The sequence below is a fragment of the Kastovskya adunca genome, assembly GCF_059505785.1.
The window spans coordinates 115,343-173,013 of sequence record NZ_JCACLG010000049.1 but is presented as its reverse complement, the minus strand read 5'-3'; the positions used below and the strand labels follow the sequence as shown (position 1 = coordinate 173,013).

At 47.9% G+C, this 57,671-nt stretch carries 52 protein-coding genes and 1 pseudogene (2 of these 53 running past the window's edge); 23 read left to right on the top strand and 30 right to left on the bottom strand.

Going from position 1 to position 57,671, the window contains the following annotated elements; translation table 11 throughout:
• Window positions 1-784, bottom strand: partial view of a bifunctional diaminohydroxyphosphoribosylaminopyrimidine deaminase/5-amino-6-(5-phosphoribosylamino)uracil reductase RibD gene (gene ribD / locus AC5JR3_RS19665; protein ID WP_495848249.1) — the 5' portion only. It extends 371 nt beyond the left edge of the window; the window shows 784 of its 1,155 coding nt (coding positions 1-784); the start codon lies at window positions 782-784; its stop codon lies beyond the left edge, outside the window.
• A 51-nt stretch (window positions 785-835) separates the two neighbouring features.
• Window positions 836-2,902, bottom strand: a complete 2,067-nt coding sequence (locus tag AC5JR3_RS19660) for a protein kinase domain-containing protein (RefSeq protein ID WP_495848248.1) — start codon at window positions 2,900-2,902, stop codon at window positions 836-838.
• A 291-nt stretch (window positions 2,903-3,193) separates the two neighbouring features.
• Between AC5JR3_RS19660 and AC5JR3_RS19655 the strand changes: the two genes are divergently transcribed.
• Window positions 3,194-4,021 carry an HAD family hydrolase gene (locus AC5JR3_RS19655; RefSeq protein ID WP_495848247.1) on the top strand — a complete coding sequence of 276 codons (828 nt, stop codon included), beginning with the start codon at window positions 3,194-3,196 and terminating at the stop codon, window positions 4,019-4,021.
• Between the two features lie 110 nt (window positions 4,022-4,131).
• On the opposite strand, the gene mreD is transcribed toward AC5JR3_RS19655, so the two are convergent.
• The 3 genes from mreD to AC5JR3_RS19640 form a co-directional block, all read right to left on the bottom strand.
• Window positions 4,132-4,698 (bottom strand): rod shape-determining protein MreD, encoded by a 567-nt coding sequence (gene mreD / locus AC5JR3_RS19650; protein WP_495848246.1) that lies wholly within the window; start codon window positions 4,696-4,698, stop codon window positions 4,132-4,134.
• Window positions 4,699-4,797: 99 nt separating this feature from the next.
• Window positions 4,798-5,532 carry a rod shape-determining protein MreC gene (gene mreC / locus AC5JR3_RS19645; protein ID WP_495848245.1) on the bottom strand — a complete coding sequence of 245 codons (735 nt, stop codon included), beginning with the start codon at window positions 5,530-5,532 and terminating at the stop codon, window positions 4,798-4,800.
• A gap of 104 nt (window positions 5,533-5,636) precedes the next feature.
• Entirely contained in the window at window positions 5,637-6,644 is a 1,008-nt protein-coding gene (locus AC5JR3_RS19640; RefSeq protein ID WP_495848244.1) for a rod shape-determining protein, read from the bottom strand.
• Between the two features lie 341 nt (window positions 6,645-6,985).
• Between AC5JR3_RS19640 and AC5JR3_RS19635 the strand changes: the two genes are divergently transcribed.
• Window positions 6,986-7,357, top strand: coding sequence for a single-stranded DNA-binding protein (locus AC5JR3_RS19635; RefSeq protein ID WP_495848243.1), 372 nt, complete (start codon window positions 6,986-6,988; stop codon window positions 7,355-7,357).
• Window positions 7,358-7,508: 151 nt separating this feature from the next.
• On the opposite strand, the gene AC5JR3_RS19630 is transcribed toward AC5JR3_RS19635, so the two are convergent.
• Window positions 7,509-8,273, bottom strand: a complete 765-nt coding sequence (locus AC5JR3_RS19630; RefSeq protein WP_495848242.1) for an SIMPL domain-containing protein — start codon at window positions 8,271-8,273, stop codon at window positions 7,509-7,511.
• A gap of 287 nt (window positions 8,274-8,560) precedes the next feature.
• On the opposite strand from AC5JR3_RS19630, the gene AC5JR3_RS19625 reads away from it, so the two are divergent.
• The 4 genes from AC5JR3_RS19625 to murI all read left to right on the top strand — a co-directional run bounded on the left by AC5JR3_RS19625 (window position 8,561) and on the right by murI (window position 13,761).
• Window positions 8,561-8,968 carry an EVE domain-containing protein gene (locus tag AC5JR3_RS19625; protein ID WP_495848266.1) on the top strand — a complete coding sequence of 136 codons (408 nt, stop codon included), beginning with the start codon at window positions 8,561-8,563 and terminating at the stop codon, window positions 8,966-8,968.
• Window positions 8,969-9,064: 96 nt separating this feature from the next.
• On the top strand, window positions 9,065-10,576 hold the full coding sequence (locus AC5JR3_RS19620; RefSeq protein ID WP_495848265.1) for a cation:proton antiporter: 1,512 nt from the start codon (window positions 9,065-9,067) through the stop codon (window positions 10,574-10,576).
• Window positions 10,577-10,946: 370 nt separating this feature from the next.
• Window positions 10,947-12,815 (top strand): N-acetylmuramoyl-L-alanine amidase, encoded by a 1,869-nt coding sequence (locus AC5JR3_RS19615; protein ID WP_495848241.1) that lies wholly within the window; start codon window positions 10,947-10,949, stop codon window positions 12,813-12,815.
• Window positions 12,816-12,918: 103 nt separating this feature from the next.
• Window positions 12,919-13,761 (top strand): glutamate racemase, encoded by an 843-nt coding sequence (gene murI, locus AC5JR3_RS19610; protein ID WP_495848264.1) that lies wholly within the window; start codon window positions 12,919-12,921, stop codon window positions 13,759-13,761.
• Between the two features lie 158 nt (window positions 13,762-13,919).
• On the opposite strand, the gene AC5JR3_RS19605 is transcribed toward murI, so the two are convergent.
• Complete coding sequence (locus AC5JR3_RS19605; RefSeq protein WP_495848240.1) at window positions 13,920-14,153, bottom strand: hypothetical protein; 234 nt, start codon at window positions 14,151-14,153, stop codon at window positions 13,920-13,922.
• 562 nt (window positions 14,154-14,715) lie between these two features.
• On the opposite strand from AC5JR3_RS19605, the gene sds reads away from it, so the two are divergent.
• Window positions 14,716-15,687, top strand: coding sequence for a solanesyl diphosphate synthase (gene sds, locus AC5JR3_RS19600; protein WP_495848239.1), 972 nt, complete (start codon window positions 14,716-14,718; stop codon window positions 15,685-15,687).
• A 339-nt stretch (window positions 15,688-16,026) separates the two neighbouring features.
• On the opposite strand, the gene AC5JR3_RS19595 is transcribed toward sds, so the two are convergent.
• Complete coding sequence (locus tag AC5JR3_RS19595; protein ID WP_495848238.1) at window positions 16,027-17,430, bottom strand: Sll1247 family protein; 1,404 nt, start codon at window positions 17,428-17,430, stop codon at window positions 16,027-16,029.
• Between the two features lie 313 nt (window positions 17,431-17,743).
• Here AC5JR3_RS19595 and AC5JR3_RS19590 point away from each other — a divergent pair, with 313 nt between their 5' ends.
• Complete coding sequence (locus AC5JR3_RS19590; RefSeq protein WP_495848237.1) at window positions 17,744-17,914, top strand: hypothetical protein; 171 nt, start codon at window positions 17,744-17,746, stop codon at window positions 17,912-17,914.
• Window positions 17,915-18,427: 513 nt separating this feature from the next.
• Here the strand turns inward: AC5JR3_RS19590 and AC5JR3_RS19585 are convergent.
• Entirely contained in the window at window positions 18,428-20,971 is a 2,544-nt protein-coding gene (locus AC5JR3_RS19585) for a transglycosylase domain-containing protein (protein ID WP_495848236.1), read from the bottom strand.
• Window positions 20,972-21,307: 336 nt separating this feature from the next.
• Between AC5JR3_RS19585 and AC5JR3_RS19580 the strand changes: the two genes are divergently transcribed.
• From AC5JR3_RS19580 to AC5JR3_RS19565, 4 genes are all read left to right on the top strand, one after another.
• Window positions 21,308-21,568, top strand: a complete 261-nt coding sequence (locus tag AC5JR3_RS19580; RefSeq protein ID WP_495848235.1) for a SemiSWEET transporter — start codon at window positions 21,308-21,310, stop codon at window positions 21,566-21,568.
• A gap of 137 nt (window positions 21,569-21,705) precedes the next feature.
• Window positions 21,706-23,349: a B12-binding domain-containing radical SAM protein gene (locus AC5JR3_RS19575; RefSeq protein WP_495848234.1), complete on the top strand. Its 1,644-nt coding sequence runs from the start codon at window positions 21,706-21,708 to the stop codon at window positions 23,347-23,349.
• A gap of 39 nt (window positions 23,350-23,388) precedes the next feature.
• On the top strand, window positions 23,389-23,577 hold the full coding sequence (locus tag AC5JR3_RS19570) for a CPXCG motif-containing cysteine-rich protein (protein WP_495848233.1): 189 nt from the start codon (window positions 23,389-23,391) through the stop codon (window positions 23,575-23,577).
• A 152-nt stretch (window positions 23,578-23,729) separates the two neighbouring features.
• Window positions 23,730-24,581 (top strand): prohibitin family protein, encoded by an 852-nt coding sequence (locus AC5JR3_RS19565; RefSeq protein WP_495848232.1) that lies wholly within the window; start codon window positions 23,730-23,732, stop codon window positions 24,579-24,581.
• Between the two features lie 98 nt (window positions 24,582-24,679).
• On the opposite strand, the gene AC5JR3_RS19560 is transcribed toward AC5JR3_RS19565, so the two are convergent.
• The 4 genes and pseudogenes from AC5JR3_RS19560 to AC5JR3_RS19545 form a co-directional block, all read right to left on the bottom strand.
• Window positions 24,680-26,086, bottom strand: a complete 1,407-nt coding sequence (locus AC5JR3_RS19560; RefSeq protein WP_495848231.1) for an IctB family putative bicarbonate transporter — start codon at window positions 26,084-26,086, stop codon at window positions 24,680-24,682.
• Between the two features lie 42 nt (window positions 26,087-26,128).
• Entirely contained in the window at window positions 26,129-27,670 is a 1,542-nt protein-coding gene (locus AC5JR3_RS19555) for a GAF domain-containing sensor histidine kinase (RefSeq protein ID WP_495848230.1), read from the bottom strand.
• A gap of 314 nt (window positions 27,671-27,984) precedes the next feature.
• The gene (locus AC5JR3_RS19550; protein ID WP_495848229.1) at window positions 27,985-28,725 is read right to left on the bottom strand and encodes a GUN4 N-terminal ARM-like repeat domain-containing protein; all 741 of its coding nucleotides are present in this window, start codon (window positions 28,723-28,725) and stop codon (window positions 27,985-27,987) included.
• 136 nt (window positions 28,726-28,861) lie between these two features.
• Window positions 28,862-28,948, bottom strand: a pseudogene (locus tag AC5JR3_RS19545) (D-glycero-beta-D-manno-heptose 1-phosphate adenylyltransferase); the annotation flags it as partial.
• Window positions 28,949-29,272: 324 nt separating this feature from the next.
• Between AC5JR3_RS19545 and AC5JR3_RS19540 the strand changes: the two are divergent.
• Entirely contained in the window at window positions 29,273-30,697 is a 1,425-nt protein-coding gene (locus AC5JR3_RS19540) for an NADP-dependent isocitrate dehydrogenase (RefSeq protein WP_495848228.1), read from the top strand.
• 112 nt (window positions 30,698-30,809) lie between these two features.
• Here AC5JR3_RS19540 and AC5JR3_RS19535 read toward each other — a convergent pair whose 3' ends face one another.
• The 6 genes from AC5JR3_RS19535 to AC5JR3_RS19510 all read right to left on the bottom strand — a co-directional run bounded on the left by AC5JR3_RS19535 (window position 30,810) and on the right by AC5JR3_RS19510 (window position 35,819).
• The gene (locus AC5JR3_RS19535) at window positions 30,810-31,904 is read right to left on the bottom strand and encodes a hypothetical protein (protein WP_495848227.1); all 1,095 of its coding nucleotides are present in this window, start codon (window positions 31,902-31,904) and stop codon (window positions 30,810-30,812) included.
• A gap of 302 nt (window positions 31,905-32,206) precedes the next feature.
• The gene (locus AC5JR3_RS19530; protein ID WP_495848263.1) at window positions 32,207-33,322 is read right to left on the bottom strand and encodes an LptF/LptG family permease; all 1,116 of its coding nucleotides are present in this window, start codon (window positions 33,320-33,322) and stop codon (window positions 32,207-32,209) included.
• A gap of 117 nt (window positions 33,323-33,439) precedes the next feature.
• On the bottom strand, window positions 33,440-34,168 hold the full coding sequence (gene lptB / locus AC5JR3_RS19525) for an LPS export ABC transporter ATP-binding protein (protein WP_495848226.1): 729 nt from the start codon (window positions 34,166-34,168) through the stop codon (window positions 33,440-33,442).
• Between the two features lie 233 nt (window positions 34,169-34,401).
• Entirely contained in the window at window positions 34,402-34,857 is a 456-nt protein-coding gene (locus AC5JR3_RS19520) for an LptA/OstA family protein (protein ID WP_495848225.1), read from the bottom strand.
• 165 nt (window positions 34,858-35,022) lie between these two features.
• A complete protein-coding gene (locus tag AC5JR3_RS19515) occupies window positions 35,023-35,457 on the bottom strand; it encodes a DUF309 domain-containing protein (protein WP_495848224.1) in 435 nt (144 codons plus the stop codon).
• Window positions 35,454-35,819: a ferredoxin thioredoxin reductase catalytic beta subunit gene (locus tag AC5JR3_RS19510; RefSeq protein ID WP_495848223.1), complete on the bottom strand. Its 366-nt coding sequence runs from the start codon at window positions 35,817-35,819 to the stop codon at window positions 35,454-35,456. Before AC5JR3_RS19510 ends, AC5JR3_RS19515 begins: the two co-directional genes overlap by 4 nt.
• A gap of 308 nt (window positions 35,820-36,127) precedes the next feature.
• On the opposite strand from AC5JR3_RS19510, the gene surE reads away from it, so the two are divergent.
• Together surE and AC5JR3_RS19500 are read left to right on the top strand one after the other, a co-directional pair.
• Window positions 36,128-36,805, top strand: coding sequence for a 5'/3'-nucleotidase SurE (gene surE, locus AC5JR3_RS19505; protein WP_495848222.1), 678 nt, complete (start codon window positions 36,128-36,130; stop codon window positions 36,803-36,805).
• A gap of 60 nt (window positions 36,806-36,865) precedes the next feature.
• Window positions 36,866-37,801, top strand: coding sequence for an NAD-dependent epimerase/dehydratase family protein (locus AC5JR3_RS19500; protein WP_495848221.1), 936 nt, complete (start codon window positions 36,866-36,868; stop codon window positions 37,799-37,801).
• Between the two features lie 12 nt (window positions 37,802-37,813).
• On the opposite strand, the gene AC5JR3_RS19495 is transcribed toward AC5JR3_RS19500, so the two are convergent.
• Both AC5JR3_RS19495 and AC5JR3_RS19490 read right to left on the bottom strand, forming a co-directional pair.
• On the bottom strand, window positions 37,814-38,782 hold the full coding sequence (locus tag AC5JR3_RS19495; protein WP_495848220.1) for an S-layer homology domain-containing protein: 969 nt from the start codon (window positions 38,780-38,782) through the stop codon (window positions 37,814-37,816).
• Window positions 38,783-38,890: 108 nt separating this feature from the next.
• Entirely contained in the window at window positions 38,891-39,826 is a 936-nt protein-coding gene (locus AC5JR3_RS19490) for a DUF2382 domain-containing protein (RefSeq protein ID WP_495848219.1), read from the bottom strand.
• A 679-nt stretch (window positions 39,827-40,505) separates the two neighbouring features.
• On the opposite strand from AC5JR3_RS19490, the gene AC5JR3_RS19485 reads away from it, so the two are divergent.
• Window positions 40,506-41,093, top strand: coding sequence for a hypothetical protein (locus tag AC5JR3_RS19485; protein WP_495848218.1), 588 nt, complete (start codon window positions 40,506-40,508; stop codon window positions 41,091-41,093).
• 38 nt (window positions 41,094-41,131) lie between these two features.
• Here the strand turns inward: AC5JR3_RS19485 and pgsA are convergent, their stop codons facing one another.
• The 5 genes from pgsA to AC5JR3_RS19460 all read right to left on the bottom strand — a co-directional run bounded on the left by pgsA (window position 41,132) and on the right by AC5JR3_RS19460 (window position 47,999).
• Window positions 41,132-41,695, bottom strand: coding sequence for a CDP-diacylglycerol--glycerol-3-phosphate 3-phosphatidyltransferase (gene pgsA / locus AC5JR3_RS19480; RefSeq protein ID WP_495848217.1), 564 nt, complete (start codon window positions 41,693-41,695; stop codon window positions 41,132-41,134).
• Window positions 41,696-42,193: 498 nt separating this feature from the next.
• Window positions 42,194-42,871: a sugar transferase gene (locus AC5JR3_RS19475; RefSeq protein WP_495848216.1), complete on the bottom strand. Its 678-nt coding sequence runs from the start codon at window positions 42,869-42,871 to the stop codon at window positions 42,194-42,196.
• Window positions 42,872-43,069: 198 nt separating this feature from the next.
• The gene (locus AC5JR3_RS19470) at window positions 43,070-44,827 is read right to left on the bottom strand and encodes a hypothetical protein (RefSeq protein ID WP_495848215.1); all 1,758 of its coding nucleotides are present in this window, start codon (window positions 44,825-44,827) and stop codon (window positions 43,070-43,072) included.
• Between the two features lie 127 nt (window positions 44,828-44,954).
• The gene (locus tag AC5JR3_RS19465; RefSeq protein WP_495848214.1) at window positions 44,955-47,738 is read right to left on the bottom strand and encodes a hypothetical protein; all 2,784 of its coding nucleotides are present in this window, start codon (window positions 47,736-47,738) and stop codon (window positions 44,955-44,957) included.
• A 117-nt stretch (window positions 47,739-47,855) separates the two neighbouring features.
• Window positions 47,856-47,999: a hypothetical protein gene (locus tag AC5JR3_RS19460; protein WP_495848213.1), complete on the bottom strand. Its 144-nt coding sequence runs from the start codon at window positions 47,997-47,999 to the stop codon at window positions 47,856-47,858.
• Between the two features lie 517 nt (window positions 48,000-48,516).
• Between AC5JR3_RS19460 and AC5JR3_RS19455 the strand changes: the two genes are divergently transcribed.
• The 4 genes from AC5JR3_RS19455 to cobT all read left to right on the top strand — a co-directional run bounded on the left by AC5JR3_RS19455 (window position 48,517) and on the right by cobT (window position 51,832).
• Window positions 48,517-49,221, top strand: coding sequence for a Crp/Fnr family transcriptional regulator (locus AC5JR3_RS19455; protein ID WP_495848262.1), 705 nt, complete (start codon window positions 48,517-48,519; stop codon window positions 49,219-49,221).
• A gap of 128 nt (window positions 49,222-49,349) precedes the next feature.
• Window positions 49,350-49,910, top strand: a complete 561-nt coding sequence (locus AC5JR3_RS19450; RefSeq protein WP_495848212.1) for a universal stress protein — start codon at window positions 49,350-49,352, stop codon at window positions 49,908-49,910.
• 33 nt (window positions 49,911-49,943) lie between these two features.
• Window positions 49,944-50,723 (top strand): DUF2232 domain-containing protein, encoded by a 780-nt coding sequence (locus AC5JR3_RS19445; RefSeq protein WP_495848211.1) that lies wholly within the window; start codon window positions 49,944-49,946, stop codon window positions 50,721-50,723.
• 5 nt (window positions 50,724-50,728) lie between these two features.
• Window positions 50,729-51,832, top strand: a complete 1,104-nt coding sequence (gene cobT / locus AC5JR3_RS19440) for a nicotinate mononucleotide-dependent phosphoribosyltransferase CobT (RefSeq protein WP_495848210.1) — start codon at window positions 50,729-50,731, stop codon at window positions 51,830-51,832.
• Between the two features lie 92 nt (window positions 51,833-51,924).
• Here cobT and AC5JR3_RS19435 read toward each other — a convergent pair whose 3' ends face one another.
• Window positions 51,925-52,299, bottom strand: a complete 375-nt coding sequence (locus tag AC5JR3_RS19435) for a hypothetical protein (RefSeq protein ID WP_495848209.1) — start codon at window positions 52,297-52,299, stop codon at window positions 51,925-51,927.
• Window positions 52,300-52,861: 562 nt separating this feature from the next.
• Here AC5JR3_RS19435 and AC5JR3_RS19430 point away from each other — a divergent pair.
• On the top strand, window positions 52,862-53,491 hold the full coding sequence (locus tag AC5JR3_RS19430) for a phycobiliprotein lyase (protein ID WP_495848208.1): 630 nt from the start codon (window positions 52,862-52,864) through the stop codon (window positions 53,489-53,491).
• 57 nt (window positions 53,492-53,548) lie between these two features.
• Window positions 53,549-54,706, top strand: coding sequence for an extracellular solute-binding protein (locus AC5JR3_RS19425; protein ID WP_495848207.1), 1,158 nt, complete (start codon window positions 53,549-53,551; stop codon window positions 54,704-54,706).
• A 90-nt stretch (window positions 54,707-54,796) separates the two neighbouring features.
• On the opposite strand, the gene AC5JR3_RS19420 is transcribed toward AC5JR3_RS19425, so the two are convergent.
• From AC5JR3_RS19420 to AC5JR3_RS19410, 3 genes are all read right to left on the bottom strand, one after another.
• A complete protein-coding gene (locus AC5JR3_RS19420; protein WP_495848206.1) occupies window positions 54,797-55,411 on the bottom strand; it encodes a hypothetical protein in 615 nt (204 codons plus the stop codon).
• A 30-nt stretch (window positions 55,412-55,441) separates the two neighbouring features.
• Window positions 55,442-56,572: an aldo/keto reductase gene (locus tag AC5JR3_RS19415; RefSeq protein ID WP_495848205.1), complete on the bottom strand. Its 1,131-nt coding sequence runs from the start codon at window positions 56,570-56,572 to the stop codon at window positions 55,442-55,444.
• 94 nt (window positions 56,573-56,666) lie between these two features.
• Window positions 56,667-57,170, bottom strand: a complete 504-nt coding sequence (locus AC5JR3_RS19410; RefSeq protein WP_495848261.1) for a bifunctional nuclease family protein — start codon at window positions 57,168-57,170, stop codon at window positions 56,667-56,669.
• Between the two features lie 303 nt (window positions 57,171-57,473).
• Here AC5JR3_RS19410 and AC5JR3_RS19405 point away from each other — a divergent pair, with 303 nt between their 5' ends.
• Window positions 57,474-57,671: the start of a riboflavin synthase gene (locus AC5JR3_RS19405; RefSeq protein ID WP_495848204.1), read on the top strand. Its footprint extends 498 nt past the window's final position; the window shows 198 of its 696 coding nt (coding positions 1-198); its start codon is at window positions 57,474-57,476; its stop codon lies off the right edge, out of view.

The window sequence follows — 57,671 nt, the reverse complement described above, 5'->3', positions numbered from 1 at the left end:
AGGTGGGAGCATCCACTGTTGACCACAGATGCGCCTCTATTGGTAAATCCAGAGAACGACTCATAACCACTCGTAAGGGATTAGGAGCATCCGTAGTATGGCTGGTCAAATAGGGATTGTCCCGACGTACCGTATTCCCCCCAACAATCACCGCATCGCAAGCCGCCCGTAACTGATGTACCAATTTTCTAGAACTAGGGTCAGTAATCCAAGCACTATGACCCGTACTACTGGCAATTTTGCCGTCTAAGGTCATGGCATACTTCAGAATGCCAAACGGACGCTTATAGAGGACGCGATGAACAAAGGCTTCATTGAGCTGACGACAGGCTGACTCCTCAACCCCTACAACCACCTCTATCCCCGCACCACGTAACCGCTCAATCCCGCCACCGGATACCCGTGGATCGGGGTCAACCATCCCCACCACAACCTTACTAACCCCCGCTGCAACCAACGCTTCCGAACAGGGTGGCGTCCGTCCGTAGTGATTGCAAGGCTCTAGATTGACATACACCGTCGCCCCTCTTGCTTTTTCCCCTGCCGCTTTGAGTGCAAAGACTTCTGCATGGGGTTGACCGGCTGCGGGATGAAACCCTTCCCCAACAATCTCCCCATCTTTAGCAACTACAGAACCCACTAAAGGATTGGGAGTTGTCCGTCCCAACGCCAGGCGGGCTAGTTCGATACACCGCCGCATCATTGCCTGGTCAAATGAGGTTCCGATAGATGCGCTAGACTCCTGTTGCACGTTGAGTTGGGCATCGCTGGGAGAATTTTCCATTTGCCTGCTATTTTCATGTTTCACCCTGAGTGTAATGAAAATGCTGTGTTCTCAACTTAGAGAATTAAGCAAAAGAATAGACTTGTTTTGAGACCAGCTCTTCGGCACTTGCCAAATCCTGATCGCCTTATCTCCACTACCACTCGCCAGCGATCGCCAATCGGCACTCAGCACAAAATAATTAATATGACTTCCATATCCCGTCAGCGTGGTGATTTCTTCCCCCTTAGACATATCCCAAACTTTAATCGTTTGGTCAGCACCACCACTCATCAATTTCTGCCCATCGGGGCTAAGGGCAAGATAGTTAACAAATCCCGTATGTCCCTCTAGAGTGCGAATTTCCTCTCCCGTCGCCAGATTCCATAACTTAATCGTTTTATCAGCGCTAGCACTGACCAAGGTTTTGCCATCGGGAGTCACAACTAGCGAATTAACAAAGCTTGTGTGCCCTTCCAGAGTCCGGATTTCTGCCCCCGTCTCCAGATTCCACAGCTTAATCGTCTGATCGGCACTGGCACTCATTAAGGTTTGCCCATCTGGACTAATCGCTAAGGCATTCACTGAACTAGTATGCCCTTCTAGAGTCCGGATTTCTGCTCCCGTCGTCAAATTCCACAGCTTAATCGTTTTATCGGCACTAGCACTGGCTAAGATATTCCCATCGGGAGTAATTACCAGAAAGTTGACAAAGCTAGTATGCCCCCCCAGCGTACGGAGTAATTTCCCTGTAGTGGTATCCCACACTTTAATCATCTTGTCAGCGCTAGCGCTGATTAAGGTTTGTCCATCAGAACTAATGGCAAGATAATTAACTGAGCTTAAATGTCCTTTAAGGGTGTGAATTTCTTTTCCCGTCGCCAGATTCCACAGCTTAATCGTTTTATCGGCGCTAGCACTGATTAAGTTTTCCCCATCAGGACTAATAACTAGGTAATTAACGTAACTCGAATGCCCCTCAAGAGTTTTGCCTAAAGAAATCGAGTTAGAGGCAACAATTGCGGGAGAGTAGTGCCGATAGACTTGCCAAGTGCCATACCCCCCGAATCCCACAACTAAAGCCACAGCGCCACCCACAAGCCATTTATTCTTGGTTCTTTGGCTATTATTAATGCGGGTTGGGGGAAGGGAAGACGGCACAGGGACAAACGGTATCTCTGCCGTTTGACTCCAGCGAGACGATGACTGAGGCTGAGACAACTTTTGTGAAATGGCAGTCAGTTGATCTAAAATTTCTTGGGTATTTTTATGCCGTGCGGCGGCAGTTCGCGCCATCAGTTTGTCGACAAAATCAGCCAGTAAGGGCGAAATATCCGGAGCATACTGACGCCAGTAGGATTGGTCAGTTAAGGGGTCGTAAATGTCAGAGTCTGTGGCTTGTTTACCTGTCAGCAAATACACCATTGTCCGCCCCAGGGCAAAAAAGTCTGACTGCGGCACAGCATGACCCTTTTCTTGCTCTGGAGGCGTGTAGCCAGCGGAACTAATTCTGGTGACTCTGCCAGTCTTCCCGCCAACTTCTGCAAGATAGGTATAGGTCATCTCTCTAGCGGTGCCAAAGTCAATCAACACTAGATGCCCTGTAGAGCGGATCATGATATTGGCGGGCTTAATATCGCGATGGAAATAGTTTTTTTGATGGACGAGGTGCAGTATCTCTGCTAGTTGTTTTAACCAATCTAGGGCTTGCGCCTGGCTGATAGGACGTTCTCCCTGCTGCTTCATCCACTGCTTTAAGTTCAGCCCATCAATTTTTTCCATGATCATGCAGTGCACTGGCTGCTTGGAGCCTCTGGGAAAAAACTGGAAGTAGCCGTCTGGCTCGACTTTCGGAATTCCCGGATGGTTAAGCTGCCCTAAAACAGTCGCCTCTTGCCGGAATAGCTCAACCACTCTAGAGTTATCGTTGTGGTTTTCTTTGAGGACTTTGAGAAGTTTCGGTGTTGCTCCACTATACGCTTCGTAGACTTTGCCGAAGCCACTACTATCACTTAAAAGGCGCATGACTTGATAGCGACCCAGTAATAACAAATCAGAGCCACAGTTGCGACAAACTTGGTTATTTATATTAGCTGGGTCATCCGGCTTGCTACAGCGGGGATTAATGCAGTAGCTCATTGATGCAGTAGCTTATAGCTGCTACGAAGAGGTATTTAGTATTTACCCCTAATATAGGCTGCGAATCCGCGATTGGCGAAGCGGCGATTGGCAAAGCGATAATTAAAAGGCAAGTCGGAAAAAAGTTAAAAATTTTCTGGGCTTTTTTCTCCCTAATCTCTCGGCTATAATAAATTCAACTGATAAATAATAGTTATTTCATAAGCCTATCTAATGTGAGTGGTTGAATAAACTGAATTCAAACTCCTAAAGAAACTGTTAAGGTAAATAAATTGGACAGCATAAAGTTATATGACAGGTGTTGCGACCCTAACCTTACCCTCTCAGCCGTGCTATCAGTATCCTGAGACTTTTTCCTCCTCACAACAGTTGACGGTGTTCTGTGACTTTGATGGCCCAATTGTGGATGTCTCCAACCGCTACTACGCCACTTACCAACAGGCACTGATCGATACCCAGACACGTTACCGTGCTAGGGGGATAAGCTTACCTATACAAATGCTGAGTAAAGTGCAGTTTTGGCAAAGGAAGCAAGACCGCGTCCCTGATGTAGAAATTGCTATGCGATCGGGTTTGCAAGGCGAACAAATTGAGACGTTTCTGGAACGGGTGCTGGAAATTGTCAATCAGCCCGTTTTGTTGCAAAAAGACCGAGTGCAATCGGAAGCTAGAAGGGCACTGGGGTTATTCCATTCTCAAGGAGTGCGGCTGGTGCTAGTCACTCTGCGAGCCTCTTCACAAGCTACACAAATCTTACGGAATCATGGACTGACTCGCCTATTTAGTGGCATTTACGGCACTCAAGACCAGGACATGGCTTATCGAAACTATGCTGAGGCGAAAACGCAACTTTTAGCAAAAGCGATCGCGGAACAAATACCATCAACTGAAAAGCAACCCTTAGCCTGGATGGTAGGCGATACAGAAGCTGATCTCCTAGCAGGTCAAGCGATGAAAGTTCCCACCATTGCCCTTACCTGCGGCATTCGGAGCCACTATTACCTGAAGCAATTCCAGCCAACTTACATCGCTAGCGATTTACTGTCTGCGGCTCATTACCTGTTGAATGTCACGCAACAAGTGAGTTCACAGAAGAATTATGCCAGCCCTCCTTTCTGAAAGGACTAGGGGAAAGTTAAGTCCGCAGTCTGCTCACACCTGTTGGTTAAGTAGGGTAAGCGAGAATAAATCAAACGTTGTGTTGCAATGTTTGATTTTCTTAAGATGGCTCATCCCGACTGTTCAAGAACATTCATCCGTTCCCACCAACGATTCAGCGGATAGTAAACAACAGGTGCCCAGAGACTACTGAGGATAGCTGAAGACAGTGCAATCCGTTGATGGTCAACCCAAATTTCTGCTAGGTTGCGAGACCCTTGAATACTATACTGAATTGCTGTAACCGTCTCTCCAACGACGGCCATTCCAAAGACAATTAAGGCAACCGAAATAAAGTCTTCCTGAATATACCGCTGCTTTTGGATTCGAGCGGTCAATACTCCTACTAAGACCAAACTAATGACGTGAGTTGGGTAGGGTGAAGTCATACCATCTTGAACTAATCCCAGTGCCAATCCCGCTAACGCCCCTTGCAAGACGGTGCGCTTCAAACTCCAAGCAACCACCCAAATCAACAACCAATTGGGAGGCGTTCCCAGTAATTCCATCCCCGGTAAACGTGCAGGTAAGATCATTAAGCAAAGGAAAACTGAGCTAACAGTTACAGCCCAATCGACAATTTGACGAGCTCCACGGGATAGCTGAGAAAGATCTTTTAATAACAGTCTGCCACTCATTACCATTTGTCATGACCACCCGTTAGGGATCTCTCTAGTCTTGGATCGATTATTTTAAAGAGCAACTGACACCTAACATCTAAAAAGGAAATTTGTCAATTATTTCGGCAAAACCATTACCCATTCTAGGTGACTAATGGGTGCGGTCAACTCAATGATCGCCTCAGGAGCAGGGCTTTTATCCAATGCTACTGACTCAATACGCCCAACGGGTAAACCGGAGGGAAACTTTAAGCTCACCGATGATGTAGTAACAGCATCACCTCGGCGAACATCTGGCACCTTGTCAAAGAATTGCATGACAGCGCGATTAGACCCCTGCCCTCGGATGAAACCCATATGACGACCGCGACTAACTACGACACCAACCTGGCTAGTGGCATCACTAATTAACAAGACGCGGCTGGTGTTGGGACTGACGCTGACGACTCGACCAACCAAGCCACCTGTCCCCATGACAATATCGCTCTGCTTAATTCCATCTTTACTACCTCGACCCAGGGTTACGTGTTGCCACCATTGGTCATTACTGCGTCCAGTAATCGGTGCCAGAATCCCTTGCTGTTTTTGCTCTTTGAAATAACCTAGCAGTTCTTGTAGCTTCTGGTTTTCGCTTTCGAGTTCAACTAATTTCTGTTGCAGCTCCAGAATACGAGCATCCGTTAGGCGTTCTTCTTGAGTTGGCCCGGTTTGAAATGGACTAGCAACGAATTGGTAAGCCTCCATGATTACAGCTCCTTGGGTCTGTCGTAGCATCCAAGCTGCACTCAGGGTCAATCCCCCTAAGGCGATCGCCACACCATGTCGTTGCCACCAGCGACGCAATATAAACATCTATCTATTGTCTGTTGTCTGTTGTGATTAGCTATTAGCCATGACTCAGTTAGCAGTTAGCTAATTCACTGATTACTGATCACTGAAAGGCGATCGCGCTATGGCTACATGTTACGGGAACGACCACTAAATACCCGCTCCAACTGTTTAAAGTTTTCTAGAACACGACCTGTTCCTAGAACAACACAGCTGAGAGGGTCGGCTGCCACATGGGTGACAATTCCCGTTTCATGACTGATGAGAGTATCTAGCCCTTTGAGCAAAGCACCACCACCCGCCAGCATAATTCCTCGATCGATGATGTCCGATGCTAATTCCGGTGGTGTTCGCTCCAAGGTTCGCTTGACGGCATCCACAATCACCGAAAGGGGTTCTGACATACTTTCACGAATTTCTGGCCCCTTGATCGTTACAGTGCGGGGTAAACCAGAAAGGAGATGTAAGCCTCGTACTTCCAGATGGGCATCGTCATCATCATGGGTGGGATAGGCGGAGCCAACTCGAATTTTAATTTCTTCGGCAGTCCGTTCTCCAATCACCAGGTTGTGAACTTTCTTCATGTACTGGGTGATTGATTCGCTCAATTCATCACCCGCTACACGCACAGATTCACTAAGCACTGTCCCTTGCAAACTGAGTACGGCGACTTCTGTTGTCCCACCACCGATATCAATGATCATGTTGCCAGTGGGTTCAGCGACAGGTAATCCGGCACCGATCGCCGCTGCAACTGGCTCATCGATCAAGTAAACGTCTCTTGCTCCAGCCTGAGACGCGGCTTCCATAACGGCTCGGCGTTCAACGCCCGTAACACCGCTAGGAATACCAATAACAATTCGAGGATGAACTAAAGCTCTGCCTTCATGCACTCGCTGGATGAAGTGCTTGAGCATCAATTCTGCTGTATCGAAGTCAGCAATGACCCCGTCGCGCAAAGGACGGATGGCAATGACATTACCAGGGGTGCGACCGAGCATTTTTTTCGCATCTTCACCCACGGCTAGTGGTATTTTTAGGTCTTGATCCATGGCGACCACGGAAGGCTCTTGGAGAACAATGCCTTTGCCGGATACGTACACTAAGGTATTAGCTGTACCCAGGTCTATACCCATGTCTCGTGACAGGGAAAATCGACTAAAAAGACCCACTCGTTTCTACGCCCCCAAAGTGAAATGCTGCTGTGTGCTCAGAAATAATGTAACCGAACTATAACCGATGTGGATTCTATTACTTTTTCTATCCATAGTCTAGTGAGCTAAGACAATTAATTGTCCAAAATATTTATCAACAAGCTAAAAGTGTTATTCAGTCAGCTATACACCCAACCGGGAAAAACTCAATGATATCTAAAACTATTTCTGAAGCTGCCAGTTGTGATTTGATTACGAGTTGGTGTTTGTCCGCTAAAGTAGATATACAGAATAATTAAGTACTTATGTACTAGGAGAGCTTGATGAATCTCAATGTTGTCAATTTAGTCGGTCGTGTGGGTGCAGATCCAGATGTTAAATATTTCGAGTCTGGGAGTGTCAAATGCAGGTTGGCGCTGGCAGTGGATCGTTCGAGCCGTAACAACGATCAGCCGGATTGGTTCAATTTGGAGTTATGGGGTAAGACGGCGGAAGTTGCCGCCAATTATGTACGTAAGGGTAAGTTGATCGGGGTACAAGGCTCTTTAAAGATTGACAAGTGGAGCGATCGCGCAACGGGAGCAGAGCGTACATCACCAGTTATTAAAGTCGATCGCCTAGAACTATTGGGATCTAAGCGAGACAACGATCCGGGGGCAGTTGCTGACTATGGCAATGGCGATACAGAGTTCTGAGGAGCAGGGGAGGCAGGGGAGGCAGGGGAGCAGGGGAGCAGAGGAGCAGGGGTGCAGGGGAGAGGAAGAGAACCAATAAGCGAATTCACCCTTCATACTTCATCCTTCATACTTCAATCTATTGTTCCCCTGCCCTGATTACCCGTTAGTGCTAATTTTCGTAGCTAATTTCCAGCGTCACAGCAGCTTGTACTTCTTGATCGCCACCAATAACGGGTGTCTTAGCATCGCGAGCTAGCGCAGCGCTTTCGTACATTGGCATGGGCATTGGTATGGGTGGGATTGCGCCATCAATTTGAATGCTGACAACGTCTTGGCGACTGAGATTAAGAGCACTCAAAACGGCATCTGCCTGCGCTTGTGCCTCTTGAGTGGCTTCGCGTAGGGCTTGTTTTTGGGCTGAGGCGATCGCTTCATCGGAGGCAGTAAAACTCACGTTATCAATCCGAGTTGCCCCAGCCTTGACGGCATCATCTAACAAGCTTCCCACTTGAGTTGTCTCGTAGCGAAAACTGACGATATTGCTGGCGGAATATCCTGTAAGGCGCTGCACGTCATTTTCGTAGCTATAAACCGGGTTGAGGCGGATACCTGTAGTTTCCAATTTTTCAACATTACGCGATCGCAACAACTCCACCACTGCCGAAGATCGCTCTGCTACTTCTTGTTGGACACTGGCTGCTGTTTTTCCCTGCACTTCGACACCTAACTGCACGCTTGTCTTCGTTGTCGGAATCGATTCTGTACCCCGTCCCGTAACCGTCAGGGTACGCAGTCTTCTTTCTTGCGCCATCGCCTCAGTTGTCATTGTTAAACTCAAAAGACCAACGGTAAATAACACAGCCAGCATCGGACGAAATTTCTTTGGCAGATATCGCGATCGCCATTGCAGAGAATTAGACAGAATTTGACTCATATATTTATCAGTTCCTCTAGAAATATCGCACCATGGGGGGACTTCTTCCAAGTTGCTTTGTCAGAGCGGCGATCGCACAAAGCAAAGGTAGATCAGGGGAGAATTCTTCCCCTACCCCCTGCTTGATGAAAGCGAGCTTCTAAGAGCAGAACGCAACTTGGTATCAATTGGGCGCGAGATATTCCTAATCTGTCATGGCGATCGCTGATCTAATTACAGCGTTACTGTTTTCGCAACCCCGGTATGCTGAAGTGCAGGTGTTGCAAATACTACCAGGAGAGTCAAACATGACCTATTGGCTGCTGAAGAGCGAGCCACAGGAATACGCCTACGCCGATTTGGAGCGAGAAAAAAAGACCGTTTGGAATGGAGTAAAAAATCCTCTCGCCTTGAAGCACATGCGAACAATGCAACCCTTTGACCTAGGGCTGTTTTACCACACGGGCAAAGAGCGACGAATCGTTGGCATTGTGGAAGTAATTTCGTCGCCCTATCCCGATCCAGCGCTAAGCGATCCAAAACGTGTGGTTATCGATATCCAGGCAAAAGGCTTACTTGCTAAACCTGTCACCCTGGCACAAATTAAACAGGATACTCAGTTTACAGACTTTGACTTGCTTCGTATCCCCCGGCTTTCCGTTGTTCCCGTGGCAGAATCCTACTGGCATCGGATTTTACAACTGACGACGGAATAGTCATTTGAAATTAGCGATCGCCCGATTTCGTCATAACAGACAGGTTTGATTTTCTAAAGAAGCCTTAAAGTAAAAAGAATGATTTCTTCACAACTAATGGCTGATGGAACCGCCTGGGTGCAATTGTTAGCCCCAACAACCAACTCACTTTCGTCTTTCTACTCTCATCTGCCCCTGCTGGCAACGGCAGCCGAAACCGAGGCAGAAACAGTATCTGAGTCCCTGATTGTTGCCGGAGTGCTGCTCAGTTTAGTTGTTATTTACTTTGCCAGCAAAGTCGGTGGTGAGCTGTGTGCTCGGATTAACTTACCGCCCGTTTTAGGAGAATTGGTAGGTGGCGTCGTCGTAGGAGTTTCTGCCCTACATTTGCTGGTTTTCCCCGAAGGTGGTGCCGAGGCAAGCAGCTCAATGCTGGTGAACTTTCTCCAAACCACAGCGGGTCTAAGCCCAGAAGCCGCCTTCTCTGTGTTTAAGTCCCAGAGCGAAGTAATTTCAGTTCTAGCCGAACTTGGCGTTGTCATTTTACTGTTTGAAATTGGTCTGGAATCTGACCTACAAGAACTGATCCGCGTCGGTCCCCAAGCAGCGGTAGTTGCTGTCGTGGGAGTCGTCGTTCCCTTTGCAGCAGGAACACTGGGTCTGATTTATTTGTTTGGGATTCCTGCTGTGCCTGCTATCTTTGCTGGAGCAGCCCTGACCGCAACGAGTATTGGTATTACCGCCAAGGTTTTGGCAGAACTGGGGCGTCTCAGTTCTAAAGAAGGTCAGATTATTATTGGTGCGGCTGTTCTGGATGATGTTTTAGGCATTATCGTGCTGGCGGTTGTTGCCAGTCTGGCAAAGACGGGCGAAATCGTCGTCACCAACGTTATCTATCTGATCATCAGTGCGGCAGTTTTCCTAGTTGGCGCAATTCTAGTCGGTCGTTTTCTCGGCCCCTACTTTGTGGCGTTGGTCAATCAAATGAGGACTCGCGGTCAGGTGTTACTGACAGCGTTGATTTTTGCCTTTATCTTGTCTTATGCCGCCGCCGCAATTCAGTTAGAGGCAATTTTGGGTGCCTTTGCAGCGGGTTTAATTCTGGCAGAAACGGATAAACGCCGGGAATTGGAAGAACAAGTCATTCCCCTTGCTGATTTTTTGGTGCCAATTTTCTTTGTGACAGTCGGAGCAAGAACAGACTTGAGTGTCTTGAACCCAGCCATTCCCAGCAACCGGGAAGGTTTGATTCTTGCTACTTTCCTGATTGTTGTAGCGATAGTGGGTAAAGTTGTCACGGGCTTCACTGTGTTTGGTCAACCTGGTATCAACCGCTTGGCAATTGGGGTCGGCATGATTCCCCGTGGCGAAGTGGGACTGGTCTTTGCCGGGGTTGGTGCGGCGAGTGGGGCGCTCTCCGAAGCAACAGAGGCGGCGATTATTATGATGGTGATTTTAACTACATTTATCGCACCCCCTTTGCTAAGGCTTGTGTTTGAAGAGCCAGCGGAGGTGACGACGCCATCAAGTACCAAATCCATTGAGGGTGGTGCGACAGGGGCGGTGGCTATGGATTCAACGATGAAGGCTGAAAATGAATCAGAAGCTGTTGAGACAGCAGGAGAATAGCCCCAAGGTTAGACAGATGCGTTGCCGCGATTTTGACAAGTGGCAAGGCCATAAATTTCCGGCTGGGGAGGCGATGAAAAATAGTTGTTTTGGGGTTAACCCTGTATACTATTTCTCCTGATTAAGTTCCAGAGTTTACGTCCGCAAGTGGTGTACTGTCACAGCAGACAAGCTTAGGGTAGTCATCTAACTGGTTTGGTGCGCTTCTACCTACTCCCGTGGCGGTAGATAGGAGCGCAGTGGAAAATTGTGAAATTGTCTTGCACATCAGGGAAAAAGTTCAGCACAGTTTTCATAACAATGTCCTAGTGGAACGCCAATCCAGAACAGCACAAGCTACGGCACCACATTTTCAACAGGAGCAATAATTGTGAGATTTCAGTGGCTACTGCTACTTTCCAGTTTGTGGAGCGTTTTACTATTTTCCCTACCCGCTGACGCAGCGAGACTCCTACTCTGGCGTTTTGATGCTAGTCAGAACCGATTGGTGTTTACCACGGAAGGTGGGGTTCAACCGAAAGCCCAACTGATTGCTGATCCAACGCGCTTAGTGATTGATTTACCCGGCACAACTTTGGGGCGTGCAACGGTCAATCAAACAGTCGGCGGGGCAATTCGGGAAGTACGAGTAGGGCAGTTTGATGCCCAAACTACTCGCATTGTGGTGGAGCTAGCACCGGGTTATACTCTCGACCCCCAACAAGTGAAGTTTCAAGGGGCGTCCCCCAGCCAGTGGTCGGTGCAATTACCAGCGCCCCAGCGTCTAGCACCATCAACGAGTACGAGTCCGCCACCACCACCTACCCGACCGCCAGCGAATAATCCTCCCCGTAGCCGACCGCCAGCGAATAATCCCCCTCCGCGAAGCGAAGCTCCCCCGTCTCAACCCGCTACTGGGGGAACAACAGCCGGGATGATTTTAGACAGTTTCCAGGTGACGCGGGATGGCTTTTTTGTCCGTACCCGTGGCGGAGAACCAGAAAATATTCAGGTCAGGCGGAGTCGCGATCGCCAAACGATTGATATTGATGTCAAAGGTGCATCCCTCTCTTCCCGCTTGAGCGCTCAGGAAGTCGCTGTTAATCGCTTTGGTGTCAGTCAGCTAAAATTTTCCCAAGAGCAATCCTCGCCTCCCACAGTACGGATGTCACTCAAGGTGACGCGGGAGAGTCCGGATTGGGGCGCGAGCTTTAATAGCGTGGGCGGTCTGGTAGTGCTGCCGCAAGGCCCAGTAGCCGTCTTGGTTAATGATTCATCGTCTGCCCCAACAACGCCGCCAGCAAAAGCTTCTGAGCAGCTAGCCACAATTGATGCCGTGGAACTGAGCAACAACGGTACTCAACTCCTGATTCGCGCCAATCAAAGCATCAGGGCAAGCAGTCGTTGGGAACGTTCTGTCAATGCTTACCAAATCACGATTCCTAATGCCAAGCTAGCAGACAACGTTAGAGGCCCGCAGCTTGATGAAAACAGTTCTGTTTCCCAAATTCGTATCCGTCAGCAAAACCCGCAAACGGTAGTAATTTTGGTACAACCGAGGGCGGGTGTGCAGGTGGGAGAGCTAAATCAACCCAGCGAGCAGTTTTTGGCGCTGGAACTGCGACGGGAAAGACCAAGGACGCCAAACCTTGGATCGATTCCCGTACCGCCCCCTACTTCTAATACACCCACCGCACCCCTACCTCGCGTCCCAAATTCTCGCGTGGTGGTCATTGTTGACCCCGGTCACGGGGGCAAAGACCCCGGTACGATTGGGATTGGCGGCGTGTACGAAAAAAATATTATCTTGCCAATTTCTCAAGAAGTTGCCGCACTCCTAGAAAGGCAGGGAGTGCAGGCGGTGCTAACCCGTAATGCTGACTATTTCGTTGATTTAGCCCCCCGCGTGGCGATGGCAGAGCGAACAGGAGCAGATCTATTTGTCAGCATCCATGCCAATGCGATTAACCTCAGCCGCCCAGATGTTAATGGACTCGAAACCTATTATTATTCCAGCGGTCAAGGTCTTGCCCAGACCATCCACAATAGTATTTTGCAAAATGTCCAGGTGGGAGACCGGGGCGTGCGACGGGCAAGGTTTTATGTGCTGAGGAATACCTCTATGCCATCGGTGTTGGTGGAAGTGGGTTTTCTCACAGGGCGCGACGATTTCGTGAAATTATCCAACCCGACTTACCGCAGTCAGATGGCACAGGCGATCGCTCGCGGTATCCTACAGTACATTCAGCAAAGTCTATAAACTATAACTAACGGTGTCTAACTCTTCACCTCTTCCCTCACCTGAGTCTCAACCCAACCCCTTGTCTTCAACCGTAACCAGAGAAGCCTTAAGCGCTGCATCTATTAGTGGGCGAGATTCCTCTCGCCATTGCATTGGCATTTTTGACAGCGGTGTTGGTGGACTGACGGTTTTGCGAGAACTTTATCGTCAGCTTCCCAACGAATCGATTCTTTACTTTGCTGACACCGCCCGTCTTCCCTACGGAACTCGAACGCCTGCAGAAATTCGCCAGTTCTGTTTTGAGATTTTGAGCTGGATGATGCAGCAGGACGTAAAGATGGTGATTATGGCATGTAACACCAGTTCTGCCTTAGCGTTGGAAGCCGTTCAATCAGAGTTTGATGTGCCCATCTTGGGACTAATTCTGCCGGGAGCCCGCGCTGCGGTGAAACAAGGCAAGCGCATCGGTGTAATTGCTACCCCCGCCACCGCTGCTAGCCATGCCTATCGACGAGCGATTACGGAGATTGATGCCACGGCTCAAGTCTGGCAAGTCGGTTGTCCGGAATTTGTCCCTCTAGTGGAGCAAAATCGCTTACACGACCCCTACACCATTGAAGTCGCGCGGCAGTACTTAGCTCCCCTTCTAGAGCAGCAAATCGATACGTTGGTTTATGGTTGTACCCATTACCCGCACCTCGCCCCCATAGTGCGAAGGATTTTGCCTCCGTTAGTGAAGACGGTGAACCCCGCAGAATATGTGGTGACAGCGGCAGTCCAAGAGTTAGATTTAACCGGGCTACGCAACAGTTGGGCACCAATGCCAACTCGCTTTTGCGTTAGCGGTTCTCCCGAACAATTCGCGCAATTGTCGGTACAATGGCTCGGTTGCACTCCCAAGGTGGAAAAAGTATCACTACCTGTGGTGTTTCCCCCGAAAGCTCCTTTAGAACCTGTGGACTAAAAAGGTAAAAAGGGGCAAAGTGGTTCTCCCCATCCTGTTCTTGTTCTTGAAGGGGCACTGTTGGTTGAGCTGATATATAAGGGCGATCGCGTTTTCTCTAGCAGCAATTCATCCAGCGATCGCCTGATGACCGCCCTCTGCATCTGCCTATGGGTTAGCTAATGAGCACTAGTCGCTTCTTGAATAGTTTGCGGAGTCGTATGTGTGGTATCATTGTCGGTCTGAGCGGCTGGCTCTGAAGGCAAATAATCACTGTAGATGTCAGAGAAGGAATTAGACGAATACGGGGAAGGCTTGATGGCTCGTTGTGCCAGCATCAGCAGCAAATAAATGGTCAGTAAGTAACCAGTAGCAAGAAGAGGAATAATTACAGGCATGTCACCGTAAGTCATGTCGTGGGCAGGAGAGGAGGAATAAGTTTTTAATACAAAAGTTCACACAAACCAGCTCTTAAGCACAAAAATGCTCAGAGGTCTGTTATTTACAATAGAGCGAGGGACGCAAGCGCATCCCGTCACCGTTATTTAGTTCCTGTCATACCGGATGGTTGCCAGGAATCTAAGCTTGTTCAGCAATACTACCGAACTGAAAGTCAAATATCAAAACTGACAATGACTTCTATGAGAAAATAAGCCTAGGCTTATTTATTAAATATCAGGCTACTGCAACCTACGTCAAACTAACTCAACTCGTAGGTATCATCTTTCCACTTTTAACTGAAATTCCAGTCAAAATAGGCGTATTAATTTTTTCAAACCCTTACTATTAGACTAACACAAGATTTCCCTTTATCTGCGTGAATTTCTTTATATATTTAATCAAGTTGGTACAAGTTGCCAAAAGTATGCACCCTGCCATTGACAAAACAAAACTTTCCTGTAGGGAACGCTTCGCTTAGAATTAATGAAAGAATATGTAAACTTTCGTAACTATCCATCCTGAGTCGGCTAATCCATGACCTCAGTAACATCTCTCTTTGCTCCAGTAGAAACAGACCTCACTGTCTTGACCGACAACTTGAAAAATCTTGTAGGTACCCGTCACCCCATCCTGTACGCTGCCGCTGAACACTTATTCGGGGCTGGGGGCAAACGGGTAAGACCAGCAATCGTCCTGTTGATTTCACGGGCAACGATGCTGGATCAAGATATTACCCCCCGCCATCGGCGTCTAGCCGAAATTACCGAAATGATTCACACGGCTAGCTTGGTGCATGACGATGTTGTCGATGGTTCTGAGATGCGACGCAACGTCCCTACCGTTAACCGCTTGTTCACCAATGGCGTAGCGGTGTTAGCGGGAGATTTTCTCTTTGGTCAGTCGGCTTGGTATCTGGCGAATCTTGACAACCTGGAGGTAGTGAAGCTGCTTTCAAAAGTGATTAAAAATATGGCAGAAGGAGAAATTCAGCAAGCCTTGAATCGGTTTGATACCAGCTTGTCGATCGATGACTATTTGGAGAAGACCTATAACAAAACCGCCTCCCTAATTGCCAATAGTTCTAAGTCGGCGGGGCTACTGAGTGATGTTAGCCCAGAACTAGCGGACAACTTGTACCGCTACGGGCGTTATGTAGGGCTGGCATTCCAAATTGTTGATGACATTTTGGATTTTACGGGTTCGACAGAAGCCTTGGGCAAACCAGCGGGTTCTGATTTAATCAGCGGCAATCTTACCGCCCCTGTGCTGTATGCCATGGAAGAGAAACCCTATCTAGAGGGGCTAATCGAGCGGGAGTTTGCCCAGCCGGGTGATATCGAGCAGGCGATCGCCCTTGTGAAGGAAAGTCGTGGAATTGAGCGCTCTCGCGAATTAGCAGCCGACTACGCCAAAATAGCCGTGGAAAGCTTGAAAGAACTCAAACCATCTGAGTCTTGCGAAGCGTTAATTAATCTCACTGACTATGTCCTCAGCCGCTTGTACTAATCCTGATGAGGCGATCGCCGTATCCTCTCTCTACATTGAGAGTCCACCAATGTTGAGTCCTACAGCCCTAAGTAACAATAGGCTTTCTTTCAATTCAAGAATTGAAAGCTTGTGAAGTCTCTCTTGTAGTCCAGTAGGTGACAGGCTCTTTTTAGTCAATAACATTCTAGAAGTAGAAGCTGATATTAAAAATTAGGTTTTACTTTTTAGTGTAAAAAATTAAACTTTAGCGATTTTGGGAGAATTATATTTAAAGAGTTTTCTTGAAAACTAACACAGGTTTATAAAATAGCTTAAAAGTTATGTAGCAAGCTTTTAGGGGCTTTGCCGTCTTTTTTCCTATTCAGTTACATCGACTACTGGTACAGGTTTTCTTCTCTCTTGAGAAAAAATCCGGTAGTAACTAGGATCTAACTTCACTGGAGATGTAGGATTTTCCTTCAACATATTCACTAGGTTGTATTGCACATTGTCTGCATAAATAGTCAGCGTAACTCTAAGAATTTCCAAAAAACGAATTAGCCAGTCGCACTCAGATTCCGTCTGACTTTCATAGTATTGAATCAGCTTGGCTAAGCAGCATTCTAAATGGGTATAAGTTGGTCTGCATAGCAAAACAATTTTTAGCAGGAGAATCGCTAAAGTTAAGGTGTTTCTTTGCGTTGCTAACAACATGAACAGTGGCGAAGGTTCTCCTTGACTAGTAACTGTTAAATATTCGATAACCCGATTACAAGTTCTCAGGAGAATATTATTGTCCCAGATCTCTTCGTCATAGTTTTCATAGATATGTGTCATTTGCTCAGTGAGCTGAGTCTTCAGAATTTCTGCTAACCCTTGATTATCTAAGGAAAAGACTAAATACTTAATCAGACTTTGTTTGAAACTTTTATAATTAGTTCCATGGGTTTGCTTGAGAAAAATATTTGCTAAATTGGCATAGCTAAATGAACCACGCTTAACTAAAATTTTTTGAATTAAACGCAGTACTTCATCACCGAGAACAGTGGGGTTGGCTGAAGTGTTTTCTTTAACCACCATCGACTGAGAACGAGCAGTATACATCGCCAACTGAAACTTGAATTGTTCTTTGAGTTGATCGGAACGAGTTCGAGCCGCTTCCCGTTGTTCTACAGGTTTTTCAGTATCAACGGCCTGAGAAACCAGCAAGTAAGAACTATAGCGATGGCTCCAGTGACGTTGCTCCGAATTATCATATTTAGAAACAAAAACCTTTAGTTCTTGATAATCCTGGCTGTTGACAAAATTGATTCGCCAAAGCTTCAGACGTCTAAGCATCGGAGCCGCAGGAACTTTTGTGTCTAAACCTTGAGGCAGAAGTTCAACTAAATTCTGAATGTATTGATACGATCTAGCTGCACTCCAATTATTAACAAGAATATAAATTGAACGTTTGAACGTATTAATAAAGTCTTCTTCTTGATCTGCCGCAATGATCACCTCTAGCGCTTTGCGATGCGTTGAGTTGATCGCAACAGTCGGTTCAATAAATAAATGTTTGAATTGATTTAAAACTGACTCGGGTGCACTTTGCTTGATAATATCTAGAAAGAAGTGGCAGATGAATTCCTGCGCTTGTATTAGAGAAAAAATTTGTCCGGATGTAGTTGAGTTGAGATTTTTTTGGGAATCATAATCTTTGGCTAGACTCTTTGTACTAGCCTGGTTCGGAACCTGATTATGCTTAGTGGTAAATTGGTGAGAAAAATCGATAAGGGTCATCGCGCACTCGGAGAATTCCATGTGCTTAGTATTAGGGATGTCGGCTCCAGGCTTGGTGATTGAAAACCTTTTGCAAAGATGACGGTTCTCTCAGAACCCAGTGAGATAGATTCCCTCAAGCCTGTGATGCCCGTCACAAAGACTTTGGTACGGATTTTAGAGAGTCGCCAAAACTAACAAGCAAGTGATACTTGTTTGGTAAGTTTTCTCTAGGATACTTTGTGCTAACACCCCATTGACAGGGTCTATAGGAAGAATTTACTGTTCAATCCTTGACAACGGTTAGCTAATTGATACAAGAGCAGTAGCTCTCATGGCTAAAGATAGCGCCGAAAAAGGTTGTGGTTTACCCGTGGAGCTTTTTACGCTATTGATGCAATTGAGAGCTACTCAGGAGCCGGATAATAATTTGTTGCAGTGGGATTTGAGAGAGGCGCGATACCCACAAGGTGAGGTTAGAGGTGAGCGATCGCGTGAGCATTAGCTTGATTCTATTCTTGCATCATCTCTTATTAGGAAGAGGTAAGCATGACAAATCCTTAGACTTTCTCAATCATTAATATGCCAATACTGCTTTTGGAGAATTTAAGCTGGGCAAATTTGAAACAGCGAAGCGGCTTTATGAACAAATTTCAACTGATACCTAAGCGTTAAAGGAGCATACCTGATGCAAGAACCAGGAACAGATAGAAGAATTTTGGGAAAACGTCGATGATATAGAGACCAATCAAAGCCAAGGTTACCAAGATATCTCAAAAAGCCATTTATGAAGTAGTCAGCGAGATTCAACCTGCAGATAAATAAGTTATGTACAGAAGTTAGAGGAAAATAAGCAACTGCCACCCAGCGAAATTTAGTCTGACAATTATAGCGGTGATAGAAGAAGCTGAAGTTGAGAGAAGTCGTGAAACTAATGCCGCACCGCTCGCTGATGGTGCTGAAACTTGGAAGCTTCTCCCCATCACCCTATCTATCAATTAACGACTAAATGGACTGCCTATTCTACAGCCTCTACGGGGGCGACTGCTTCTGGAGCGGGGGCTGGAGGGGCAGCTGGTTCAGGAGCCTTGCGCGACGCGGGAGGGGCTGGTGGGGCTGCTGCGGGTATAGGTTCAAACTTCCGCTCAAGCCGGGGAGCGGGAGCGGGAGCCGCTGCTGGTTGGGGAGCCGGAGCAGCTTGCCGGGGTGCTGGAGCTGCTGGTGGGGCTTGCCGAGGTGCAGGTGGCGCTGAACGCGGTGCGGGAGCGGCTGGCGGCGGGGTGGCGGCACGCTGCCGACGACGAGGAGCGGGAGCTGGTGCTTGAGAGGGGGCACTATTGTTAGTGGGACGCGATCGCCTCCGCTGCGTTTGCCTTTGTGGTGCGGGTGCGGGGGCTGCCTCCTCAACACGCCGTCGCTGACGGGCGGGACGGGTTTGGGTTTGCTGGGTATTTCTCTGTACAGTAGGTTGAGGTTTAGAGCGCCTCTGAACACGAGTAGAACGCGCCCGCTTGGGTTTAATCGGCTTGGCTTCAATCGTGGGTTTCCGTCCTTCTAGCTTGGTCGGACGATCGGGAAACTCCTGCGTATCCATTTCTTCCGTCGCTACGGTCATAAAGCGACGCCAGGTAGCAGCGGCGGTACTACTTGCACCCCAGGTTGGCTGATTGTCATCGTTACCCAGCCAAACACCAGTCACCAGTTGGGGAATATAGCCAACAAACCACAAGTCTCGTGCTTCATCGGAGGTGCCCGTCTTGCCTGCAACAGGTCGCCCAATTTGAGCAGGACTACCTGTACCAGAGGTCACAACCCCCTGTAACATCCAGGTCATGATTGCGGAGGTTTCTGCATCAATTGCCCGTTCAGGCTTGCTTTTTGCCTCATAGATCACGTTGCCCTGTCGGTCGAGGATGCGGCGGATGCCATAGGGTTTAACGTGCATTCCCTTTGCTGCTAAGGTGCCGTATGCTGAGGTGAGTTCCAGCAGGTTAACTTCAGATGCACCCAGTGCTAAGGAGTAGGTGGGTTTGAGTTCTGACTCAATGCCCATTTTTTTGGCGACCTCGATGGTGGGTTCCCACCCGACATCAATCAGGGTTTTAACGGCAACAATGTTGACACTCGAAATCAGAGCATCGCGGATATTCACCCAACCTCGGAAGGTGTCGCCGTAGTTTTTTGGCTCGTAGCCATCGACAACATACTCAGCATCAAGGTAACCGCGAAACGGAGAAATACCTGTAGCGATCGCGGTGGTATATAGAAAGGTCTTAAAGGTTGAACCCGGCTGACGTTTTGCCTGGGTGACGCGGTTAAATTGTTGTTCAAAAAAATCTTTTCCTCCCACCATCGCCCGGATTTCACCGTTGCGCGGATCGATGGCGACGAGGGCAGCTTGTTCAAAGCGTTGGTAGCGCCCACTTTCTTTCAGAGTACGCTGCACGGCAGATTCTGCCGCTTCTTGCCACTCCGGTTTCAGACTCGTTTCAATGGTTAAGCCTTTAACTTCCAGGGCTTCTTTAGAAATGTATTGCGGCAGTTCTTGCAGAACGTAATCGCTAAAGTAAGGAGCTTTACGCTCTAGCCGCTTGGGAGGGCTGGGATTCGTAGTTAGGGGAGTGGCGATCGCGGCTTTTGCTTCTTCTGCGGTAATGTAATTTGCATCCTGCATCCGCTGCAACACGTAGTCGCGGCGCGCTTTGGCAACCTCAGAATTTTTGATGGGGGAGTAATCATTGGGCGCGGGAGGAATACCTGCCAACATTGCTATTTCTGGCAGCGTCAACTCACCGACTCGCTTACTAAAGTAAACCCAAGCTGCATCGGCGACACCATACGCCCCTTCACCCAGATAAACCAGGTTGAAGTAGCGCTCTAGAATCTTATCTTTACCAACTTCCGACTCAATTTTTTGTGCTAACCTGACTTCTTTGAGCTTCCGCAGCCAGCTCTTTTCTTGATCAAGAAAGACAATCCGTGTTAGCTGTTGAGTAATTGTACTAGCGCCTTCAACAACGCTTCCCGACTTCAGGTTAGATACCGCTGCTCGAAGAATACCTTGATAATCGACGCCGTTGTGCTGATAAAATCGTCGGTCTTCGATGGAGATAAAGGCTTGTACTAAGGGTTTGGGAATTTCCCGTAGTCTTAGATTTTCGTAAGTTGTGGGGCCAGTTTGCTGAATGATAGTGCCATCGGACGCTTTGATCGTCACGGTGTCATCCCTGACGTAAGTTAAGACATCGTCGAGGGAATCCGGTAAGCTGGCTTCCAAAACTAACCAGCCGGAACCAAACGCGATCGCGCTGCCGCTAACCCCCAAGGCTAGCCAAAACAGCTTACGATGATGCAGAGGGTTTGGTCCTCGGAACGGCTTGGCGACGGAGCGAGAAAAGTGCCTGAGTTTGACCAGCGATCGCTTCCATTGGAGTCGCTTGTCTTTCTTTATTTCTTCTGGCGGCTTTTGATTCTCTTCACTGCTAGATACCTCTTCGGTTTCCGGTGACGTTCCGCCATCGAAGTTCGATTGATTTTCGTGCTTTGGGATAAACTTTGACACTGAAACTCCTCAGTTACACCACAAGCCATCACAACTTCTTGCTTATTTTAGGGCTTGGGATCAAAATCTGCGCCCAAATCCTTTTTTCCTACAAGGAAAGTTTAAAAAGTGATCAGGCATAAATCCTGAGAACTGACCGACTCTAACATATATAAAGCAAAATAGTGGTGGCATTGGGTCAGATTTTGACCTATTTCTAAACAGGCACAAAGCCTACAACTAAAGGAATAGAGGCAAATATAGCAGAATTTTTAGCTGACGAAGAATAAGCACAATCCTCCACCCCTCATCCCCCGGTTCACAACAGTTCAAGTAGTTGCCAAGACTAGAATAGTAATGCAAATCGAGTTTATTGATACTTTAGGATTAGCTGCCGGAACGCTAACAACGATTGCCTTCTTGCCTCAATTGCTCAAGACTTGGCAGTCAAAATCAGCTAAAGACGTATCTTTAGCGATGATGGTCACCTTCTGTATCGGAGTGTTTCTGTGGTTTGTGTACGGACTCTATCTCCACGCCCTCCCGATCGTACTAGCAAACTTCGTCACCCTGATTTTGGCGTTAATCATTTTAATTCTTAAAATTAAATATAGATAGAGCCTAGGAACCAAGAGCTAAAAACCTTGCCAGAAGTAGTAAGGGTGTGCCAATGTTATGCCCCTACGAGAGAATCGATATTTTTACCTGCCTAAGCCCGAATCTTCTGCCGATCATAAATTCGCCAACCCCTGTTAATGACTGATTCTGCCTTCGCATCCGAACGCCTACTCTTTACCCCCGCCATCCCAGATACTGATGCTATCCCGCTGATTTTTGCCTTTCCCAATGAATACAGCGTCGGCATCACCAGCTTAGGCTATCAAATTGTCTGGGCAACCTTGGCAATGCGTTCTGATTTGCAAGTCAGCCGCCTGTTTACCGATATTCAGGAACCACTCCCCACCTCCCCAGAGTTACTGGGCTTCTCCCTCTCCTGGGAGTTGGACTACGTCAACATCCTCAACTTACTGGAACGTTTAGAGATTCCGCTTTCTGCTACTGAACGTACCCAGAATCACCCCCTAATTTTTGGGGGTGGCCCCGTATTGACAGCGAACCCGGAACCCTTTAATGAGTTTTTTGATGTAATTTTGCTGGGGGATGGGGAAGACTTACTGGGGAACTTTATCGATGCTTACAAGGCGGTACGAACAGCAGAACGCCTTACCCAACTGCGGCATCTAGCACAGGTACCAGGAGTCTACGTTCCTAGTTTGTATGAGGTGACGTATGAGGATGCAACGGGAGCAATTCAATCTATTGAGCCAGTCGATGGTGAAATTCCCGCCCAGGTAGTCAAGCAAACCTATCGCGGTAACGTCCTCAGTGCCTCTACGGTAGTGACACAAAAGGCGGCTTGGGAAAATATCTTTATGGTGGAAGTGGTACGCAGTTGCCCTGAGATGTGCCGATTCTGTCTAGCTAGTTATCTGACGTTGCCTTTTCGGACAGCCAGTTTAGAAGCCTCGCTGATTCCAGCAATTCAGCGTGGGCTAGAAGTGACAAATCGCCTAGGGTTATTAGGGGCGTCGGTGACGCAGCATCCAGAGTTTGAAGCGTTACTGGATTACCTAAGTCAGCCACAGTATGAAAATGTACGGTTGAGTATTGCCTCAGTACGTACAAATACGGTGACCGAGAAGTTGGCACGAATACTGGCGGCGCGAGATACTCGTTCAATCACGATCGCTGTTGAAAGTGGTTCTGAGCGCTTGCGGCAGATTATTAATAAAAAGTTGACTAATGAAGAAATTGTCCAAGCGGTGGTAAATGCGAAAGCCGGAGGGTTGAAGAGTGTCAAACTCTACGGTATGGTAGGCGTTCCGGGGGAGGAGATGGCAGACGTGGAGCAAACAGTGGAGATGATGCGATCGCTGAAAAAAGCTGCGCCCGGATTGCACCTCACCCTCGGTTGCAGTACCTTTGTCCCAAAATCCCACACGCCCTTTCAGTGGTTCGGGGTGAATCCCCACGCGGAAAAACGGTTGAAGTTCTTGCAGAAAAATTTGCGATCGCAAGGCATCGACTTTCGTCCCGAAAGCTACAACTGGTCAGTAATTCAGACATTGATTTCCAGAGGCGATCGGCGGTTGTCCCCACTGCTGAAACTCACCCGGCACTACGGCGACACCGTCGGCAGCTTCCGCCGTGCCTTCAAAACCCTCAAAGGACAGTTACCCGAACTAGACTTCTACGTTCATGATCATTGGTCAACCGACCAAATCCTCCCTTGGAACCATCTCCAAGGGCCCCTCCCCAAAGCTACCCTCGTCAAGCACCTCAACGATGCCACCAGCCACTTCAACCAATCTCCCAAAGAGTTGCAACTGATAAAGTAATTAGCTGCGGTATCCAGAGGCATACGCTCTGAACTTTTAATGCAAATTACTGCTGAATATTACTGTGCTTTTTGCGGCGAACCGAGTCTAACCTTTGTCGATCTCAGTGCGGGTGGACAACAGTCTTATATCGAAGATTGCCAAGTTTGCTGCCGTCCAAACGTCCTTTATATAAGGGTTGATGAAGAGACGCTGGATGTTGAAATTGATACTGACTATGTAGAGTGATCAAGGCGATCGCACCAGACTTTGACGCAGTAGAAACCGAGGTACTGTTAGCCTGGAATAAGGTCAGAAAGATTATTTTATGTCCAACCTGCCACAACTAGCTTCACACCGTATTTTTGCCCAAGTCCATTCACCACAAAGGAGATAGAAATTTGAAGACCCAGAATGCACAAAGTTGGCAAGCTTTAGTTGGTGGGGTGATTGCCGCCGCGCTGATCCTGATTAGCTTTAGTTCCTTTGTCATCATCAACCCAGGTCAGGCAGGAGTAATCAGCATCTTAGGAAAAGCCCGTGATGGCGCTTTACTTGAAGGTATTCATATCAAACCCCCACTAGTTTCTATAGTGGATGTGTATGATTTGACCGTCCAAAAATTTGAAGTCCCAGCTCAGAGTTCCACCAAAGATCTTCAGAATCTGACAGCTAGCTTCGCCATCAACTTCCGCCTCGATCCCACCCAGGTTGTTGAGATTAGACGCAAACAAGGCACATTAGAGAATATTGTGTCGAAAATTATTGCGCCTCAGACTCAAGAATCCTTTAAAGTCGCGGCGGCTAGAAGAACAGTTGAAGAAGCGATTACTAAACGGGATGAATTGAAGCAAGATTTTGATCTGGCTTTAAGTGAACGCCTAGAAAAGTACGGCATCCTCGTCCTCGATACCAGCGTTGTTGACCTGACGTTTTCACCAGAGTTTGCCAGAGCCGTTGAAGAAAAGCAAATTGCCGAACAACGGGCGCAAAGAGCTGTCTATGTAGCACGGGAAGCAGAACAACAAGCACAAGCGGATGTTAACCGTGCTAAAGGTAAAGCTGAAGCTCAACGACTCCTCGCAGAAACCTTGAAAGCCCAGGGGGGTCAGCTAGTGCTGCAAAAAGAAGCTATCGAAGCCTGGAGAGAAGGAGGTGCCCAGATGCCAAACGTCCTCGTGACGGGTGGTGGCTCCAACGGTAGCGTGCCCTTCCTATTCAACTTAGGTAATCTTCAGGAAGCGGCTCGATAATTCCGCCTCTACCTTAAACCTGCAGTAAAACACTAAGTCTGGGTCGGCAGGCTTAGTGTTTTACTTCTAAATTCTATTGCTAGAAAAGAGCTAGGTGACTACGCCCCTGCGTCCGCTTGTGGTGTGGAAACAGTGGAGTCTACAAGGTGACGTTTGGCGGGATAGTAACTAGCAATCAGGGCGACCATCAGCCACCAGAGGGTGCTGATCTGAGGACGATACCAGACGGTATCAACTACGCCATGGGCTAGCATTCCCAATAAAGCTGCGATCGCTGCCATTAACCAAAAGCTACTGTTACCAGTCTCGCGGGAACGTTTCAGTTGTTGCACGCCTTGATTGAAGGTGACAACCAGCAGCCAGATAAAGCAAGAAAATCCGATTAAGCCTGTTTCTACAGCAACTTCTAGAAAAATTGAGTAGGCACTCAGGGCAGTGAAGCGAGGACGAGCGTAGAGGGGATAAATACTATTAAACGCATTGTTACCAGGGCCAATGCCAAGGATAGGGCGGTCGCGAATCATCTCGATTACCGCTGCCCAAACATTGATTCGGAAGTTATTACTGCTATCTTTACGACCGAGGAAGATACTAAAAACGCGATCGCGTATGGGTTCGACAAATAAAATTGCCATGGCTAATAAGCCCAAGGAACCTGCTAGCAGCACAGGAAGTGCCCAGCGACGCCAAGCCATTGGTAACCGTACGCTGTACCAATACACCAGCAGGACTAAGAAAGTAAATCCACAGACGACAAAGCCAATCCAGCCTCCCCGACTGAAGGTGAGGATCAAACAGGCAGAATTGACAACAAACATCGTCAGTGCTAAGGCTTTCGGCACCCACCGCTGCCAGGAAAAACACGCCGCCATACTCAAGGCAACCGCCGGAATCAGATATCCCGCCAGTAAATTCGGGTTGCCCAAATAACTATAAACCCGTGTCAGCTTTGCTGTTGTTGAAGTAGGGTCAACCCAGGTTGCTAGTGCAGTAGCACCAAAAAACCACTGCCGTAGCCCGTAGACACTGACAATCAGTGAAGTCAGTAGGAATAGCGTCAGAATTACGTTACGCCAGCGAGGCGATCGCAATATCCGTGCTGAGAGGGCAAACAGCAGTAAATACAGCGTTAGCTTGATCAAGCCCTTGGCGGCTTCCTCCTTTACTGGCGATAACGCTGTTGCCACCGTTGCTATGCTCCAGTACAGCAACACCAGTAGGTGAATGGGGGTCACTCCTACTCTGGTGCTATCCGACAACGTCAGCAGTACCCAGAAGGCTGCACAAGCAACGAGTAAAAGCCCTATCAGTGCCGTCGAGACAAAGGGAGCTAAAATCAACACCAAGCTCACCATCAGCGCTGTCAGTGGTTCCGCCCATTGCAAAAGCCAACTCTCTCGACGCCATGCTTGCAGCGGGCCTACTAGCCGATACAAATAGCTAGCACCTCGCCACTGAGGCAGATGCAAATCCGACAGAGTTAATTGTTGCCAAACTGAATTCATAATTGCTTGTCAGTTGTCTATTCTTACGTCAATGACCAGTAACTAATCCTCCGCTACTAACTGAGGTAAGCTCACGACATAGCGGTATCCCAATTCTGGTGAACCTTGAACTGAAATTTGCCCGCTATGGAGTTCTGCAAGCTGGCAGCTTAGTAGAAGTCTTAAACTACCATGAGAGCCCATCTCTTCAGAAGTTTGATTGAAACCCTGCGCTAAGGCAAAGGCTGTTGATAGTGAAGAACTAGAGAGCCGTTGCTCCCCAACGGCAGAGAAAGACAGTGGTCGAGGTTCGTTGATGTCAAGGTGGCAGAGGTTCGTAGCAGCCACTTCACTACTATTCAAGTTTGCAACAACACTTGAGTAAAGTTCCACCTGAGGTAGACCGTCTCCCAACCAAGGATGAGTGATCCAAACAGCCACGTTGAGGCGATCGCTTTTTCGTGAAATATGAATGCGAATTTCTCCCCCAGCTTCAGCTGATTGAATCACACTAAATACCAGATAGTACAACATCTGGCGAACTACGATCTTGTTTAGTAACCAAATCCGTTTCCCTGGTTCTACCGACAAACGAATCTGTAGCTGTCGCTGCTTTGCTAATTCTAGTAGACCATTAATTGCCTGTTGACACAGCATTTCGATGTCTACAGCGTCAAGCTTCAATTTTTGACGTTTCTCATCCAGCTCACCTAGAGCAACAATTTCCTCAACGAGTGCCACCAGATACTGACCGCTAGTGTGGATAATTTCTATGTACTCTTTTTGTTTGAGCGTTAAAGGACCATACACTTCGCGACCGAGAACGCTTGCCATTCCCATCACGGAAGTCAGCGGTGTTCGGAGTTCTTGGGTAAGTTGGGTCAGTAATTGAACTTTGATGAAGTTAATTGAGTTACTGGCGGGTGGGCTAGCAGGTGAAACCAGTTGAACAGTCTGATTCCCTTGAGACAAATCAGGTTCCCACCGTTGGGAAAATTGACCGTTAGATGCCGACTTAGACAGATCAGATGTCGTAATACTGAGATTTTTCCCGAGCTGGTTGCGCTCGTATTCGCTCAGACTCCAGCGGGCGATCAGTGCTAAAAGCTCACACTCCTTGGTGGTAAAGCTGCGAGGAGTGGTATCCATTATTGCTAAGGTTCCGATGCATTGTCCCCCTGTGGTTAACAGTGGCGCACCCAAGTAAGCACGGATACCGTATTGCTGCACGAGTAAGCTAGTAGCAAATACAGGATGGGTTGAGGTGTCGTCAATCGCTAGCACCTGATGACTATCGACTACATAGGTGCATAAGGATTCAAGGCGTGGCAGCGAGCGCGATTTGGCAAGCTGATTCATCAGCCCGACTCTTGATAGACCAAAGGTGGACTTTAGCCACTGTTTGTCTTGGGTCATTAAGCTCAAAATACAGATCGGTGCCTCTAAAAATCGCGCCGCCGTCTGGGTAGCTTCATCGAAAACTGGAATGGCTTCAGCATCAAGTAGCCCGAGTGCCATCAACGCGGCAAGCCGTTGCTGTTCTCGGGATATCGGTGTCAAATTATCCAAATAACAAAAGAGTCGGTTTTCAGGGTTGCTCGTCATAGCCTCCACCCTGCAGTTACTACTTTCATTGCTTGTCTCGTTACTACTAAAGATTTACCCGCTACACTTAGCGTTCCCTAACAATGTCCCGAACAAACATTTTCCTGTAAGAGATTGGAGTTTTGTGTAAATTTTCGGATAAGAAATGTATGTTTTTTTACGAGTATTGAGGAAATCATTACGGGTAGGAAGATGATTTTCCTCCGAGCGTTGAGAATTTATCCAAAAATCTGTAATTAAAAACGCAAAATGGTGCTGCACGTCATGCCGATCGGCTAACGCGCCTCTACCACCTCTGTAGTTAAAAAATCAAATCAGACCGATTCTGATTCCGGAGTCGTCCAAGCCGGGTGAGCTAGCAGGGCAGCAATAACTCGCACGCCGCGTAATTGGTTGGAGAGCGGTAAATGCCCTTTTGGGGCACTGATATCCCAGGTAAAGCCGTTGGGATAACGAGTCCAGTTATTTCCCGTCTTCCAGCCAATTTGTTTCCATAGTTTTTCCCAGTTTTTCCCAAGTACTAGCCAAAGCTCCCGCTGTACAGAAAAGCCAAACTTTCCTTCTGAGTAGACAAGCCAGAGGGTATTGATTGTTTGTAAATCTGCAACTGGGCAATACTCAACATCTGTGAAGTACAGCCACTTTCTCTGGACAGCCTCTGGACTCGCCATTTGGCAAAGTTTTTGTAGGGTGAGGTAATCAGCAGCTTGGAAGTCTTGGTCAATCAATAGTTGTTGTAACTGCGTATAGTCAACACCTTTCTCAGAGCGCAGTGGCACAACTCCTGTAGGAAAGTGGGTTTGAAGAAATTCTTTTGTGGTGGGTTGTTCGAGTTTATAAAGGGTCTGGTAAACTTTCCCAACAACGAGGTCAGGCGGAGTTGATTGCCGCAAGAGTAAAAATTCCCTCAACACAGTTTCACCAGTACTACCAGCATTAATGAGTTCTGGAATGAGCTGGAGTTGTTTTTTTTCTGAAGCAGATTGAAATTGACTCGCCAGTTCATTAAACTGGCGATCGCTAGGGATGGCGGAAGTCGTTGTTTGGTCTGTCATGAAGCGGCTGGAAGTGAATGGCGACAGGGATAGCTGCTTGAGGTGACGGCGGCACAATCTACCGCTGTCTGGAGTCGAGTCGGAGAATTTAAGGGCGGAGGATCATGAGAGGAAGGGGCAAAAATCCTGATGGCTACGGCTTAATTGTCCGGACTGACTGATCACTATTTAACCCCACGACGAGCGATCGCCCCAAGGATCTAGCCATTTGCAAGTAGCGAATATCGGCCCAGAGAGCAGAGCGGCACAAGCATGAGTAAATTGCATACTACATCGTAACGCTATCAGCACGGAACGCTACCTACAGATGCGATCGCGTTTTCAGGAGCGTATTTAACCCCGAATGATAGAGATAAGGGCTGTGCCAGTGCCCGTACTGAATGACACGTTGGCTCATTACCACTCCCCATGATTAATTTCATCTTTCATACATTCTCCCCCATCGCTTAATTGACTAATTGACAAAACTGCTGCTGACAAACGACGCTCAAGCAGTCAGATCTGGTAGCCTACCAAAGAAGTCATTGTCATTTCTCAAACCCGCAGCATGTACGAGAAAATTACACCGCCTAATACAGGGTCTGTCATTAGCTTTTCAGAAGGTGAGCCAATTGTTCCAGATAATCCCATTATTCCCTTCATTCGTGGTGATGGCACGGGGGTTGATATTTGGCCTGCCACCCAAAAAGTAATTGATGCCGCTGTGAAAGCTGCCTATGGCGATGAGCGGAAAATTAGCTGGCTCAAGATCTACGCGGGGGACGAAGCCTGCGACCTCTACGGTACTTACCAGTACCTACCCCAAGATACTCTAAACGCCATTCAAGAATACGGCATTGCCATCAAAGGCCCACTGACAACACCTGTTGGTGGTGGTATCCGCTCCCTGAACGTCGCCCTGCGTCAGATTAACGACCTCTACGCCTGCGTCCGTCCTTGCAAATACTACCCTGGGACACCTTCTCCCCACAGATACCCGGAAAAACTTGATGTGATCATTTACCGGGAAAACACGGAAGATATTTATTTAGGAATTGAATGGCGTCAGGGAAGTGAAATCGGCGATCAGCTCATTTCTATCCTCAACACTCAGCTAATTCCCGCTACCCCAGAACATGGCAAAAAGCAGATTCCTTTAGACTCTGGCATTGGCATTAAGCCGATTAGTAAGACAGGTTCTCAACGTCTGGTGCGTCGAGCGATTAAGCACGCATTGCAACTGCCCAAGTCAAAGCGCCAAGTCACCTTGGTGCATAAAGGCAACATCATGAAGTATACAGAAGGGGCATTCCGAGATTGGGGCTACGAGTTGGCAACGACAGAGTTTCGCGCTGACTGCGTCACTGAACGGGAATCTTGGATTCTCAGCAACAAAGAGCAAAATCCTGAGATCACCTTCGAGGAAAATGCACGACGAGTAGAACCAGGCTATGACTCCCTTACCCCAGAAAAGCGGAAGGAGGTCGCAAAGGAAGTCGAAAGCGTCCTCGGCGCAACTTGGGAAACCCACGGGAACGGGCAATGGAAAGAGAAAGTAATGGTCAATGACCGGATTGCTGACAGTATTTTCCAGCAAATCCAGACCCGTCCTGATGAATATTCTATTCTCGCCACGATGAATCTGAACGGGGACTATATCTCTGATGCAGCAGCAGCGATCGTTGGCGGTTTAGGGATGGGGCCTGGAGCCAATATTGGGGACACTTGCGCCATCTTTGAGGCGACCCATGGCACAGCACCGAAGCACGCCGGACTCGATCGGATTAATCCGGGTTCTTTAATTTTGTCAGGCGTGATGATGTTGGAATATATGGGCTGGCAGGAAGCAGCGGACTTGATTAAGAAAGGTATGGGAGAAGCGATCGCCAAGGGAGAAGTCACCTATGACTTAGCACGCCTAATGACTCCACCCGTAGACCCTCCCTTAAAGTGTTCTGAGTTTGCCGAAGCCATCATTAAAAACTTTCAGTGAACCTTCTGAAGTAGGGAGATTGGGGAGCAGGGGAGAACCGATAACTTTTAACCTCTTACCTCCATACTTTCTTCCCTACTCACCGACTCAGTATTTCTCCCCGTTCCCCTGTTTAGGGATTTGAAAACGTATTCAACCGATTTCCCCCGACATAGCTTCCTTGAGTACGACGGGAAGGGGCAGTAGTTGGCTGAGTGAGCTGACTGGGCTGTAAGCCATAGGTGACTGGCGGGGGAGTATTAACTCCTGCTTGCGGAAGCGGTGGGACTGAGTACTGCCCGATATTAGTTGGGGCGACTGGTGCCACAGGAACAATCGGTGCATTGAGACTCGGTTGGGAAGGAGCTAAAAAGTTATAGGCATTGCTGGGAACAGCAGAGGCTCCTGAAGGAGGATTGTAAGCTGTTCCTCTTGGTGCATTAGCAGGTGGATAGGTAATTTGTCCTGGTAGGGCTTGAGGGGGGAGAGATTGCTCTTGTACAATCGCTGGCGGCTGCTGGGGTTGAGCAGGAGTAGCCGTGTTATTGACAGCCGCTTGGTTATTGAGGGCATTTTGTAAGGCGCTGACTGGTCTTGTATTTTGATTGGAGTTGGGCAGGTTATTTCTAGGAACAGAGGAAGTAGGGTTTGAGGCTGATGAAGTATCAAAACTGCTAGCCGGAGCGCTCAAATCTGTAAACAGACCACCATCAGCGAGAGGGCCAGCATTTAACAAGGCTTGCGCTGAGTTTGCAAACGGATTACTAGATGGGGCATTAGATTGGGATGAGCGACTAGGAAGGGAGCTAGTAGCAGGGTTTTGAGGCGCTGTATTTGACTGTTTGCGGATAAATTCAGCAAATAAACCTGTAGGTTGATCCTTCTGAGTTGTTGGCTCTGGCAAATTTAATACCGGAGCTTCTTGGAGGTTCTCTAATTCTTGTAAAAGGGTTGATGAGCTATCTATCTCTGTGGCACCCTCTGCCAGCTCGTTGGCTGAGAGAGCTGGTTCTGGTGTTAGCTGATCGGCGATTGCCCCTTGACTATCTGGAATTGCAGGTTCTGCACCTGTGAAAATCTGCCACTGTGGAGAGAGCCAGTACTCCCATGTCACAACCAGCACTAACAACAACAAAGCCGAAGAAGCCCAAAACACTGGACGCCCAAACGGTCGCAATCGGGCTTTGAGGTAACGGAGGGAGGCTGGAGGTTGCTTGGAAGAAGACATGACTGTAGTGCCGCCAGAGTGGTGCAAAAGTTAAACTTTCAAGGAGGTTGGAGCAATACTTGGGCTGCATTTCGATTGTGACCTTGTGAAATGCTTGTCTCAAGACCAATTAGCCGCTTCCTTCCTAAGTTGATTCTATCTCCTATAAAGTAGGGTGTCGCCGCCAATAGCGAGTCCAGAATATCAGTATTTAACTATTTTTAATTTGAGTTAGTCTCTCAGGGCAGAATTATTGTCAGTGAGAATAACAATATTTTGCCTGACTCTATATTCTCTCTGTCGGGCTATGCTTTCTGTGAACATTACCGTGCTGCTTTGACTAATAATAAACTTCCAGCTCCTAAACCAAAGAAGTTGGGCAACCAGGCAGCTATGAAGGGAGAGAGAATGCTAAGTTGACCTAATGCCCCAGTAATAAATCCGAGTAAGTAGTAGGAAAAAATCACAACAACGCTAATCCCAAAGCTAGTTGCCTTGCCTGTCCGTTGCGGTCGGGTTCCTAAGGCGGCACCAACTAGACCAAAGACTAGGCAGACAAAGGGAAACGAGATTCTTTGGTTCAGGCGTACTTTTACTTTAAGTAGCCGTTTCATATCCCCTCCAATCTGCACAATTTTCATATATTCCAAAGACTGAGCAATGTTCATTTCGCCAAAGTCTCGCTGAGCTTTGCTTGCCAGATCCAAGGGTGCTCTAGGTAGCTTTAGCTGCTGACTTTCAAAACGTAGGATATTGCGGTAGGAGGCGTCGGGTGAGACAAGATAGATGGTGCCGTTGAAAAAATCCCAGGTACTTTGTTCGGGGTTCCAAACGGCTGATTCGGAGGTGACAATTTGGTTAAGTCCTGTTCGGGACCAGTCGAGAATGGTTAAGCCTTTCATCTTCTCACCGTCAAATTGGTCGGCGTAGAATAAGCGCTTGAGGGTACGGATTTTTTCACCGTTGGGTTGGGTAACTTCTCCGTATTCGGGATAGAAGATGTTGTTTTCTTCAAATGAAGGGGTTCCTTCATTTAAAGCTTGTTCTAAGGTCTGAGAGGCTTGGTAGTTGGCAGCCGGGACAACTAACTCGTTGAAGACAAAGGTCATCGCTGTCACCACTAAGCTCAATACAATGGCAGGCATGACGAGGCGATAGATACTGATCCCACAACTCCGGAGGGCAACTAATTCACTATCGCTGCTAAGGCGGCTGTAGGCGATCAGTGCGGCTAGGAGCGTAGACATCGGGAAGGCATAGGAGATGAATTGAGGCATTTGCAGTAGCATTACATGCACGGCAAGGCTTAAGGGAAGTCCAGCCTCGGTCACTTTCCGTACTAAATCAAAAAGTGTACCGATCGCTACCCCTACGGAGGAGAAGGCTCCTACTCCGAAGAGAAAGGGTGCGGTGAGTTCGCTGGCGATGTATCGATCCATGACCGATAAGCCAGGAATGAAGGAGTAGAGAGATTTACCTGGTGTCATTGGTGATTATGTGATGAGTCATTAGTCATTAGCAGCCAGAAAACAACCGATAACTGACTAGGCAACGGGCTAGCGTTGGAATTCGTCGCCTAGATAGTATTGTCGTACCAGGGGGTTGTTGTACAGTTCTTCGGCGCTACCGGATGCTAAGATTTGCCCGTCCCGCATGATGTAGGCGCGGTCTGTAATGGCGAGGGTTTCGCGGACGTTGTGGTCGGTGATCAAAATTCCCATGTAGCGATCGCGTAATCCCGCCACAATTTTTTGAATTTCCGACACGGCAATGGGGTCAACCCCAGCAAATGGCTCATCTAAAAATAAAAATTTCGGCCCTTCTGGTCCGGAGGCTAAGGCTCGTGCCAATTCTGTCCGCCGCCGTTCTCCTCCAGAGACTTGATTACCTAGGGTGTGAGCGACTTTTTCCAGGCGAAACTCTTGCAGTAAGCTTTGTCGGCGCTTGTTCCAATCCCGGCGCGGTACGTTGGTTTGCTCTAGCACCAGTTGGATATTTTCTTGCACGCTCAAATGACGAAAAATACTGGGTTCTTGCGCTAGGTAGCCAATGCCGAGATGCGCTCGTTTGTTCATCGATAAGGCGGTAATGTCGGTGTCGTCTAGCCACACCGTCCCTTGTAGAGGTTTTTCGAGTCCGGTAGCTATATAAAATGTGGTAGTTTTTCCCGCGCCATTGGGGCCTAGCAGCCCAACCACTTCTCCTTGGGCAACTGAAAGGTTAACGCGGTTGACAATAATGCGTTTGCCGTAGGATTTGTGGATGTTCTCTAGAACAATTTTCACATCAATTTAAGAGTTGTCTGTGCTCGAGCAGCCCTTGGTTAAGGTAGCAGTGATGTAATCTCAACGGTGCCGTCTTGCTCCTCACGGCTGAGGACTGACGTAGATCCTGGCACCGCGATCGCTCCTCTATGATCCAAGAATCAGCGCTATAAATAAACGCTGATCTTGTCAATTCTCTATCAGCAAGCGAGCTGATAGGTGTCTTAGAGACGGATTTAGGGTGAAGAGCAGTGTCACCGTGAGGTAGAGACAGGTGCTTCGGGATCGGAAATGATGTAGGTGGATTCTACCTGCCGATTACTTTTGGGTAGGGCAACGAATCGTCCTTCATCGACTAGATAGGTAATGGTTTCACCTCGGATACTGTTGCCTTCCTGCAAGACGTAGACATTGCCACTCAGTACAAGGCGACGCTCCCGACTGAAGTATTGGGCTTGGGCAGCCGTTGCTTGAATTTGTCGGGCAGGGTAGTTCATTTGTACGTTGCCCCGCGCGGTGATTACCCCAGTTTGGGAGTTAGCTTCTTGAACATCAGATTGTAGGGTAAGGGCACGTCCGTCTCCGGTTTGTGCCTGAGCGTCTAATATTTGAGGAGGAATGGCGATCGCGCCTACTAAAGCAGCAGGCAGCACTAACGCCAAACCCAGGCGACGCCTCAGATCGAAATTAACTTTGCCAGCGAACTTCATTGATTGTGTAGGCTCCAGATGTCAAAAACTTGTGATACCGCACTCGGTTAATTTACCCATACTTAAGAGTCACGATCCGGATCGTTTCGGTGTCGGGTGGGTACTTCCCCAACTATAACGGTCTTGACGGACAGTCACAGCCAAAAGTTTCTCCCCAGCTACCCATCAAGTCTCAACTCTTTGAATCCGTGGCAGGTAATCAAGCCTAGCTCCGCTGAGGTTGCTGTCTTGGCTAGCCTCATGAGGCGATCGCTCTTTCACAAATTCCCCCACCTGTTCTGGTTCTATTGCTTGCAGTGCTTGCAATAACTCTGCACTTTGCTCTAGCAACTGAGTGACATCAATACCTTCATAAGTGGGTTGGTAATCTCTCAGGCGTTTGATTCCTTCGCCTAGGAGAATCACGGCTCCCCGCCAGTTGAGATTGCCGAGGTGGTAACAGCCAACTGCAGTTTGCAGCACTCCCTGGTAAAACCGTTTATCGGGTTCCGAGGCTTCCATCCACAAAGCTTCCAGGGTGTCATGACAGGCATAAAAGTCCTGCCGATTAAACTGCTCGACACCCTGCCAAAATTCTTCTGGTGGTACTGTCGAGTTCATGCCATGCTTTGTCGCACCGTTTCTAGTTCTTCGCTAGAAATCTCCTGCTTATCCCCGGCAAACTCATTATCAGGTGTCAGGAATAACATGCAGTGGCATTCTTTGCGCTCGCGCATGGGGATGCAAGGACAATTCCAAAACGTTGCTTTTACTTCCGCTTCTTTGTCTTCATAGTGACGGCAAGGGCATAAAGGAGCACCCAGTTCATCTTTGTGTTTAGCCAACCCTTCAATTACTACAGCAGTCACCGAAGGGTCAACACAAAAATAAGTTCCGGTACGTTTTGCATAGGTTTCCGAAAAATGCTTCATTGCCTCCAAACTTTTTTCAGTGGAGAAATTTTGAGTTTTTGATGAAGTCATAAGTAAAAACTAGGCTTTTTGTGGATGTTTTCTTTGCATTGTACCCTAGGGCTTGTTCCCAAGACGCTACAGTTCATGTACCTCGGCGGCAAATTAGTGCATCCATCATCCTCGCTGCGTTCATGGCGATGTCTCCTGGAATTATGCTCGCTTCCTAGCTCTGGACAACTGAGGGTATTTTTTGACAAAAAGTTAGCGGCGGTTAGAGCATTTTGCCCAAAGCCGGAAGATTAACTCTTTGCCAGCAGATACTATGCTCAAAGTACAAAGATCTTTGACAGCAGAAATATAAAGTTGCGTAGTCTGTAATGGTAATAGTTCTTACAAATGACGACGGCATCGATGCTCCAGGTATCCAGGCTCTTCAGAAAGCCGTGAATGGGAAAGGCGTACTCATTGCTCCCCAAGATCATCTTTCCGGTTGTGGTCATCAGGTAACGACAGTGCAGCCAATTCAAGTTTGCCGTCGCTCCGATACGGAATATGCGATCGCTGGTACTCCTGCTGACTGTACTCGCCTTGCTCTGACTCATCTTTGCCCGAATGTCAGTTGGGTGCTTTCTGGTATCAATGCTGGTGGGAATCTGGGAGTTGATGTTTATATCTCTGGCACTGTGGCAGCGGTGCGGGAGGCGGCAATGCATGGTGTTCCGGGAATTGCAATTTCCCACTGGATTAAACGACCGTTGGTTGTTGATTGGGACGTGGCGGCACGTTGGACAGCAAGAGTTTTGGCGGATTTGCTTCATCGCCCCATAGAACCCGGAAGCTTTTGGAATGTGAATTTGCCCCATTTAGAAGCCGGATTACCCGATCCACCGATAGTATTTTGCCAACCGAGTACGCAACCCCTGCCCGTTAATTATCGTGTTGAGGGTAATGATTATTACTATGTGGGGGAATATGCCGCACGCGATCGCGCCCCCAAAACAGATGTTGATGTCTGCTTCTCAGGTAACATTGCTGTGACGCAAATCCGTCTATAACGGGAGCCTTCTCACAGTTAAGGGTAAAATTCCTCTGGTAGGAATTGGAGAAGGATCGTCATGCGAATTTTGATCATGGGTGGCACGCGCTTTATCGGTGTTTACCTGACAAAACTCTTGGTAGAACAGGGACACGAGGTAGTGCTGTTTAACCGGGGAAACAAGCCTGCACCTGTAGAGGGCGTGCAACAAATTCACGGCGATCGCCAAGATGCCTCTCAACTCAAAGAGAAATTATCCTCGGAAGATTTTGATGCGATCTTTGACAATAATGGTCGCGAACTCAGCGATACCCAACCCCTAGCAGAAATCTTTAAAAACCGGGTAAAGCACTTTATCTATATGAGTTCGGCTGGTGTTTATCTCAAATCTGACCAGCTACCCCATAGAGAAGGCGACGCCGTCGATCCCAAAAGCCGCCACAGCGGTAAGCACGAAACAGAAGCTTATCTGCAAGAACAGCAATTACCATTTACAGCGATTCGTCCCACCTACATCTATGGCCCTCAGAATTACAATGATCTGGAAGCCTGGTTTTTTGACCGGATTGTGCGCGATCGTCCTATTCCCATTCCTGGTAATGGCTTGCATATCACTCAGTTTGGGCATTGCCAAGACTTAGCCAGAGCCATGTCGCAGGTTTTGGGGAATGAAAAAGCGATCGGGCAAATTTACAATGTATCCGGCGATCGCTACGTTACTTTTGAGGGTATTGCCCGTGCTTGTGCCGAAGCCGCAGGTAAATCATTAGACTCAGTAAAAATTGTTCGCTACGACCCCAAACAATTTGATTTTGGCAAGCGCAAAGCTTTCCCCATCAGAGTTCAGCATTTTTTCGCTGATGTCCATAAAGCTATGACTGACCTCAACTGGCACCCAGAGTTTGACCTCGTAAGCGGTTTGAAGGATTCCTTTGAAAAGGATTACCTGACTTCTGGACGTAACAACGCTGAAGTAGATTTCTCCCTCGATGAAGAGATCCTCAAAGCGATTTAGCCGCCGTGAAATTTATCGAGCGGCTTGGGCGTTCTGATTGTTCTCAGAGGTAGGAACAACAACGTACTGATTAGCCTCTTCATTCTCAGCAAGAGGTTGCAACTTGCCTTGACGCACTAAAGCTTGATAAATCAATGCGGCTGCAGCACCCCGATTTAGAGGGTCGTTAGGATTAAGAACTTTGGGATTGGGATAATTAACAACCATACCTTCCTGCGTAGCAGCCGCTACCTTTTCAACGGCGTAGTCCGGAATCTGCTCCGCATCTTGATAGTAGGATTGCACGTAGTCTGGTGCGGCAGGCTCCGCAGCTTTTGAGTCTGTAGCTGTTGTTGCTGGAGTCACAGCAGCAGGTATTAGAGTCGCTGTTTTCAACACCGGCTCCATCAGGGCAGAAAACGCTAGTGGAAAGAATATCGGTTTCTTGCTAGCTCGCCGTTGCTGGGCTGGAGTGGTAGCTGCCGCTGTAGTGGCAGGATTGTAGCCTAGCTCTAGACCGTTAGTTAATGAAACTATCGCTTGAACTCTTGAAACTTCCTGTTGCGGCAAAAACAACCGTCCAGGAAAGCCTGTCATGAATCCTGTTTCATAAGCTTCCTCAATCGGAGGAGCTGCCCAATAGTTGTTGGGGACATCATTGAAGACACTACCACTAGGTATTGTCTTCTCCCGCTCTTGATTAAACGCTTGACGAATCATGGCAGCAAACTCGTCACGATCTACAGGCTGCTCCGGTCTAAACGTGCCATCAAGATATCCTTGGATAATGTTTTGCTCGGCTAAAACTCGGATAAACGGACTTGCCCAGTAGTCGGGCGTGACATCGGGGAAACCTCCTACTTTGGGAGTGGCGGTTGGACTCTCTTGGGCGAAAGCAGTAGAAGCCCTGTGAGATGTTACCCAGCCGACGACGCTACTGACACCGATTCCTAGAGCCAGCAGTGTGGCACCTAGGGAGGAGTAATTGAAGTGATGAAGCATCAAACTCCCTCCTTATTTTCTAGATAAATTTTTTATGGAATAGCAATCGAGCCTAGCAACCAAAGTCTAGGGAGTTGTGTCACTAAGCTCGAAACGGGAAAGCTTTAGTTAAACGCGCTTATCTCGGTCTACAACTGGGTTACCTTTAACATCCACGTCTAGCTCTTCACGACGCAGTTTTTCGTTGACTTCAACTGTATCCTGCTTAACTTCTTTCCTGATGTCAACTTCCTCACGCACAAAAGCTTGCTTGCCGACCTCAGCTGTCTCTTCGTAAACTTCCACTCGTGCTACTTGACCTTCGCGGAAGTTGGCTTCTCCAGGGGCAGCTGCGCGACTAGCACCGGTAGGATTGTGCCGCTCAACAACCACGCGCTCTTTCTCCACAGGGATCGAAGCTCTTGCTGTTTCGGTTTCAACATGTTTGCCTACTGTGACATCACCGGTCTTTTGACGGTGTTTATTTGCCACTAACCGCTCTTCGTACAGCCGGAATTTTTGATGATTTTGCTCATTCATCGTGTACATGTCTGGCTCTCGGTCGTACGTATAGGTACTGCGATCATAGTCAGGCACACTAGGCTGACGAGTAGGACGTGGAGCGGGTTGAGAAGTTGCTTCAACAGTTCCTGATGCTTCGACTGGCGGCGACATTTCTACAGGTATTGAGGCTTCTGTGGTGGGAGTACGATAAACACCCCGTACTCGCTCTTCGTAGTCGTAGTCAACTGTCAGGCTGTCATCGTACTCAGGCAGGTGTTCCGCTTGGTCTTTGCTTGTAATCCCTGTCGCGTAAACTCGTTGTGCCCTAGCATCAACCTGGCAACGACCGACTGGCAGCAAAACCTTTTTGCCAAAAATCCAGAAGCCTGTGTCAATCACTAGATACCGAAAACGTCCGCTATCGTCAACTAATGCATCGTGGATGGTACCAATCTTCTCTTCTGTTCGTCCAGCGTAGACATTAAGACCTTTAATATCTTCACCATCAAATGCTTCTTCACGGTAGTTAGGATTGAAATCCTTAATTTTGTAAAGTGCCATACTATCGTCTCCTAATTAAGTTAATGTACATCATTAATAACTACTCATACTTTAGGTTTTTATTAATAATGAAACTTCTTTCTTACGAGGTATTCGTTAAATTAGGGTGCTAACTAAAATGAGCGAGCAAACTGTATTTTTTGCAAAAGACTTCTGCCATTTGGAAGATTGACTTTTACCAAAAGATTTGCAAAGCTGCATAAGCTTTAAAAAATAAAATTTTTGTTAAGTCACAGAAGAATTTTTTCCAGGGTCTTGAGTCAACTCCATTTTGAGGAGTATAGCGTTTTCAGCATACAGTTAAGTTATGTATCTGTTAGTGGGTAAGGACTCAAGCTGTTTATTCAAAAACCAAGGCGTTTAACCTAGACCTAGACAAGGTTTATTTTATTGTTGACCATTTGTTTATACTCTATTTATTTGAAAAACTTCACTTCACAGGTCAAATTCTTATTATCGGGTAAGATTTTATTCCTAAAATTGGATAGATATACTTATTTCAACAAGAAGAGATTTCAACAGCAAAAAAATTACAAAAGTTTAAAAATGAGTGAATTATTTTAACTGCCGTTCTATCCAACGGCAGATATGAAAACTAACAGTTATACCTAAAATAAGATGCCATGATACTTAAATCATCGGTAAAAGCTAACAAAGTCTAGGGAGAGCAAACAGAGTTATGTCTTATATAGATCGTCGTGATGATATGGTTGCCGAATCAGCTGTAGTCAACCCAGTGGTTGACTACCATGATCGGGTTCGGTGGGGCCCAATCATTGCAGGAATTGTCATTGCGATCGCCACTCAACTGATTTTGAGCGCTTTAGGAGCGGCCATTGGGTTTTCCGCTAGGGCTGCTAATGGTTGGGCTGTAGGAATTTGGGCAATCGTTAGTTTGCTGATTTCCCTATTTCTTGGTGGTTGGGTGATGGCTCGCACCTGTGGCCCAATGAACAGTAAAACGGCTCTGTTGAATGGTGCTATTCTTTGGGCAACCACATTGGCGGTTAGTTCTTGGTTGCTAGCGAGTGGTGTAACGGGAGCTTTTGGAGCGGTTGCTGCCAATGCGGGGGAGGTTCTCAATCAGGTGCAACAACCAGGCGGAGTTGAGCTGCCAAACCAAGCGCCCAACATAAACGAAGCACAGGTTGCTGCCAATGCAGCTAGGGCTTCTTGGTCGTTTATTATTGGCTCCTTGCTCGGTTTAGCCGCAGCGATGATTGGTGCTTCTGTAGGAGCTAGAAAGCCCAGAAGGCATACAGCTTAATTAAGACATTTAAGTTAAAAGACTTAAAAAAACAATCATTAGCTGTCAGCGGTCTGACTATCAGAGACTGCTGATGGCTGATTGATTTTTTGAGGGAAAAGATAAATAACACCAGAAATGACGGTGAGGGCGACACAAACCCAGAAGAGGAGCAAAGAAGGAGTTGTCCAGGCTTCAGATAGCGGAGCAATCAGGAGAGCGATCGCCACAATTTGACTCACTGTTTTTAGCTTACCCCAGATATTCGCTCCAGAGATGCTGGTATTACCTGTGAGGGTAGGACTGACTCGCCAACCCGCGATCGCCAACTCTCGCCCCAAAATCACAAACACCCCCCAAGCCGGCACCTGACCCAATTCAATCAATGCCAGCAGGGGAGCTAATACCAATAACTTATCTACTAAGGGGTCAAGAAACTTACCCAGTTCAGTGACTTGGTTCAACTTCCGAGCTAGATAGCCATCGAGCCAATCCGTACTAGCGGCAAGAAGAAAGACGCCAAAACAAATCCAACGGGTTTGCTCCGTGGGGTTATGAAGCCAATACAAGATAAAGGGTAATCCCAGTAAACGGGAAAAGGTAATCCAATTTGGTAAGGTCATAAACAAGCCTATGAGTAAACTATCTGTTTTAACTCATAGTTTATAACTCAGGTGTTGGCACAACAAAAGTACTTGTTTCTTCCTCAATTTGCCTCTAAGCTATTCCACCTTTAACTTGTAGGCTTGGTTCTTTTATTAAGTCAGAGATAAATGGTAAATATGTTCTGCATCTTTTGTCTCTAACTTCTAATCCTGTGCCATCAATTGAGTCATGGGTTTTAGATATACGGTAACTTACAACTCCTAGTCCTCTCCTCTCCCATCTCCCCATCAAAAAAATCCCTCAAACATTTGCGGGACTTTGTATGGTTTTTACTTTTGTGTATCTCAGCTGGTGGCACGTTCTCAGTCAACTACTCTGAATCAGGCGAAGGATTCGTCACGCTTTATAGCTATAAACTCAGTATCAACGGTCGATTTTATTGAAACTAGTTTATATGGAGTGGGAGTTACATTTTATTGTGCAGGGCGGACAGGATACAGCCTTGAGAAGACTGGTTAACACGCGCCGCGTGTCTTTACAACTGCCAGAATAGTTTTTAAAATCAGTGCCAAGTCGTAGGAAATAGACCATTTCACTTGGTAGTCTAAATCCATACAGACGATATCTTCAAAGTTTTTCACTGTTGAGCGACCGTTGGCTTGCCATTCTCCAGTGATTCCAGGCTTAACGAAAAGACGCTTGTGGTGGTGACTTTCGTAGCGATTAACTTCGTCTAAAGTAGGAGGTCGGGTTCCTACTAAGCTCATTTCTCCTTTCAGGACATTCCAAAACTGGGGGAATTCGTCTAAGCTTGTACGACGCAGAAAGCGACCAATACTGGTGACGCGGGGGTCATTTTCATTTTTAAAGATGTGACCGCTGGCTTTGTTTTCTACTAGGTGCTTCAGTTGGTCAGCGTTAACAACCATGGAGCGAAACTTCCAGATCCGGAAAGGATTCCCGTTCACACCACAGCGCATTTGGCTGTAGAAAATTGGCCCTGGGCTGTCGATTTGCATCGCGATCGCGATTGGTAGCGCGATGATGACGGTAATCATCAAGCCAACTAAAGCTCCACAAATATCTATGACGCGCTTAATTCTGTTGGTGACAGAAGGATGTACCTGTTGCTGAAGAGCCGATATCTCAACAGAACTAACTAAAACAGGTGCATCAATCGATAAAGCTGGCATTTTAGATGTGCTAATCACAGTTAACAATTCAGTTATCGACAGGTCGGTCGGTAGGCAATCTGTTTGTCAATATATGGGCTTCTTTAACAGGACTGGTATAACAATGAGTTCACTTTACATAATCTTTATATTTCTTCGTTCTTTTTTAAAGCTTATGTATTTTTACGGAGATAACTGAGAGGAAGTATTACGAATTCGTTACACTTTTGCCTTCACTGTGGTCATGTTCAACTCGATAGCTAGAGGTTCGTCTAGTTTTTGACTCGTCCCCAACAGAATCGCTTGGAAGTATTGGCGCAGGCGTTGGCATTGTTCTACATTGGCGTGATAGGACTGATTCTCAACTAGCTCAAACAAGGGAGCAGCGATCGCTTCATAATCTTGGTTCTCGCGAGATTCCTCTGCTAGCCAGTTCATCTGAGCTGTTGAGGGTACCAAACCAGACGGTAGTTGACCATTGAGAAATGCCAGCAAGCGATCGCGACAGGCGCGGGTATTTACTCCTCGATGTTCGAGCCGTTGCATAATCTCCTTGACACTATAGGCGCGTTGCTCTGACTCTGGATTAGTGAAAGCACCTATAAGCTCCAACAGCAGGAAAAAGTCACTATACTGCTGCTGGGAGTGGTTCAGCACTTGGGGATAGAGCGCTAAAGTCGCTAACCCAGCCGCAACAACACAGCTAGTGGGTGAACCAATATCCTGAATCAGCGTAGCGTTGGGGAATTTTTGCTGGAGCCACTTGGACTGGGCAATTAAGGTAGCCGTACCCCCGCTACAAATTACTTGATAAATTCCTTGTTCTGAGATGCCCGTCTGCACCAATAACTGATTAATTTCAGCATTGAGCCGGGTCAAAAAAGGTTGAATAACTTTGTCTTCCAGAGCTTGGCGGCTTACAGTACAGCAGTCGATGCCAAATTCAAAGCTAAATTCCTGGCGATGTTGCAGAATCTGCTTGATGTACCCCGCCGTTTTTAGTAGAGTTTGACCGAGAGCCGAGCGCTGCAATAATACCGCAAGGCGATCGCGCATTTCGGCATCTGGCTCTACTGGAGTGGGTAACAACAGAGACAGGGACTGGCGTTGCTCCTCTGACAGTTGAGGAACGAGCAACTGGTAGACAATATCTTGTTCTATCGCCATACCAGCGTAGGGGCAAGTACGGACGCAAAAATCACTATGGGTTAAATTAGTGTAATTCTGTGGGAGATTACCTAGCGCCAGTTCAGTTGTGGTTGTCCCGATATTAATCACCACCGTACCGCCATTGTGAAGGGCAAACGGTGTGGGGTGTTGTTCGTCCCCATGGCGAGGACTAGGTAAACCAGCTAGAACTGTGGCGATCGTATCCTCTAGGAAAAAAATTTGCTCCGGATGCTTAACCAGCTTGGCTCCTAAAACCGCTTCTCTGACATTGAAGCGATAAGTCTCGCTCCACGCTGCCGGGTAGCCCAGAATGACGCCTTTGAGCTTGCCCAAGGCTTCTACTAGGGCGGTAGCAGATAAACCGCTTGCTGATACCTGCACCGAGCGATTAAAGTCCTCACTTGCTGGTGACAGCGTCGCCAATAAGGTTTGTAAACTTCGCTGTACCCAATAAAGTGAAACCAAACGCCCAGAATCAAGCTGTACAGTGGGTTCCCAGCGCTGCTGTTGGGACGAGTAGTAGGGAATGGCGAGATTTAAGTAAGGCTTGAAGTGTTGCAGAAAGACCTTACTGTGGTTATTTGGCAGAGTCGAACTTAAGCCAGCGACACTCAACCGTGTCTCAGATTGGGGTTCGGTGCTGGGTTCAACACAAATGACCGCAGGTAACCGGAAGCTAGACTCCTCCCCTTCTTGGCTCACCGATGACCAAGACAGGGGATATAACTGGGCGATCGCTTCGTTTAAGAGGACAGCAGACATCCCCGTTGTCCCGAAGTCAATCCCTAGATACCAATCATTACTCATAGGTCTGGTTGCTTTGAGGGAAAAGGCAATGGGCTTTGGGCATCAAAGGTGATCGCGGTTGTTGAGGTTTTGTCTACTGGTGGCACGAGAAAATAAAATTCAAAAGTGGACTTTTCGCTCTGAGAGTCTACTCGGTTTTTTCTTGATTTTCCAGTTGTTCGGGATTTACAGCGTCTGATTGCGATCGCTCAAAATTATTTTGCGGCGACTCTGTTGGCTGATCTTGAGTCCCACTGCCGGATTCTACCTCCGAAGTGGTTTCGCTTTCTGGCTCAACATTTAGTTCAGCACTAGCGGAGGCTTCCGAGTCCATCTCTTCCGGCGGTGGAATTGTGTCTTGATTATCCTCAGAGATTTCTTCCGTTACCTGAGCGATTTCCAAGGAGAAATCTGCCTCAGACTCCACTATCGAGATTGCTTCTTCAGAGGTTATGGCGGTCGATTCATGATCTACCCAACCCATGAACATCTCATCAGCAATCTCGTCTTGTTGATCCCAATCAAAAGCTTCTGGAAATAAATCCGGAGTTAAAGCTAAATTGGCTGACGGTGTTACTTCCTCTGTTCCTAAGTTAGGGGCTTCCTCCCAGACTGTGTTTGGGGAAATTTCCGCTTCAGCCTCTGGCTCCTGATAGCCTTGTTGATCCTTTGCTTCTCCCGCCTCTGTCACGGCTTCTGAGGAAGAAAATTCTGGATCGATATCAAACGCTTCTGGTGGTGGCAATGTGTCTTGAGTATCCGATGACTCTGGCGATGTTTCCTCCCCGTTGAGCAGCGTTACCTCATCTAAGGTGAGTTCTTCAGTGGGAAATAAACCAGGGTCGAAATCTGATTCTTCTGCTTTCAGGGAAGAGGTTTCTTCCCCTGATGTTGTGTCGAGCTGATACTCTCCATCTTCTGCCAGAACCTCAGTTGGATCAGGGAAGGTTTGGTTACCTGGGTTGAGTCCGGCGGTGGATTCGGGAGGATTCCTCTCAAACGCTTCTGTATCGGCGGTTGGTGTTCTCTCCGTTAGAGGGTTCTCCAATGTTGACGGTTGCGGTAGTCCTAAACCTTCAAAGCGGTGGAGGTCTTCGCTTAATTGCTGGAGTGTTGTTTGATCTAGCCGTAAGTCTCGATTTTGTTCGCGCGATGCGCGATCGCTGCTCAACAAATCTTCATTAGGGGAGGCAGGGTCATAATTTTCTTCTGTGGCGCTCACTGTTGATTCACCCCAGCTTGAAAATCCTGAAAATTGGTCAGGAGAATTTGGGGAATTGTCTGCCTCGATCCCCATTTCTTCAAATAAATCTGTCAGAGCATTGATTTTTTCGCTCCGCTCGGAATCTTCCGTACCTTCTGGATCAGGCAGGACATCAACGTTAGGTAGCGATACATCTACCGCATCCACCCTGTCAGTTGTGGTCGCCTTATCCGGTAAATCAGCATCTAGAAATCCTATTGGCGGCGAATTTGGAGAAAACAAAATCTCTTCCCAAGAACCAGTTGACTGCTCCAAAGGCAACGGCGTTTCTGGAGTTAAATTTGCCGGGTCTGATATCCCATCAAACAAGGCGTCCTTCATCTGAGTTGAAAGGGAATTGACGGGTTGACTCAGCGGTGGCTGTTGAGCCGCCGGATCGATTTCAGGTGCCGTCTGTGATGCGATCGCCTCTTCCGCCTCGGCACCTACTAAGTCAGGCTCATCTAACGGTAATGGTGGGCTAACCGCATTAGTTCCAAAGAGACTTTCGTACAACTCGTCAATTTCCTCTGGAAGGCGTTCCCTCCCTTCTACGCCAGAGGGGGAACTTTCTAGTTGACTGAGCCACGCTTCAAGTTCCTGCCTATTTGACAACTCCGGCACCAGGACGCCCTCAGTTTCGGGAAATAGGGATTGAGACTCATCCAGGTCTATCTGGATTAACGCGTCCATTGCCTCAGCATCTGGTAGTGTTTCCTGGCGATCGCTGTCCTCATTCAGAGGAGGAGTGTCTTGGTTCTGGTCTTCCTCTTCTGAGGGGGTGTTAGGAGCCGTACCTGTTGAGGTCATCTCCATACCCGCAAAGGGGAACTGTGATGGTTTGGCTACACTCGGTTTCGCCAGAGTATTTAGGCTTAACTCCAAAGGTGGGAAGGGTTCTGAGCCAACTGGCGGCATCGTTTGGCTGCGGTCTAAAACGTCATCTGCATTCTTTGGCAAGGATTCCAGAGTTGAAGTTTCTTTCCCCAGTTGTTGTATTAGGCGATTAACCAGCACGGTAAACATCATCTCTGTGCGCCCGCCCAGGTTATGCATGTTTTCTAGTCCTTGGGCTAGGGACTCCTGATAGCTTTGAAGATTGCGCTGGAACGTCTCGAAGATGATGCGTTGATTTTCGTCCAGGGTAAGGATTAATTGATCAAACTGGTTGGGGACTTGACTCAGTTGCTCTAGGTGTTGGGGTTGGGTAGGTAAGGAAGATGGAGTGTTCAGACGTTGGTTAAAGCTGTCTTGCCATCGCTCCATCAACGCTTGAGAAAATTCAGCGAGCAATTGCTGTTGATCTGCTGTTTGTTCGCGAGGCGCTTGATTTTGTTGCCGAGTCGCTTCGAGTTGCCGTATTTCTGCTAAGAGGGACTCTCGCTGTTGACGCAGGATGGCAACATCGGCTTGTAAGGGTTGGAGTAATTCTGAGCGCAGAATATCAACGGCTTGAGAGACGGATTGCCCAATCGGTTGATTTAGCTCCGACGGAACGGTGTTGGCGGCGGGTAATGGCTCCGAAGCCGCCTTTTTTTGCTGGACAACGAGATAGCTCCGCACTCGTTCGAGAACTTGACGCAAAGCCGCGCTATCTCCTGGCTTATACCAGGGAAGATGAGAACCGGCATTGGGCAAAATGCGGTCAATATCAGCAATGAGGTCTTGAATATCCTTCTGAGAAGTCACGGTGGAACCCAAATGCAAGAACGAGCGTGGCGAGGTGATATCGCCGCTTGATGCGAGAGACTAGGTATCCTCATTTCAAGGGTGAGGTCAAGTTGAGGAGCAAGTAGCTCGCTACCGCTAGCTACTAATGTTAATGCGCGATCGCAACGTAACCCCATCAGATTTGCTCATCAGTGAGTGCGAACTGCCTTGAGCGCTCACTATGGCGGGAAAAAATCCCTTGCCAGCTACCAAATCCCCACCAGCAGAACTACCAAGCATCGATTCTGACTGGTAAGATTTTCACCATCATAAACGCATTCCTCCCTCTCATCTGTCAAGACGGGAGAATAGGGAATCTATATAGAGGAGTTTTAAAAGACTCCTCTATATAGCGCATAATAACGAGGTGCATACTGCTTTGACTGTTGTTTTGAACCGACTTTTGCCTGATTAGCGGTGTCCTTGTGACGTTTTGTGCAATGTCGTTGCCATTGTCGGCAGGCAACGAAGTAAAATCTTCAGGCATTTGGGATTTGTCAATGGTGCTCTAATGTGTCCGCCGCACCAAGCGAAGGCTCTAAACAGCCTAGGGCTTGTTGGGACTTCAACGAGAGCGTATTGTCCTTGTTCACTCTTAATTGAGTAACAAAGTAGAAAGCAGGTAAACAAACTACAACAGTCACGTTAGCCAAGCGTCTTCTGATGCTTTGGCGATCGCGCTTCATCATCGTCGCCTGCCTCAAACAGTGGACTACTGATTATTTTGTCCACGACGTTTACAATGTGCCTTGGCTCTATGGAAGACCGCTACAGCCCACAAGAAATGAATCACGTTAACGAGTTGATTTGCTCAGCTCCTTTCTTCACGGGCTTGCCCGAAGGCAGTGTGGAGAAAGCCACAGCTCATGTCGTCACCCGTGGTCATCCAGCTAATCGGGTCATTCTCCTGGAAAATGACTGGGGTGGCTCCGTGTACTTTATCTTGGAGGGTTGGGCAAAGATTCGTACATACAATCTCGATGGCAAAGAGGTAACGCTCAATATTTTGGGTAAGGGAGAACTCTTTGGTGAAATGGCAGCCTTGGATGAAGTGCCTCGTTCTACAGATGTCATTACCTTGACGCCAACCACTATTGGAAGTGTTCCAGCACAAGATTTTGTCCAGTTAATTCATTCCGAACCTCTGGCTGGTGTTCGTTTGGCACAGCTAATGGCAAAACGCCTGCGGCAAGTCAATCGTCGCTTGCGTTTACGAGAGTCAGACAGTGTGTCGCGAGTCGCAGATACATTGTTATTTCTCGCCGAGAGTCAAGGCAAAACCCGACAGCAGGGAACAGAGATTCCCAACCTGCCCCATCGAGAACTCAGTAGCCTCAGTGGCTTGGCACGGGAGACAGTCACCAGGGTATTGACTAAGCTGGAGAAGAAAGCGCTAATTAAGCGCGATCACGATATTCTTTGTATTCCCGATTTACAAGCCTTGGAGAGAATTATTGCGTAATTAGTCAGTTGTTAATAGCACTGGGTATGGCTAATGGTTAATTTCATCCTTCATCCTGGGCTACGAGGGAGCGGCGCTAATCAAAGTTGTACATAACTTGATCTTTTTTCCCCAATCTCCTATCAACTATGGCCTTTCAGAGAATTCTTGTTGCCGTCGAGCGATCGCCATTGTCTGAGTTTGTCTTTGCTCAAGCACTGGAATTGGCGCAATTAAATCGCGCTAGCTTGCGGTTGCTGCATTGCCTCACCCACGAAGTGATTGGGCAATCAACAACGCCAATGTCGATGCCGACAGGTACCTATCCCGAGGCGATGAATTTTAACTATCCCACCCAACACCTCCTGATTGAGGAGCGCATTGAGGAGGCAAAGGATTTACTCAAGCGCCACTCTGAGGAAGCCAAGAATCAAGGAGTGCCAACAACAGCAGATTACAAAGTTGGTGAGGCGGGGGTGGTACTGTGTGAAGTTGCCCAGCAGTGGGGAGCCGATCTGATTGTGGTAGGGCGTCGAGGTCGGACGGGGCTACCAGAGGCGGTGCTGGGAAGTGTGAGTAATCATGTTATGCACCACGCTCCTTGTTCAGTCTTGGTGATACAGGAGGTAGAGAAAGAAGCACCTGTAAACACACCCTCTGACCTTTCCTCGGTAGTAGTTAATCCGTCACACCCTCAGACGGAGGGTTAAAGTGGAGATCGGTCAAGAGTTTAGTAAATTTGCATGAGCGATTCCTTTGATGACGCCCACCTTAATCAGAATGCTGATGATGAAGCACCCAACGGTAAGCCTTCAAAATCGGTAACCCAATCCCAAAGTGGCAATGAAGTAGGGCAGGACTTGGAGCCTAACCAGGGTTTGAAGGCGTTACCGAAGACGGGACTGACAACTGACCCCATCGTGATGGTGGAAACGGCATTTCTTGCCAGTACTGCCAGCTTGATTTGGCTGATTAATTATTACTTTCCTTTAGGGCCAGTGTGGCGGATGTTTTTCCCCATCCCGATTGCGCTGGTTTATTTGCGGCGAGGAAATCGCGCCTCCTGGATGGCAGCGTTGGTGTCGGGGTTACTGCTTTCGGTGCTAATGGGCCCGACCCGCAGTATCTTGTTTGTGATTCCCTATGGTTTGATGGGTGTCCAGTTAGGGGTGATGTGGAAACGTCATGTCGGCTGGTTGTGGTCGATTGGGGTGGGGTCAATTTTAGGGACGATTGGCTTCTTTTTCCGGTTTTGGCTGCTGTCGTTGCTGTTGGGTGAAGACCTCTGGGTTTATGTAATGACCCAGATTACCCAATTATTGGAGTGGGGGTTTGTCAGGCTAGGGTTGCTGGCACAGCCGAGTCTGCCCTTGGTGCAGGCGATCGCGATCATCTCTATTATCATCAACCAAATTGTTTATCTATTTGTGGTTCATCTCGTGGCACTGTTGATGCTCGATCGTTTGGGCAATCCGATCCCACGACCACCGAACTGGGTGCAGGTCTTGCTGGATTACGAATAATTAAGATGATTCGGGTTTATACGCAGGCGTCACAGGGTGATCAATGGTTGCGGCGCTATCGCGGACGCTCTCCTGTTTTGGCTTGCGTGTTGGGATTTACAGCAACGGGGCTGATCCCTGGGATCTCAGCCGCTGGAGCAACGCCGGATGACCGCAGGTATACAGCGATCGCGGATGCGGAATTTCTCTACAATGGGCCGACAATTGCCCCCCAGTATCCCTTACCCCCACTGACGGCTGGAGCCTCACCCGTACTGATTTCTCGTGCTGTCGTCGAAGCCTTGAGTATTCCTCTTTATTTATTCAATGCGGGTTTACCCCATCCCCCTGCTGTTCCCGCCATTAACTTGGGGGGTGTTCCGGCAGATTGCCTGAGCACGGGTGCTGCCTTACCCCTAACCATCGTTAAACATCTGTTTGAGCAAGGCTTGCAGTGGGGGCAGACCCTGGCGACGGTGGTTGGCGATCGCTATGTAATTATTAGTGAGTGTGTTGTCGGGGGAACGACAACCGCTCTTGGTGTGCTTACAGGCTTAGGAATTGCCGCAACAGGCAAAGTTAATAGCTCTCATCCCACCTGCAATCATGCTCAGAAGTGGGAGATTGTGCAAGCCGGGTTGCGTCAGGCTGGGTTAGAAGGTCAAACGGCTTTCGATCCCCTCAAGCTCGTCGCTGCTGTCGGCGATCCCATGCAAATTGTGGCGGCAGGGATGGCGATCGCTGCGAGTCGGAGTTGTGGGGTCTTACTAGCAGGAGGCACGCAAATGCTAGCTACCTATGCCCTGATAGCAGCAGTGGCTCGGCATCACCACCTAGCATGGCAACCCCAAGAAATCGTCGTAGGCACAACCCGCTGGGTCGCGGAAGACCCAACTGGAGATACAGTCGGTTTAGCACAAGCTGTAGGCTCGGTGGCGCTAATCGCAACATCGCTAAGTTTTGCCCAGTCTCGCTATCCTCAGCTTCAGTCCTACGAAGCGGGATATGTCAAAGAAGGTGTTGGGGCTGGAGGTTGTGCGATCGCTGCTCACTTAACAACCGGCTGGGATCAAAGAAAACTTCTGCAAGTGATTGAAGCAGTGGTAGAGCGATACAGCCAAAACCATTAACTGGGCTGAAAGGAAAACTTCGGTGAGCTAGTAAGGCTTGATATTTACTGATCAAGGCGAGCCGTAAATCTGTTCTACCTTGACGAGTTAGCTTAAGAATGAATGCGTTGGGATAGTAGCTGTTCTTCGAGAGCAGCAATGCGGTTGTAGGCGGCTGTGAGTTGGGCTGTCAACCGTTGTATTTGAATGTCTGGAGTGATCGTGCTGTTGGTATTGTGAGCGGAATTGCTTTCTATGCAATTACTATCAACCAATACATCTTTATGTGTCATTGCGGAGTTAATCCGACTGCTTGAGTAGGAGGGGAAACAGCGATCGCTTAGTGAGGAAGGAGAGCCTACCTGAACTGACATCTGCCGAAAGTCAGACAACGATTCTGGAATTTTGTGGCTCAGTTGCTCAATGATTTGATATAAAGCGTCTACTTTATGGTTCAACGTTGTGATTTGTTGTTGAAGTGCATCCATGCGATTGCCTTGTCCCTATATGTGCTTTATATGTGCTTTTCTCATGCTATGCAACTTATTGAGAAACTACGCCTAGTTTTGAATCATTTAAGTGTTGCTTGACTATTTATAAGCCTTTTAAATAATTCTCCTAAAGTTCTTAGGCAAGCGAATTTGAATAGCATAAGTCAGCATTTGCTGTTCTGATTCTATCTTTCGTTTACTAAAAATTGACTGATCCCCACTTAATCGCGGAATATCTTTATGTTTCTCAGTAAATGTGAATTGAGCACTCACGCTTTGGGTAAATGTACTTAGTTTATTTGTCTGTATTTTTATAAGGAAAATCGCGCAAAGCGCTTATATAGCCAGAGAAACAGCAATAAATAGCGATAATATTTAATTAAGAAAGATTAATCCACAATGTGTCATTAGTAGCGAAAATTTCCTTTTGTGTCAATCTTCAACTCGATATAAATCTGCTAGAGATTATTGGTATAAAGGAAAACAAAATTCCTGCTTCTTGCTTCAAACAAGTAAATCTTAATTTTCTACCTATAGATTGAGGTCAATCTAAAAAAACATGCTTAAATTTCAGGAATTTTTTACAGCTTGTACAGGTTTATGGAAAACGGAAAGAACTTATCATTCCGTTCTTCAAGGTGAGATAGAACGCTCTTATACAGAATTTAGAGTAGAAACCCTAAGAAATGACGAGAAACAGCAGATTTTGTCCTTGTCTCAATTTGGGGAAATAAAAGTAGATATGGCAAAAGCGACAGTTGAAGGGACATGTCCGGGATTTGCGATCGCCTTTGACACGGTTTCCGAAACGGGCGAAGAAGTGTCCATGAGTTTGAAGGCACTCTTTGTTCCCGATCAATATGTCAGTATTGATACCGAAATGGAGATGCCGCCTTTACCCGCAGGGGCGATTGTTCCTGAAGCCGAGGAAGTCGTTCAGGGCTTTTACTGGCGGGATCAGGGCTACTCTGAAGCCGGGGCGATCGCTAGTCGCTTTACCTACCTTCCCAGTCGGCAAACCCTAGAGATGACAACCTACTACCGTCGTTCTGTCGCTGTCGATCAAATGCGCTTTGTCGCACCAGATATGCGACTTCGCACCATCATTACCTACCAACGCCCAGAAGAAAACGTTACCCCCACCGTCATTGACTTAGTTGGCTTTGGTGTAGAGCGACGACAGGATTGAGGGACGAGGGAGTAGAAGCGAAGGATAGAATTGTCTCTAGTCGGTGATAAGGAAAGTATGGATCGACGATCGTTTTTAGTGAGTGCCGGAGGGCTGGCACTGTCACAGCTCACAGCAGGCTGTAGCCGTGGCAGTTCCGCAGATTTAAAAGTGCGGCTGTTAAAAGATTCCATTCCCGCCCAGCTAACGGGAGAATTTCGTAGGGAATTGCAGCAACCTAGCCGCCTCAGTTTTGACCCTGAAGAGCAACTCAAGGAGTTATTCAATCGTCTGCAAGCTTGGAAAAAGCAGGCGACGAATAGCGATACTCCCTCATCCTCCCCCTTTTCCTTTGCTAGACGCCAGCCGCCAGCCGTGGCTAATTTGGTGACAATCGGTGACTTTTGGCTAGCACAGGCAATTCAGCAGGAATTGATTCAACCGCTAGACATCGCTGAACTGTCTGGGTGGCAGCAACTTCCCAATCGCTGGAAACTGTTAGTTGAGCGAAACTCGCAAGGGGAAGTGGATAAATCTGGAGCTGTCTGGGGGGCACCGTATCGCTGGGGTAGTACCGTCATTGCCTATCGCCGGGACAAGTTCCAGGAGCTGGGCTGGACACCCACGGATTGGAGTGACTTATGGCGTCCAGAATTAAAAGATCGTATTTCACTCTTAAGCTCGCCGCGAGAAACAATCGGACTAACCTTAAAAAAACTAGGGCACTCCTACAATACGCTGGATTTAGCCCAGGTAAATAACCTAGAAAAAGAATTGCTGGCTCTACATCAACAAGCCAGACTTTATAGTTCCGACAAGTACCTGCAACCTTTGATGTTAGGTGATACCTGGTTAGCAGTGGGATGGTCTACAGATTTACTATCCTTGCGATCGCACGATCCTCAAATTGAGGTAGTCGTTCCGCGATCGGGAACCGCATTGTGGGCAGACTTGTGGGTACAACCGAAATCCAATGCCAATCCCAACTCAGATCTAGTAAAGCAGTGGATTAACTTTTGCTGGCAACCCGAACCCGCCATCGAAATCACCCTATTTAGCGAAGGTACCTCACCCATCATTAACGGGATGAAGCCCGCTAACCTACCGAAGGATATCCAAAGCAATCCGTTACTCCTACCAGACGAGGAAATCCTCGATAGAAGCGAGTTCTTGCTTCCCCTACCCAAGGAAGTGCAGGAGGAGTACCTGTCTCTGTGGCGAGAAGTTAGAGTTTAGCGATTGATGCGGCTAATAATCCCATCCCCTGTCACTTAACCCAGAGTAGTGCCGCAGGTAAGGTATCAGCGTAGCGAGGCATAGCATAATTTAAAGCCGTCTCGCTGTAGCCGCTCCTCTGTTCACCTGCAAGCCCTCAATCAAGGATTGCACCTCAATTGAACACTTTAGCGGCTCAGTGCTGAAATTACAGGTGTAGGTGGCAATGGGTTCTACTGGCTCGTTAGGTGTTCTTACCTGCTGATCATCAAACACTCTGATGTTGTAGCCATAGTCTCTTGCTGTCGTGCCAAATTTGTTGATAAAGCTATAGCGTCCGATATAGTCGAGAATGCTCCAATATTGTCGATTAACGATGACATCTACCCGACCTTCGTCTGGGTAAGCAAGCCAGTTGAGTACCATTTTTCCGGCAAACTGTTCTTTTGCCCACCAGAGACTAGGCTCTGTAACGCCAGTTTGAGAAATTGTATTGGCAGTGATGACATTGCGCTCAGCCAAGGAGACATCTGCCCCTAACAATTCGGCTTCTAAAGGGGCATCCGAAGGGGGTGGAACGGCTACGCTTTGGGCTGACGCTGCCGAAGTCAGGGGTAATAGACAAGCAGCAATCGGTATGAGGTAAAACGGTATGTGTCGAAGGTGGCGGAGTAAAAATTTAACCTTCATTGCTGCTCGTTCTTGGCTTAAGGAGTCTTTCTTCACTATAGTGACTGCCTCAAACAATGAGAGTTCCTATCCCCACAGTCGCCGCCGGGGAGGGCCATTCAGACGTTGGTGTGTATCAGCTAGCAACGCTGGGATATCTAGCTGTTCGGGACAACGGGGTAGGCAATCACCGCAACTGTTACAGCGATCGCCTTTATTGCCAGGGAACCAATGACCCGCATTTTCAAACATTTGATAGCGGTATTCCCCAAATTCGGTCATGTCGTAGGCAACGGCTAAGTTACGGAGTCGCAGGATTTCGGGAATATTGATCGTTTCTGGACAAGGGAGACAGGCGTAGCACTGACTGCACAAGTCAGTTTTTAGGGCGTCTTTGAGTTGAGTTTCTAGCTGCGCGATCGCGTCCAATTCTACAGCACTCAACGGCGTATCCTGATCGGCAACAGCTAGGGGTTCCTCCAGTTCGGTAGGGTTAGCAGCACCAACACTGAGGGTGGTAATGCTAGGGTTTTGCAGTAAAAATCGGTAATTTAGGGTCAGCGGCGAGACAGGATCACATAGTTGTTTCAGCTTCGCGGGTGGGGTGTAGAGGCGTCCTCCCTTATCAGCCGGGGAGATAATGAACACCCCCATATCCTTTTGGTGGGCTAAGTCCACTGCCGCTGCATGGCGTTGAAAAAAGTAATAGTAGTGAAGATTAATAAATTCAAACAAATCTGTCTCAATTGACGCCAGAATCACTTCTAGCGGTGCGTGGGTAGAGAATCCCACATGGCGCACTTTTCCTGCGGCTACAGCCGCTTTGATGGCTGGCATACAGCCTGTAGAAGATTCAACCCACGCCAAATGTTCCCAAGTATTAATGCCATGAATCGCTAAACAATCTAAATAGTCCAGTTGCAGGCGCTCTAGGGATTCATCGATCCATTGATGCATTAAGCCAGCATCAGGCGTCGGCGGCAGTTTGGTCGTGATGTGCAGTTGCTCCCGTGGCACGGATAAACCCGATTTAAGGATTTGTCCTAGGTAATGCTCGCTCTTACCGTAGCCTCTGGCAGTTTCTAGATGATTAATTCCAAAATTTACTGCCTGTTGGATAGTTTGTTGGGCGTTGGTGAGGGAAGCCAAGCAGCGCATCGTTCCCAGCGAAAACACTGAAAGGTGTAAGTTGGTTTTGCCAAACCGCCGATAACGCATTAGTAATTATTTGTCCGTAGTCACTAGTACAAAAAACCAATGATCAAGACTAAAGTAGCTGTGTGAAGAACGCGATGTGATGTACAGACTTGGATTAGGCTTCTCCGGTTTTGAAACCTTTGCGCTGAGTGAAATCTTCTGGGCGCAGGTTTGAAACGAAGTCTCGGAAAGCGCGACGTTCTTCTTCATCCGCATCGCGATCGACGGGAATGGACGCATCAGCAATCACTTCTTCCATCACCCAAATTGGGCTGCCTGTCCGCAGCGCGATCGCGATCGCATCGCTAGGACGAGCGTCGATTTCCTTCTTGGCTTCTCCCTGACGTACACAGAGGATGGCATAGAAGGTATTGTCCTGGAGTGCATGAATGATGATGCGCTCTAAGGACATATTCCATCCTTCAAGGACATTAACAATTAGATCATGGGTCAGGGGTCGAGGAGGTGCCTGTTTTTCGATCGCACTGATGATAGCTTTGGCTTGGTCTTGCCCAATATAGATGGGAAGCGCACGTCGCTCTAAAGCATCTTTGAGTAGCACAATCGGGCTGCGTGTAACAGCATCTAAGGCAATTCCAGCAACTTTCATTTCAATCATCAGCTTGACCTCTTGAATACGGTCGGCATCGGGGACACTCTTTGTGAAGCGGTAAACTGGTACTGGATGGATTGAGACCGGAAACACTGACTCTATTTCTATTTTTCCTCACTTCATCGGTCAACCGTAAAACCAGTGCTTGCATACCTGATTCAACTGGGTTCAGCAAGGCTGCACTATCTCAGTATGCCCCAGTCTCCGAATGATTGTGCCTCGACTTCACGAAAAAATCACAAGACTGTGCTGGAGCTGATCCCGGTCATTACAAAACCCACTTAAGCTAACTAGTTCACCCATAAGCCCGTGTTTACAGGATTAATTCAAACCTTAGGAACCATTCAACCGCTAGGAGGCGATCGCTTTGAGCTAGCCTGCGGCATCAACGCCACCTCGCAGGTAATCTTACAAGATCTTGCCATTGGCGACAGTATTGCCGTCGATGGGGTTTGTCTGACCGTTGAAGAAATTTTACCCGACGGCTTCATTGCCACGGCTAGCGAC

Excerpts from the sequence above, each read along its gene's own strand:
- AC5JR3_RS19660 (WP_495848248.1), bottom strand. The coding sequence starts at position 2,902 with ATGAGCTACTGCATTAATCCCCGCTGTAGCAAGCCGGATGACCCAGCT.
- AC5JR3_RS19655 (WP_495848247.1), top strand. The coding sequence starts at position 3,194 with ATGACAGGTGTTGCGACCCTAACCTTACCCTCTCAGCCGTGCTATCAG.
- mreD (WP_495848246.1), bottom strand. The coding sequence starts at position 4,698 with ATGAGTGGCAGACTGTTATTAAAAGATCTTTCTCAGCTATCCCGTGGA.
- mreC (WP_495848245.1), bottom strand. The coding sequence starts at position 5,532 with ATGTTTATATTGCGTCGCTGGTGGCAACGACATGGTGTGGCGATCGCC.
- AC5JR3_RS19640 (WP_495848244.1), bottom strand. The coding sequence starts at position 6,644 with ATGGGTATAGACCTGGGTACAGCTAATACCTTAGTGTACGTATCCGGC.
- AC5JR3_RS19635 (WP_495848243.1), top strand. The coding sequence starts at position 6,986 with ATGAATCTCAATGTTGTCAATTTAGTCGGTCGTGTGGGTGCAGATCCA.
- AC5JR3_RS19630 (WP_495848242.1), bottom strand. The coding sequence starts at position 8,273 with ATGAGTCAAATTCTGTCTAATTCTCTGCAATGGCGATCGCGATATCTG.
- AC5JR3_RS19625 (WP_495848266.1), top strand. The coding sequence starts at position 8,561 with ATGACCTATTGGCTGCTGAAGAGCGAGCCACAGGAATACGCCTACGCC.
- AC5JR3_RS19620 (WP_495848265.1), top strand. The coding sequence starts at position 9,065 with ATGGCTGATGGAACCGCCTGGGTGCAATTGTTAGCCCCAACAACCAAC.
- AC5JR3_RS19605 (WP_495848240.1), bottom strand. The coding sequence starts at position 14,153 with ATGACTTACGGTGACATGCCTGTAATTATTCCTCTTCTTGCTACTGGT.
- sds (WP_495848239.1), top strand. The coding sequence starts at position 14,716 with ATGACCTCAGTAACATCTCTCTTTGCTCCAGTAGAAACAGACCTCACT.
- AC5JR3_RS19595 (WP_495848238.1), bottom strand. The coding sequence starts at position 17,430 with ATGACCCTTATCGATTTTTCTCACCAATTTACCACTAAGCATAATCAG.
- AC5JR3_RS19590 (WP_495848237.1), top strand. The coding sequence starts at position 17,744 with ATGGCTAAAGATAGCGCCGAAAAAGGTTGTGGTTTACCCGTGGAGCTT.
- AC5JR3_RS19580 (WP_495848235.1), top strand. The coding sequence starts at position 21,308 with ATGCAAATCGAGTTTATTGATACTTTAGGATTAGCTGCCGGAACGCTA.
- AC5JR3_RS19575 (WP_495848234.1), top strand. The coding sequence starts at position 21,706 with ATGACTGATTCTGCCTTCGCATCCGAACGCCTACTCTTTACCCCCGCC.
- AC5JR3_RS19570 (WP_495848233.1), top strand. The coding sequence starts at position 23,389 with ATGCAAATTACTGCTGAATATTACTGTGCTTTTTGCGGCGAACCGAGT.
- AC5JR3_RS19560 (WP_495848231.1), bottom strand. The coding sequence starts at position 26,086 with ATGAATTCAGTTTGGCAACAATTAACTCTGTCGGATTTGCATCTGCCT.
- AC5JR3_RS19555 (WP_495848230.1), bottom strand. The coding sequence starts at position 27,670 with ATGACGAGCAACCCTGAAAACCGACTCTTTTGTTATTTGGATAATTTG.
- AC5JR3_RS19550 (WP_495848229.1), bottom strand. The coding sequence starts at position 28,725 with ATGACAGACCAAACAACGACTTCCGCCATCCCTAGCGATCGCCAGTTT.
- AC5JR3_RS19540 (WP_495848228.1), top strand. The coding sequence starts at position 29,273 with ATGTACGAGAAAATTACACCGCCTAATACAGGGTCTGTCATTAGCTTT.
- AC5JR3_RS19535 (WP_495848227.1), bottom strand. The coding sequence starts at position 31,904 with ATGTCTTCTTCCAAGCAACCTCCAGCCTCCCTCCGTTACCTCAAAGCC.
- AC5JR3_RS19530 (WP_495848263.1), bottom strand. The coding sequence starts at position 33,322 with ATGGATCGATACATCGCCAGCGAACTCACCGCACCCTTTCTCTTCGGA.
- AC5JR3_RS19520 (WP_495848225.1), bottom strand. The coding sequence starts at position 34,857 with ATGAAGTTCGCTGGCAAAGTTAATTTCGATCTGAGGCGTCGCCTGGGT.
- AC5JR3_RS19515 (WP_495848224.1), bottom strand. The coding sequence starts at position 35,457 with ATGAACTCGACAGTACCACCAGAAGAATTTTGGCAGGGTGTCGAGCAG.
- AC5JR3_RS19510 (WP_495848223.1), bottom strand. The coding sequence starts at position 35,819 with ATGACTTCATCAAAAACTCAAAATTTCTCCACTGAAAAAAGTTTGGAG.
- surE (WP_495848222.1), top strand. The coding sequence starts at position 36,128 with ATGGTAATAGTTCTTACAAATGACGACGGCATCGATGCTCCAGGTATC.
- AC5JR3_RS19500 (WP_495848221.1), top strand. The coding sequence starts at position 36,866 with ATGCGAATTTTGATCATGGGTGGCACGCGCTTTATCGGTGTTTACCTG.
- AC5JR3_RS19495 (WP_495848220.1), bottom strand. The coding sequence starts at position 38,782 with ATGCTTCATCACTTCAATTACTCCTCCCTAGGTGCCACACTGCTGGCT.
- AC5JR3_RS19490 (WP_495848219.1), bottom strand. The coding sequence starts at position 39,826 with ATGGCACTTTACAAAATTAAGGATTTCAATCCTAACTACCGTGAAGAA.
- AC5JR3_RS19485 (WP_495848218.1), top strand. The coding sequence starts at position 40,506 with ATGTCTTATATAGATCGTCGTGATGATATGGTTGCCGAATCAGCTGTA.
- pgsA (WP_495848217.1), bottom strand. The coding sequence starts at position 41,695 with ATGACCTTACCAAATTGGATTACCTTTTCCCGTTTACTGGGATTACCC.
- AC5JR3_RS19475 (WP_495848216.1), bottom strand. The coding sequence starts at position 42,871 with ATGCCAGCTTTATCGATTGATGCACCTGTTTTAGTTAGTTCTGTTGAG.
- AC5JR3_RS19470 (WP_495848215.1), bottom strand. The coding sequence starts at position 44,827 with ATGAGTAATGATTGGTATCTAGGGATTGACTTCGGGACAACGGGGATG.
- AC5JR3_RS19460 (WP_495848213.1), bottom strand. The coding sequence starts at position 47,999 with ATGCTTGGTAGTTCTGCTGGTGGGGATTTGGTAGCTGGCAAGGGATTT.
- AC5JR3_RS19455 (WP_495848262.1), top strand. The coding sequence starts at position 48,517 with ATGGAAGACCGCTACAGCCCACAAGAAATGAATCACGTTAACGAGTTG.
- AC5JR3_RS19450 (WP_495848212.1), top strand. The coding sequence starts at position 49,350 with ATGGCCTTTCAGAGAATTCTTGTTGCCGTCGAGCGATCGCCATTGTCT.
- AC5JR3_RS19445 (WP_495848211.1), top strand. The coding sequence starts at position 49,944 with ATGAGCGATTCCTTTGATGACGCCCACCTTAATCAGAATGCTGATGAT.
- cobT (WP_495848210.1), top strand. The coding sequence starts at position 50,729 with ATGATTCGGGTTTATACGCAGGCGTCACAGGGTGATCAATGGTTGCGG.
- AC5JR3_RS19435 (WP_495848209.1), bottom strand. The coding sequence starts at position 52,299 with ATGGATGCACTTCAACAACAAATCACAACGTTGAACCATAAAGTAGAC.
- AC5JR3_RS19430 (WP_495848208.1), top strand. The coding sequence starts at position 52,862 with ATGCTTAAATTTCAGGAATTTTTTACAGCTTGTACAGGTTTATGGAAA.
- AC5JR3_RS19425 (WP_495848207.1), top strand. The coding sequence starts at position 53,549 with ATGGATCGACGATCGTTTTTAGTGAGTGCCGGAGGGCTGGCACTGTCA.
- AC5JR3_RS19415 (WP_495848205.1), bottom strand. The coding sequence starts at position 56,572 with ATGCGTTATCGGCGGTTTGGCAAAACCAACTTACACCTTTCAGTGTTT.
- AC5JR3_RS19410 (WP_495848261.1), bottom strand. The coding sequence starts at position 57,170 with ATGATTGAAATGAAAGTTGCTGGAATTGCCTTAGATGCTGTTACACGC.